Source organism: Streptomyces flavochromogenes, assembly GCF_000717595.1.
GTDB classification, from domain to species: Bacteria; Actinomycetota; Actinomycetes; order Streptomycetales; family Streptomycetaceae; genus Streptomyces; species Streptomyces flavochromogenes.
This window is the reverse complement of sequence record NZ_JNZO01000003.1, coordinates 1-57,002: the sequence shown is the minus strand read 5'-3', so window position 1 is coordinate 57,002 and position 57,002 is coordinate 1. Positions and strand designations below refer to the sequence as shown.

Here is a 57,002-nt window from a genome sequence, read left to right as displayed (position 1 = left end):
TCCCGTGCCGTGCCGCCCCGGCACGCTCTGATCATGAAACTGTTGATGCTCGGAGGTACGGAATTCGTCGGCCGCGCGGTCGTCGAGGCGGCGCTCGCCAGGGGCTGGGAGGTGACCGTCTTCCACCGCGGCCGGCATGCGGCACCGGCGGGGGTCACCTCGCTCATCGGCGACCGCACGACCGGCCCCGACGGTCTCGCCGCGCTCGCCACGGGCTCCTGGGACGCCGTCGTGGACACCTGGTCGGCCGCGCCGTCCGCGGTGCGGGACGTGGCACGGCTGCTCGCCGACCGGGTCGGGCGGTACGCGTATGTGTCGAGCCGTTCGGTGTACGCGTGGCCCGCGGCGGCCGGGCTGGACGAGGACGGCCCGCTGGTGGAGGGTTCGGCCGACGACGGGGACGTGCCGTACGCCGAGGCCAAGCGGGGTGGCGAGCTCGCCGCCACCGCCGCGTTCGGCGCGGACCGGACGCTGCTCGTCCGCGCGGGCCTCATCCTCGGCCCGTACGAGAACGTGGGCCGACTGCCCTGGTGGCTGGGCCGGATCGCGCGCGGCGGCCCGATCCTCGCCCCCGGGCCCGCCTCGCTCTCGGTCCAGTACGTCGACGTCCGGGACCTCGCCGAGTGGACGCTCGACGCGGTGGCCGCGGGGCTCTCGGGGCCGTACAACCTCGTCTCACCGCCCGGGCACGTGACCATGGGCGATCTGCTCGACGCGTGCGTGCGGGCCACCGGCTCCGACGCCGAACTCCGCTGGACCGAGCCGGAGGCGCTGGTCGAGGCCGGGGCGGCGCCGTGGTCGGAGCTGCCCGTGTGGCTGCCGCCGGGCGAGATGTACGACGCGATGCACTGCGCCGATGTCTCCCGCGCCCTCGCTGCGGGGCTGCGCTGCCGGTCGGCGGCGGAGACGGTCGCGGACACGTGGGCGTGGCTGGAATCGGTCGGGGGCACGGCGCCCCAGCGCCCGGACCGGCCGCAGGTCGGTCTCTCCCCCGAGCGCGAGGCGGAGGTGCTGGCGGCGCTCGCGAAGGGGTGAGGCGGGAGGGGGACGGGGTGGAGGGTCCGGGCCGGGGACCGGGGTGGAGGGTCCGGGCCGGGGACCGGGGTGGAGGGCCGGGGCGGCGGGTCCGGGCGGGAGCCGGGGCGGTGGGTCGGCACGGGGGCGGAACACCCGTCCGAAAAGTCTGGAACTGCCCGTATCGGGTTGATCCACTACGGTCGACACGAACGCGTACGTACCGGAGGAGTCGACGTCATGCCCGCCATCCCCGCCGCCTCCGTCGCCAACCTCCGTGACCTGGGCGGTCTGCCGCTCGCCGGCGGGCAGGCCGTCCGTCCGGGCCTCGTCCTGCGTTCCGCCCACCTCGACCGGCTCGACCCGGCCGAGCCGACCGTGGCCGCGCTGGGCATCCGTACGGTCGTCGACCTCCGTACGGCGACCGAGCGCGCCGACCGGCCCGACCGGCTTCCCGCCGGCGCCCGGCGCCTCGTCGCGGACGTGCTCGCCGACCGTCTGGCCACCAGCGGGCTGCCGCCCGCCGCCCGCCTCAAGGCGCTGCTCACCGACCCGGCGCTCGCCGAGGAGCTCCTCGGCGGGGGCCAGGTCCGGGCGGCCTTCGCCCGGACGTACCGGACCTTCGTCTCCGGCGAGTCCGCCCGCGCCGCATACGGCACCCTCCTCACCGAGCTGGGCGCTCCGGACGCCGGTCCGCTGCTCTTCCACTGTTCGGCGGGCAAGGACCGGACGGGGTGGGCGGCGACGGTCGTCCTGTCGCTGCTCGGCGCGGACGAGGAGACCGTGCGGGAGGAGTACCTGTCGGTCAACACGGCCGTTCGGCAGGCCTTCGCTCCGATGATCGAGGGGTTCACGGCCCAGGGCGGCGACCCCGATCTCGCGCTCGATCTGATCGGGGTCCTGCCGCGGTACCTGGACGCGGCGCTCGACGAAGTGGCGGTCCGGCACGGGTCGATGGAGCGGTACGTACGGGAGGGCCTCGGGGTCCCGGACGAGGTGACGGAGCGGATCCGTGAGCGGCTGACGGTCCGCGCGGGGTGAGCCGGCGGGGAGGCCGCCCTCCGCGCCGGACGGGGAGGGCGGCCCTCCCGCCGGACGGGGAGTCGGGCGCGGTGCCTCCTTCCGGACCGCCGGGGTGACCATCGGAAGAATCGCTCGTTCTGCTGAATGTGAGCACCAAGGATCTCGTTCCCTCGCCCGTGGGCCCCGTCGACGTCGAGCAGGCCGAGGCCGCGCTCGTCGAGCGCTATCCGCGTCTCGTCCGCATCGCCTACCTGGTGCTGCCGCCGTCGCTCGGCCGCAACCGCCGGGTGCTGACCGCGCACGCGCTCGTCCAGCGTTCGCTGCCGCGCCGCCGGGTCGCGGGTCCGGCGGTGCCGGAGCCGCGGCTCGCGGAGGACGCGGTCGATCCCGGTTACGCGTACGTACGGGGTGAGGTGCTGCGGCAGGCACTCGTCGCGGGGCTGCCGTTGCGGCGCCTCGCGCTGCCGCGCCGGGCGCAGTTCCCGCCGCTGCTGCCGCACGTGTGGGGGCTGCGGCTGTTCCCCCGGGTCGGGGGCGCGGACGAACTCGCCCTGGACCAGCGGCTGTCCCGGCTCTCCGGCCCGGGCCGTGCGGCGTACGTCCTGCGGGGCCTGGAACGCCAGGGCGACGCGGAGGTCCTGCGGGTGCTGGCGTCGGCGGGGGTGGAGGACCCGGTGTCCGCGCTGGCGGAGGCGGACGCGCTGGAGGACGGGCCGGAGGCCCCGAGTCACGGGCCGGACGGGCCCCGCCCCCCGGCGGGGGGCGGGGCCGACTCCGCGGGTCGGGCCGGATCGGCGGGCAGGGTCGGCGAGCAGGCGGGACCCGGCCGGGGCGGGACCGGCGGCCGCGAGGGCTTCGGGCCGGGCGCGGGACCTGCCGGCCCGGCCGGCACCCGTTCCGTCGGCGACGCCGGGCCCGCGGACCGGACCGGCGCCGCGGGTACGGGCCCGTACGGCCGCAGCGACCGAGTGGGCGAACAGCCCGGCCGGGGCGGGGCCGGAGGCGCGCGCGGCGACGGGCCGGGGCCCGACGGGCCCACGGACACGGGCGGAACGGCAGGACCGGGCCCCCGGGGCGGCGGTACGGACAGCGGGCCCGGGCCCGGCCGCGAGAGCGGCCACGGAGTCTCCGGCGCGCGCGGGGAAGCGGCCGGAGACGCGGCCGGACGGACCGCCGGACGCAGGGAAGCCGGCGCGGCGGACGGCTCGGCCGGACAGGCGGGAGCAGGCCTGGGCGACGGCCCCGCGGGGCGCGGCGGCGGCCCCGCGGTCGGCGCGGGCCTCCCGGGCCTCCCCCCGGTCCGGCACGGCTTCGATCCCGGCCGTCGTCGCAGTGGTGTCGCCCTGCTGGAGTCCGACGAGTTCGATCCCTGTGCGCTCCAGGCGCGGCCCACCGATCTGCTGCGGCGGCGGCAGCACGTGCGGGCCGGGATCGTCGCCGTCGCCGCGTTGCTCGTGTGCGGGGCGCTGCTCGGGCTGCCCGGCGACGGGTGGGGCAGAAACGGTGCTGCTGCACCCTCGTACGCCCGTAACCCCGCCGCCGAGGCCGCACTCGACCCCGGGGCCCTCAAGCGGGTCGGTCCGGCCGTCTGGCCCGGTTCCACCCGGCAGGACTTCTCCGTGTGGCCCGCGCGCGGTGCGCTCACCGGGGACCGCGCGCTGCTGCGGCGCGCGCTCGCCGTGTGGGCGCGGCCCGGCGCGTCCGTGCAGTCCTCCGCCACGCCCGGGACACCGGTCGGGCCGCCCATGGGGCCGCCCCAGCTGCTCTTCGCCGGGGTGGTCGACGGGGCCCGGGTGGTGCTCCTCCACGACGGGCTGCGGGCCGTGCGGTACGCGGAGCCCGTCGGGGGTGCGGCCGGTGCCGTGCTCGACTTCGCGCGGACCGACGGGGCCGACACCGCCGGCTCGGCCGCGCTCGTCCTGTCCCGTGCGGCCGGCAACGTCCGTTATCTGACGGCTCCTTGGGTGCAGGAGACCGCTGTACGGGATCTCCTCGCGCCCCGTGAGGACGCGCGGCCGCTGGGGCGGGACGCCGGCGGGGTGACCGAGCCGATGACCAGTCCCGCGCTCGCGGAGGGCTGCACCCGCTGGAACGCCCTTCAGGTGCGGGACGGTTCCGGGCTCCGGATGCTCGCCGATCTCGGGGAGCTCGCGCCCGCCCGGCTGCTCTGGGGGCCGCCCGCCGCACCCGCCGACGCCACGAACTCCGAGGCGCGCGAGACCTGGGCGCGGACCGCGTGCCAGCTGACGGCGGTACGGGCGCACGGCGTCCGGTCCGTGAACGCCTGGCGGTTCGCCCGGCAGCCGCTGCCCGAGGGTGCCGGGCGCGGCACCTGGCTGTGCACCCGCGCGGAGACCTGGCGCGGCACGGGCAGTCGGGTCCTCGCCCAGTTCCTGGTCCCGTCGGCCACCGCGCCGGCCGCCCTCGCGGCCCGTTCCGAGGGGTCGCCCGCCTGCGGGGTGCGCGATCCCCGGGTCCTGGCCGGGGTGCTCTGGCAGGCGCCCAGTGGCGGCTGGTACGTGCTGGCCGCCGGGAGTGCGGACTTCACCGCCCTGGAGACCTCCGGCGGGGTGAAGGGCCGGTCGGACGGTCCTCTGCTGGCCGTGAAGGCCGCGGCCGGAGCCCGCGCCGACCTCGCCGGCACCCTGCCCGACGGGACCCGGGTGAGCGCTCTGAGGTGAGGCGTGAGCCGGGTGGGGGAGGTGCGGGCGTCCGCTCCCCCACCGGTCAGAAAGACCGTGCACACCTCTGTCGCCACCGCCTACCCCTCAGTACATTGACGCCATGTCTAATACGCAGCCTGCACCGGTGGCGTCGGAGCACGTCGAGCTCAAGGCCCGAAAGGTCTCCTTCGACTGGGAGGAGACTCCGCTCCACTGGGTACCCGGCGATCCCTTCACCACGCACACCATCAACGTGCTGCACCTGCTGCTCCCGGCCGGCGAGCGCTGGTTCGTGCACGTCTACCGGCAGGCGCTGCCGTACATCACCGACGACCGGCTGCGCGCGGACGTCATCGGCTTCATCGGCCAGGAGGCCATCCACTCCCAGGCCCATGACGACGTCCTGCCCCACCTCCGGGAGCAGGGCCTCGACCCGACCCCGTACACCGCGCAGGTCGACTGGTTCTTCGAGAAGCTCCTCGGGGACCGGACCCTGCCGCCGGGGCGGCCGCGCCGCTGGTGGCTGATGGAGCGGGTCGCGATGATCGCCGCGATCGAGCACTACACCGCCTTCCTCGGCAACTGGGTCCTCAACGCCGACGAGCTCGACCGCGTCGGCGCCGACCCCACCATGCTCGACCTGCTGCGCTGGCACGGTGCGGAGGAGGTCGAGCACCGCTCGGTCGCCTTCGAGCTGTTCATGCACCTCGACGGCGGCTACCGGCGTCGCGCCCGCACCTGGGCGCTGGCGTTCTCCGCGCTGGTCTTCCTCTGGCAGCGGGGCGTCCGCTTCTTCATGGAGAACGACCCCACCCTCCTCGACGGCAAGGCCTCCCTGGGCCAGTTCGTGCGCAAGGGCCGGCAGGGCGTGCTGCCCTCCACCCCGGACATGCTGCGCTCGATACCCCGCTACCTGAGCCGCGCCTACCACCCCTCCCAGGAGGGTGACACCGCGCAGGCGGCGGCGTACCTGGCCTCCTCCCCCGGCGCCAACGGAGGCCGCTGATGCCCCGGTTCACCACCGTCGCCCTCGTCGCCGGGGCCGCGCTGCTCGTCCGCCGCGCGGTCCGCAGCCGGATGACGACCGCCCCGCTGTGGCCGATGCCCGCCCTCGACGAGCCGGTGTCCGGATACGGCCGGGGCAGCACGGTCCCCCGCAAGGCCCTCGTCACCTCGCGCGGCGCACCGGCCGACGGGGTCGTCGAACTGCGCCTGGAGGGACGCGCGTTGCCCGCCTGGCAGCCCGGCGCGCACATCGACCTCGTCCTGCCCTCCGGACTCGTCCGGCAGTACTCGCTCTGCGGCGACCCGGCCGACCCCACCGCGTACACCGTCGCGACCCGGCTGATCGAGACCGGGCAGGGCGGCCGGGGCGGCTCGCGCGAGGTCCACGAACAGCTCCACGAGGGCGTGGAGATCGAGATCCGGGGCCCGCGCAACCGCTTCCCGCTCGTCGACTCCCCCGCGTACGTCTTCGTCGCCGGCGGCATCGGCATCACGCCGGTCCTGCCGATGCTGCGCGCCGCCGAGGCGGCCGGGGCGGACTGGCGGCTCGTGTACTGCGGGCGCAGCCGCGCCACCATGCCGTACCTGGCGGAGATCGAGGCCCTCGGCCGCCCCGGGGGCCGGGTGACCGTCGTCGCCGAGGACGAGTCCGGCCGCCCCGACCTGGGCTTCCTCGCCGACGTACCGGCCTGGACCCCCGTCTACTGCTGCGGTCCCGACGGGCTCATGGACGCCGTGACGGAGGCGATGCCGGAGGGCGTGGCCCCGCGTATGGAGCGCTTCTCGGCCGCCGCGACGACCGGCGGCACGGCGTTCGAGGTCGAGCTGCGCCGCTCCGGACGCACGGTGCGGGTGGCGGCGGACCAGTCGGTCCTCGCGGCGGTCCACGAGGAGGTACCGGGCCTCATGTACTCCTGCCGGCAGGGCTTCTGCGGGACCTGCCGGCAGCGGGTCCTGGAGGGCGAGATCGACCACCGGGACGAGCTGCTCACCGACGCCGAGCGGGACGGCTCGATGCTGATCTGCGTCTCGCGCTGCGCGGGGAAGCGGCTCGTCCTCGACCTCTGAGAGCGGATGCCAGGGAGTGCCCTGTCGCTCGGGCCCTGCCTGATCGGCAAGGCACCCCTAGGGCAGGACCAGCCAGTCGAGGGCCAGCGCGGCGAGGAGGCCTCCCACCAGGAGCCAGGTGCCGAGCCGCGTACGGCCGTTGCGGGAGAGCTCGATCACGATCCCGCAGAGGATCATCGCGAGTCCGTACACCCCGACGACCAGGACGGACGTCCGGCTCGCGAGACGGATCACCAGGACGACGGCCATCGCGACGAGCAGCACGGAGGCGACGGCGACGCGGATGCGCCGCGCCTGCTTGGGCGTGAGGCCGTCCACGGCGGCTTCGTCGTCCCCGGCCGCCTCGTCCACCTCGTCCGCCTCGTCGGCGTCGTCGTGCTCGTCGTCCGCCTCGCCCGCAGCGACCTCGTCGTCCGCGTCGGCCTCGTCGAGCTCGTCCGTCGCGGCCCGGGCGACCTCGGCGGGTGCGTCCGCCTTCGGGCCCTCGGCCGAGGCCTCCTCGCGTACGGTGTCGGGCTCTTCGGCCTCGGGGGCCTCCGGGGCCTCGGTGGCCTGGGCGGCCGGGGTGTCCTGGTCGGAAGCGCTCATGGGGCAGGAGCGTATCGGACGCCGTTAGGCTGTTCGTATGACGACCGGGGTACGCCGCAGGATGGGCGTCGAGGAGCGCAAGCAGCAGTTGATCGGGGTGGCCCTCGAACTCTTCAGCCACCGCTCTCCCGACGAGGTGTCCATCGACGAGATCGCCGCGGCCGCGGGGATCTCGCGGCCGCTTGTCTACCACTACTTCCCCGGCAAGCAGAGCCTCTACGAGGCGGCCCTCAGGCGCGCGGCCGACGAGCTCGCGGCCCGGTTCGTGGAGCCCCCGCAGGGGCCGCTGGGGGCACGGCTGTTGCGGGTGATGGGCCGGTTCTTCGACTTCGTCGACGACCACGGGCCGGGGTTCGCGGCGCTGATGCGGGGCGGGCCCGCGGTGGGTTCCTCCACGACGAACGCGATGATCGACGAGGTGCGGCACGCCGCGTACGTGCAGATCCTCGCCCATCTCCAGGTCGAGAAGCCCTCGGCCAGGCTCGAATTGGTCGTGCGTTCCTGGGTGTCGCTCGCCGAGTCGACGGCGCTGATCTGGCTGGACGGCCGCCGGGTCCCGCGCGCCGAGCTGGAGTTGCAGCTCGTGCACGACTTCGGGGCGCTCGCCGCGGTGAGCGCCGCGTACGACGCGGACATGGCGGAGATGCTGGTCGGCATCCTGGCCGACGAGCCGGCCGACGGCCCCTTCGGGGAGCTGGTGGCCCGGCTCGTCGCGCTCGTTCCGGCCGTGTCGGCCGACGTGCCCTCCGTCCCCGATCAGCGCTTGCGGTAGGACGATTCGAGGTCCCGGATCTCGACGGACAGCCGGACGTCCTCCTTCGCCTCGACGAATCGCGGCAGCAGGTCGAGGACGGCCCGGGAGAGGCGTGCCTTGACCTCGTCCGTGCGGCCGGACAGCAGGGCGATCTCGACGTGCACGATCACGTCGTCGGCCGATCCGTCGCCGACGACCGCCTCCTGGACCTCGCGGAACCGGGTCTTGCAGGCGTCGAGCCTGGTGTCGACCGCCTCCACGACGAGCGGGTGCAGGGCGAGCGCGAAGCCGCGCCGGTCGAGGGGCACGGAGTGGTCGACGGTGATCTGCGGCATGAGGCACTCCCGGCCAGAGGGATACGGCTGTCGGATGTCTGGCCCCACCTTTACGGTGATCGCCATGACGGCACAAGTGACCTTCCGGCAGGCGGATGCCCGCGACGTGGACCTCCTGGTGGGAATGTACGACGGCGCGGCCCGGTGGATGCTGCGGAGCGGGATCGACCAGTGGAGGCCCGGCGGGAAGGGCGCCGGTCACTTCCGTGAGCGCGTCGCCGCCGGCGAGGTGTGGCTGGCGGCCCGCGGCGGCCTGGCCGTCGGCGCGTACGAACTGTGGTGGGAGGACGAACAGGCCTGGGGCCCGCAGCCGCCGGTCGCCGGGTACGTCCACCGGCTGATGACGGACCGGGCGTCCGCGCCCGCCGGGACCGGGCGGGCGCTGCTCGCGCACGCCGAGGGCCGTGTCGCGGCCGGCGGCCGGTCGGTCGCGCGGCTGGACTGTCTGTCGAACAACCCGCGACTCCGTACGTACTACGAGGCCGCGGGTTACCGTGCCGTCGGCGAGGAGCCGGGAAAGCTCGCCGCCGACGGCACGCGCTACGGGGTGACCCTGATGGAGCGGTCGCTCACCCCGGGGGCGGGCGTCACTTCGCCGTGAAGACCGCCACCGTCCGCGCCGGGACCGTGAAGGTGCCCGAACCCGGCTCGTAGGACGACGCCTTCACGACCGTGTCGGAGCCGTTCGCCTGCACCGGGTGCAGGGCGTACGGCGTCCCGGCCAGGCCGGAGACCTGCTGCGTCTGCTGCCGCGTGCTCGCGTTGAAGACCACCACCAGGTCGCCCAGGCGCATCGTGATCACGCCCGGGGTCTCCTCGCGGCCCGAGAGCGGGAAGGACAGCGCGTTCTGCACCTGGCCCGCGGTCGCGAGGGAGAAGGCCGGCTCGGTGGTACGGATCTTCTGGAGGTCGCGGTACGCGGCGGAGGCGCCGTCGATCTGCTCGCAGCCGACGCCGAGGGCCGGGTTCACCAGGAGCGGCTTTCCGTAGCCCCACTTGGCCTTGTTGTCGGGGGCCGGCGGGAGGCCGCGGCCGAAGCCGTTGCCGTCGCCGCAGTCCCAGTGGATCGCGTTGAACCAGTCGCCGCTGTCGTAGGAGTTGCGGTCGAGGGACTTGGAGCGCAGCAGGTCCGAGCCCGCCTGGGAGAGCGCGGGGCCCTGCGAGAGGGTCGCGGTGGCCATGGCGAGGACCTGCATGCGGGCCCGGTCCGCGGCCGGCGTGCCCGCCGGGAGCTTGAAGGCGAGCGCGTCGTACAGGGTCTCGTTGTCGTGGGCGTCGGCGTAGGCGAGGGCCTCGCCGGGGGCGGCGGCGTATCCGGCGGGTGCGCCGTTGTAGTCGACCTGGCTGCCCTTGACCGTACGGCCGGAGGTGTCGGTGAAGTGGTAGTCGGCGAGGTTGCCGGTCAGGCCGACCTTGATGAGGTCCTGGTAGTGGAGGAGCCGGGCCTTCTGCTGCTCCGGGGTGCCGTTGGCGGTGGACGTGTTGGGGTCGGTGAAGAGGCCCGAGGCGAAGCCCTGGACGCCGGGGTCCTCGTCGAAGGGGCCGCCGCCGCGGACGGCGTCGCGGGCCCGGTCGGAGAAGGTCGCGATGCCGGTGCCGGCCATGTTCTTCTGGGTGGCCTGGACGAAGCGGGCGTCGTCGGCGATCTCGCCGAAGTTCCAGCCCTCGCCGTAGAGGATGATCGCCTTGCCGTCGACGCCGTCCTTGGCGAGGGTCAGCTCGTCGAGGGCCTTGCGGACGGCGAGGATGTTGGCCTTGGGGTGGTGGCCCATGAGGTCGAAGCGGAAGCCGTCGACCTTGTAGTCCTTGGCCCAGGTGACGAGGGAGTCGACGACGAGCTTGCCCATCATCGCGTTCTCGGGTGCGGTGTTGGCGCAGCAGGTCGAGTTGGCGACGGTGCCGTCGGCCTGGAGGCGCTGGTAGTAGCCGGGGACGATCCGGTCGAGCACGGACTTGTCGGACTGTCCGGCGGCGACGGTGTGGTTGTAGACGACGTCCATGACGGTGCGCAGGCCGTTGCCGTTGAGGGCCTGGACCATCTGCCGGAACTCGACCGTGCGGCGGGTGCCTTCGGGGTCGGTGCTGTAGGAGCCCTCGGGGACGGTGTAGTGCAGCGGGTCGTAGCCCCAGTTGTAGGCGTCCTTGGCCGCGGCGGCGGCCACGCAGGCCTGCTGCTCCTCGGAGTCGGGCGCGTAGACCTTCAGGTCGCAGGCGGGGGTGGTCCGGTCGGACTTCTTCTCGGGGATGGTGCCGATGTCGAAGGCCGGGAGGAGGTGGACGTAGGAGGTGCCGGAGGCGGCGAGCTCGCGCAGGTGCCGGGAGCCCTTGCTCGTCTTGTCCGTGAAGGCGAGGTAGGTGCCCCGGTGGTCGGCCTTCGCCGTCGGGTCCGCGACGGAGAAGTCACGGATGTGGAGTTCCTGGATCTGGGCGTCGCGCAGGGGCACGGCGGCCGGCTTCCGGAGGTCGCGCCAGCCGGACGGGGCGAGCTTCGGGTCGGTGAGGTCGACGGCGAGGCTGCGGGCGGAGTCGGTGGTGAGGGCGGTGGAGTAGGGGTCGGTGACCTTGTTGGTGACGACCTTCTGGATGCTGGGGGCCCAGACCTTCACCACGTAGCGGTACGGCTTGCCCGTCCAGGACGTGGGGCCGGTGACGGACCAGACGCCGGAGGTGTCGTCGCGCCGCATGGGCACGGTCCGGCCGTCGAGTTCGAGGGCCACGGACTGCGCGGTGGGGGCCCACACGGAGAGGCCGACCTTGCCGCCGCGGAAGACGGGGCCGAGGGCTGCGCCGGTGGCCTTCTTCGCGTAGAGGTCGTCGAGGACTCCGGCGGTCTGGACGCCGGTGGCGGCGAGCAGGGCGCCGTTGGCGGCGCGCTGGGTGGCGATCAGCTGTCCGCGCAGGGAGTCGCGGACGCGCTCGGTGTCGCGCGGGTCGACGGTGAAGGCCGGGTACTCCGCGAGGTGCGGGTACTTCGCCTTCTGGGCGTCGGTGAGGGCGGTCTGGTTGAGCCGCAGCCACCGGCCCTCGGTGTTCAGGGCGCCGTCGGTGACGGTGATCCCGCCGTCCTCGGCGTACACGAGCTGCTGGCTGGTGGCCTCGGTGGCCTTGACCTTCCAGACGACGGTGTTCCGGTCGATCCACTGGGCCTCGGCCTTGCCGAGGTCGAGGTTCGGGGCGCCGCCGACGGTCGGGAGCAGGTACTTGGGCTGTCCGGAGAGCAGCCACACCTCGTGGCCGAGGCTCGCCAGGTCGAGGGACTGGTCGGTGGGCAGGTCCTTCTCGTCGCCCTTGTGGAGGATGTACGAGAGGGAACTCGCGCCCTCGGTGAGCGGGACCTCGTAGACGGCGCCGTAGGCGTCGACCCGGGTCGGCATGACGGGCTTGGACCAGTCGGTGGGCTGGGCGGCGCCGGTCCAGGTGTGGAGGCCCCAGCCCTCGTAGTTCCCGTCGGCGCGCTGGTAGTGGAGGACGGCCTTGGTCTTGTCCGGGGTCACCGGGGCCGGGTTGGTGTCGGACTGGCCGTCGGCGCCCTGCGTGATCCAGACCTCGCCGGTGCGTCCGAGGTCGACGCTGCGCTGCGGGCCGTCGGGGGTGCCGTTCTTCTCGACGGTGTACGCGACGGTGGACGCGCCTTCGGGGACCTTGACCCAGGCGAAGGCGCCGTGGGCGTCGCGGCCGGTGAAGGCGGCCTCCTGGCCGGCGCCCTTCAGGGTCCAGCCGTCGTAGTTCCCGTCCTCGCGCTGGTAGTGGACGACGGCGTAGGTGCGCTCGACGGCGACCGGCTTCGCGGGCGCGGGAGCCTGCCCGGCGGTGCTCGCGGCGGTGGCGCTCGCGGTGCGGCCGGTGCTGTCGACGACGACCGCCTTGTAGCGCAGGGCGGTGCCTGCGGGGGCGGTGATGTGCTGGGTGACCTTGTAGGGGGCGTGGTCGGCGGTGCCGAGGGTCTGCCAGCGGCCGTTGCCGGTCTGCGCGGCGAAGACGACGCGGTTGAGGCCGCCGCCGCTGACGTCGGCGGTGAGCTCGACGGTGCCGGTCGCTCCGGCGGCGGGGGCCCTGAGGCTGACGGAGGGCTTCACGGCGGGGGCCGGAAGGGGCTTGTCGGCCTTGAGGACCAGGGAGGAGAGGGCGGGCACGGTGACGGTGACCTTGCCGTTCGCGGCGGTCGCGGCGCCCTGGCTTCCGTACAGGGCACGGAAGTTCGCCGAGTCGACGGGGACGGTGACCGTCTTGTCGGTGGTGGCGCTGTTGGTGGCGACGAGGTATTCGGTGCGCGTCGTGGTGTCCGTACGGGAGAAGGCGTAGACGGAGCCTTCGGCGTACCGTTCCTGCTGGACGCCGTCGCGGAGGGCCGGGTTGTCGCGGGTCAGCTTCGACAGGGCGGCGACGGACTTGTACACCGGGTGCGTGGGGTCGTACGCGTCGGTGGCGTGGGTGCGGTCGGTGCCGAGCTGGTCGTCGTCGAGGTAGTCGGCGGTCTTGGAGGCGAAGAGGGTCTGGCGGGCGTCCTTGTCGCCGCCGGGGCCGGTGAAGCCCTGCTCGTCGCCGTAGTAGATCACCGGGTTGCCGCGGGACAGGAACATCAGCTCGTTGGCGAGGGTGGCCCGGCGGACGAGTTCGGTGTCGGAGGCGTTCGGGTTGTCCTGCTTGAGGAAGGTGCCGATGCGGCCCATGTCGTGGTTGCCGAGGAAGGTCACCTGCTCGTAGGCGTTGGCCTTGTCGGTGGTGTACCGGTAGTCCTCGGAGAAGACCTTGGCGAGCCGGTCGGCTCCGGCACCCTGCGAGGCGAAGGCGCGGGCGGCGTCCTGGAACGGGAAGTCGAGGGTGGCGTCGAGCCGGCCCCGGGTGACGTACGGGGAGGTGACGGTGGTGTCGGCGGAGTAGACCTCGCCGAACATGAAGAAGTCCTCGCGGCCCTGCTTCTTGGCGTAGGCGTCGAGGGCGGTGGCCCACTGGGTCCAGAAGTCGAGGTCGACGTGCTTGACGGTGTCGATGCGGAAGCCGTCGATCTTGAAGTCGCGGACCCACTTCTCGTAGATCCTCCGCATGCCGTCGACGACCTCGGGGCGCTCGGTCCACAGGTCGTCGAGGCCGACGAAGTCGCCGTACTCGGCGGACTCGCCGGCCCAGGTGGAGTCGCCCCGGTTGTGGTACATCGTGGGGTCGTTGAGCCAGGCCGGGACCTTGGCGTCCGCCTTCTCGGTGGACGGCACGGGGGTGTACGGGAAGGAGTCCCGGTCGACCTTGCCGAGGGCCTCGCGGTCGTCGAAGGGGCGGCCGTCCTCGTCGAGGTACGGGAAGGCGCCCTTGGGGCGGTAGCCGTACTTCTGCTCGGCGTAGTCGACGGTGTCGGCGGTGTGGTTGGTGATGACGTCGAAGAAGACCTTCATGCCCTTGCGGTGGGCGGCCGCGATCAGCTTCTCCAGGTCCTCGTTCGTCCCGAAGTGCGGGTCGACCTGGGTGAAGTCGGTGATCCAGTAACCGTGGTAGCCGGCGGAGGCGTCCTTGCCCTCCCCCTGCACGGGCCGGTTCTTGAAGATCGGCGCCATCCAGATGGCGGTGGTGCCGAGCCCCTTGATGTAGTCGAGCCGCTCCGTGAGGCCCTTGAGGTCGCCGCCCTGGTAGAAGCCCTTGTCGGTGGGGTCGAAGCCGGTCTGAGTCCGGCTGCCGGTGAGGCCGCCCCGGTCGTTGGAGGTGTCGCCGTTGGCGAAGCGGTCGGGCAGGACGAAGTAGAACTGCTCGCGGGTGAGGTCCTGGCGGGCGGGCTCGGCCGCGAGCGCCCGGTCGGACGGCGGGGCCGGAGGCCTGGGCGCGGCGGCCGCGGGGACGGCCGGCACGAGGGCGGCGCACAGGGCGGCGGCCAGTGCGACCGCCGTTCTCTTGCGTGTCACGGGGGTGCTCCCTGGAGGAGGGACGGGGGTACGGGTGGGAGGACCGCCCCGGTGCGGGGGCGGCCCTGGAGGAGAGGGAGGGTCAGCTGCGGAAGGTGTCGTTCAGGACGAGCTGGCCGGAGGCGGGGACGGTCGCGGTGCGGTTGGCACCGGACTCCCAGGTGACGTTTCCGGCGGCGTCCTTGCGGATGTACTTGTACTCGAAGGCCGTTCCGGCGGGCAGGCCGACGGTGAGCTTCCAGACGGGGTACGTGGCCGGGTCGAGCTTGAGGGCGGCGGCCGGGGACCAGGAGCCGAGTTCGGCGCGGTTGCCGGTGACGTAGATGTTCTGGCCGACCACGGTGGTGGCGGTGACGTTGAAGGCCGCGCCCGAGGTGGCGGGCGGGGTCGTCGGCGGGGTGGTCGGGGTGGTGCCGGAGCCGCAGTTCATCGCGTTCACGTGCAGGGCCAGCGCGGTGTTGGCGCCGAGGGTGGCCGTGAACTGGCCGGATCCGTTCACCGTCACGGGAGTGTTCGACTGGACGTCGCAGTAGGTGCCGGCGGGCAGCGAGGTCTGGAAGGTGCGGGTGAGCGCCGAGGTCTCGTGGTTGACGGCCACGTACGCCTTGGTGCCGCGGCCGAACGCGATCGCGTTGTTGCCGTTGTCCCACCAGCCGGTGACGGCCTGGCCGCGTGCGGTGTTGCGGAAGGCGACCATGGAGGAGATCTCGCGCCAGGCGTGCTGACACTTCCAGCCGTCGCTGTAACAGGCGTTGACCTGGCCGCCGTTGGGCGGTCCGGCGTCCTTGTCGGTCCACTCGTAGCCGGAGTGGACGTCCGGGGAGCCGTAGGGCCAGGCGAGCGCGAAGACGGAGGCGAGGGTGTAGTTCGCGCCGTCCTTGTAGGACAGGGTGTCGCCGCCGCGCTCGGTGTCGTGGTTGTCGACGAAGACGCCGGACTGGCCGGAGGGCATGTAGCCCCAGGCCTCGCCGAAGTTCTTGAGGTAGGCGAGCTTCTCGTTCTGCAGGATGCGCTTGAGATCGCGGGCGTAGCGGAACTCCTGGACGTCTCCGCTGCCGAGGTATTCGCTCGGGGAGACGGCCTCGCCGGCGCCGTGGATGGCCTCCAGCTTCCAGTACACGCCGGGGTTGGTGAGCCGCGACTTGATGTTCGCGAGGTCGGCGGCCGGCATGTGCTTGGCGGCGTCGATGCGGAAGCCGTCGACGCCGAGGGAGAGCAGGTCGTTGAGGTAACCGGCTATCTTGCCGCGGACGTGGTCCTCGCCGGTGTCGAGGTCGGGGAGCTGGACCAGTTCGCAGTTCTGGACGTTGCCCCGGTCCTGGTAGTCGGAGATCGTCGCACGGCAGTCGTCCATGTCGGAGCCGGAGTACAGGCCCGGGTAGTCGTACTTGGAGAACGGGGTCCCGCCCGTTCCCGTACCGGAGCCGTTCGCCATGTGGTTGATGACGGAGTCGGCGACGACCTTGACGCCGGCGGCGTGGCAGGTGTCGATCATGTTCTTGAAGGCGGTGCGGTCGCCGAGACGTCCGGCGATCTTGTAGCTGACGGGCTGGTACGAGGTCCACCACTGGCCGCCCTGGAGGTGTTCCTGGGGCGGGGAGACCTGGACGTATCCGTATCCGGCGGGGCCGAGGCGGGCGGTGCATTCCCGGGCTATCGAGGCGAAGTTCCACTCGAACATCACCGCGGTGACGTCCTTCTCACCGGGCGGGGCGGCCTGCGCCGGGGCGTTTCCCGTGACGGCCACAGCGGCGGCTCCCGCCACGAGGGCGAGTGCAGCGGCCACGGTTTTTCTGGCCATGATTCCTCCTGCCGACTTCACTGTCGCAAGAAGTTGCCGAAAACTTCAGCAACTGTTTTCAGCCGTGACCGTACGAGTGCCCCGACGCCCGGTCAACCCTCCGGACACCGCAACGCAAGTTGTTACGTAAGGACTTGCGACAGCGTGGCGCGGGCGGGCGGCTGCGCCGTGGAGCCGCGGACCACCAGCTCCGGCTGGAAGACGAACTCCGTGCGCTGCACGGGATTCCCCTCGATCTCCTCCAGGAGCGCGCCGACGGCCGCCGTCGCCATGGCCTGGACGGGCTGGCGCACGGTGGACAGCGGAGGGCTGGTGAAGGCGATGAGCGGCGAGTCGTCGAAGCCGACGACGGAGACGTCCCCCGGCACGTCGAGGCCCCGGGCGCGCACGGCGCGGATCACGCCCAGCGCCATCAGGTCGGAGCCGCAGACGATGCCGGTGCAGCCCTCGCGCAGCAGGATGTCGGCGGCCGCGTGCCCGCCCTCGACACCGAAGAGCGTGGGCCTGATGAACCGTTCCGCGTCGGCGCGTTCCACACCGAGGAGCTCGTACAGCTCGGCGGTGAAGCCCTCGGCCTTGCGGCGCGAGGGCACGTAGCGGGTGGGGCCGATGGCGAGGCCGATCCGCTCGTGCCCCAGCTCGACCAGGTGCCGCACGGCCATCCGGGCCGCGGCCCGGTCGTCCGGTGAGACGAAGTTGGCGTCGATGTGCTCGTTGTAGCCGTTGATGAGGACGTACGGCACGCCCCGGGCGGTCAGCCGGGCGTAGCGGGCCGGGTCGGCGGAGGCGTCCGCGTGCAGCCCGGAGAGGAAGACGATGCCGGCCACCCCGCGCTCCACGAGCTGCTCGACGAGTTCGTCCTCGGTGGCGCCGCCGGGCATCTGGGTGCAGAGCACCGGGGTGTAGCCGTGCCCGGCGAGGACCTGCTCGACGACCTGCGCGAACGCCGGGAAGATCGGGTTGGTCAGCTCGGGCACGACGAGCCCGACGAGCCCCGCGCTGCGGCGTTTCAGCCGTACGGGACGCTCGTAGCCGAGCACGTCGAGCGCCGCGAGCACCTTGTGCCGGGTCGCGCCGGCCACCCCCGCCTTGCCGTTGAGGACCCGGCTGACGGTGGCCTCGCTGACCCCGGACTGGGCCGCGATGTCCGCGAGCCGCGGGGCGCCGTTCCCGGCACCCCGCGGCAGGGGGATCGTCACACCGCCCACCAGGCGGTCGAGTCGGCGGGCAGGACCGCTGTCTCCTCGCCGTCGGCGGCGACGATCGAGATCTCCTCGTTCGAGAGAAGGAACCGGCCGGGCAGCGGGACGGAGATGGCCCGGCCGGTGGTGTTGGCGATGCAGGCGAAGCCGTCGCGGCGGAAGGAGAGCACACCCTCCGGTGCCTCCAGCCACTCGACGGCCTCGCCCGCACCGAGTCCGGGCTGCGCCCGCCGCACGGCGAGGGCGCTGCGGTACAGCTCCAGAGTGGAGCCGGGGTCGCCGGTCTGCGCCTCGACGCTCAGGCCGCCCCAGGTGGTGGGCTGCGGCAGCCAGGAGCCGCCGGCACCGAAGCCGTACGAGCCGCCCTCGACGGTCCACGGGATCGGGACCCGGCAGCCGTCGCGGAAGCCGTCCTGGCCGGACGCCCGCCAGAACGACGGGTCCTGGCGGACCTCGTCGGGCAGGTCGGTGACGTCGGGCAGGCCGAGCTCCTCGCCCTGGTAGACGTACGCCGAGCCGGGCAGCGCCAGCATCAGCAGGGTGGCGGCGCGGGCGCGGCGCAGGCCGAGTTCGCGGTCGCCGGGGTCGCGGAGCTGGGTGCCGAGGCCCGCCGGGTTGGCGAAGCGGGTGGCGTGCCGGGTGACGTCGTGGTTGGACAGCACCCAGGTGGTGGGCGCGCCGACCGGGCGCATCGCCTCCAGCGAGTCGTCGATGACGCGGCGCAGCTCGGCCGCGTCCCAGTGGGTGCCCAGGTACTGGAAGTTGAAGGCCTGGTGCATCTCGTCGGGGCGCACGTAGTTCGCGGTGCGGGCGACGGTCGGGGTCCAGGCCTCGGCGACGAGGACGCGCTCGCCGTCGTACTCGGAGAGGACCTGCCGCCAGGAGCGGTAGATCTCGTGGACGCCGTCCTGGTCGAAGAAGGGCATGACGTCGTTGCCGAGCAGCTTCAGCTGGTCGTGGGCGCCGAGGTCGGGCAGGCCCTCGGCCTTGACGAGGCCGTGGGCGACGTCGACGCGGAAGCCGTCGACGCCCATGTCGAGCCAGAAGCGCAGGATCGAGCGGAACTCGTCGCGGACGGCGGGGTGTTCCCAGTTGAAGTCGGGCTGCTCCGGGGCGAAGAGGTGGAGGTACCAGTCGCCGGGGGTGCCGTCCGGGTTCTCCGTGCGGGTCCAGGCGGGGCCGCCGAAGATGGACTCCCAGTCGTTGGGCGGCAGTTCGCCGTTCTCGCCCTTGCCGGGGCGGAAGTGGTAGCGCTCGCGCAGGACCGACCCGGGGCCCTCGCGCAGCGCGCGCTGGAACCACTCGTGCTGGTCGGAGGAGTGGTTGGGGACCAGGTCGACGATGATGCGCAGGCCCAGGGCGTGGGCGTCGCGGATCACGGCGTCGGCGTCGAGGAGCGAGCCGAACATGGGGTCGATGGCCCGGTAGTCGGCGACGTCGTAGCCGGCGTCGGCCTGCGGCGAGGCGTAGAACGGGGAGAGCCAGACGGCGTCGACGCCGAGTTCCTTGAGGTACGGCAGCCGGCTGCGGATTCCCTCCAGGTCGCCCATGCCGTCGCCGTTGCCGTCGGCGAAGCTGCGCGGGTAGACCTGGTAGATCACCGCGTCTCTCCACCAGCCCGTGTGCGTGCCGGTGGTCGGGGCGTCGGCCGGGGTGGCGAGATGCTGGGTCATGTCTTCCCTGGGAGGTAAGGAGGTGCGTACAGAGGTGCGTACAGAGGGCGGGCTCAGGGCCGTCAGCCCTTGACGGCACCGGCGGACATGCCGGTGACGAGGTGACGCTGGGCGAAGAGGAACACCAGGGCCGCGGGGATGGCGATGAGCACGGAGGCCGCGGCCATCGGGCCCCACTGGGCGCCGTACTGGTTGACGAACTTCTGGAGTCCGCCGGCGAGCGTGAGGTTCTCGTCGCCGACCATGAAGGCGGAGGCGTAGGCGACCTCGCCCCAGGCGGTGATGAAGGAGTAGAACGCGGTGACCGCGATGCCCGGCTTGGCGAGCGGCAGGATCAGCCGCCAGAAGGTGCCGAACGGGGTGAGGCCGTCGACGTAGCCGGACTCGTCGATCTCGCGCGGGATGGTGTCGAAGAAGCCCTTCATCATCCACGCGCAGAACGGGACGGCGATGGTCAGGTACGTGATGACCAGGCCGACCGGCTGGTTGAGCAGGCCCATCGACGCCATGATGTTGTAGATCGGCACGATCAGGACGGCGACCGGGAACATCTGGGTGATGAGCAGCGTCCACATCAGACCGCGCTTGCCGGGGAAGCGGAAGCGGCTGACGGCGTAGCCCGTGGTGGCGGAGATGAAGACGCCGATGACCGTGGTCAGACCGGCGACCAGCAGCGAGTTGCCGAACCAGGTGAGGAACGGGGTGTCCTTCAGCAGGTTCGTGTAGTTCTCGAGCGTCGTCTCCTTGAAGAAGTCCGTGGTGATCGCGTACTTGGCCGGCTTGAGCGAGGTCAGCAGGACCCACAGCACGGGGAAGACGGCGATCACGGACGCCACGATCAGGGTGACGTGCAGGGCGACCGAGGCGAGCGGCGAACGACGTCCGCGGATCGGCGTGTTCACGACGGCCTGGGGGGTGGGGGTCGTGGTCGTCACCAGACTTCTCCCTGCTTGCGGAGGACTCGCCGGTAGACCGCGGCGAAGAGCATCAGGAGGACCAGGATGAGCACGCCCCAGGTGGAGGACTGGGCGAAGTCGCGCGGACTGACCTCGAAGGAGAACTTGTACGCCTGGGTGACGAGGATCTGGGTGGCCTCGCCGGGCCCGCCCCGGGTGAGCAGGAAGATCACCGGGAACATGTTGAAGGTCCAGATGGTGGAGAGCAGGACCACCGTCGTCGACACCGAGCTCAGGCCGGGCATGGTGATGTGCCGGAAGCGCTGCCAGGCGTTGGCGCCGTCCATCTCGGCGGCCTCGTACAGCTCGCCGGGGATGGACTGGAGCCCGCCGAGGAGGGCGACCATCATGAACGGCACGCCGAGCCACACGTTGACGAGGATGACCGAGAACTTGGCCCAGGTGGGGTCGTTCAGCCACGGCACGGCGTCGATGCCGCCGCCCGCGAGGATCTTGTTGAGGAGACCGTTGTCCTGGTTGTAGAGGAAGCGCCAGGCGAAGACGGAGACGAAGCCGGGCACGGCCCAGGGCAGGATCAGCAGCAGCCGGTAGAAGGAGCGGCCGGCGATCTTGCGGTTGAGGACGTTGGCGAGGGTGAGGCCGAGCGCGAAGGTGACCGAGACACAGGCCACCGTCCACAGCAGGGTCCAGCCCAGGGTGGAGAGGAACTGGCCGCCGGTGAGCGCGTCGGCGTAGTTGTCCAGGCCGACGAACTCATAGGTGGCCGGGATCTCGTTGACGCCGATCGACCGTGCGACGTTCCGCTCGTTGGCGTCGGTCAGCGACAGGTAGATGCCGCGGACCAGCGGATAGCCGATGATCACCGCGATCACGATCGTCACCGGGGCGATCATCGCCCAGGCGTACCAGTGGGTGGCGAGGGAGCGCTTCCTGACGCTCCTGCGCTTGCCAGTTCCGCGGCTCCGGCCGCGGGCGACACTGTCGCCCGCGGCCTTCGCCACCGACTGGCTGGGGGTGTCCACAGCCATCAGCCGGCCTGCCTTCCTGTTACTTCCAGTCCTTCAGGAGCTTGCGGTAGGCGTCGCCCGTCGCCTTGGCTCCCGCGTCCGGGGTGGTCTGGCCGGTGAGGACCTTGGTGTACTCGGTGACGAGCGGCGCGAAGAGGCTGCCGGTCTCCGGGATCCAGGGGCGCTCGACGGCCTTGTCGACGACCGGCTTGAAGAAGCCGATCATCTCGTTGGTCGCGACGTCCGGCTTGATGTAGACGGACTCACGGGTCGGGAGCAGGCTGAGCTCCTTGGCGACCGTCGCCTGGGTCTCGACCGAGGTCATGTACTCGGCGAAGGCGTAGGACGCGTCGAGGTTCTTGGAGCCCGCGTAGACGGCGAGGTTGTGGCCGCCCTGCGGGGCGCCCTGGCCGGCCGAACCGGCGGGGACCGGGGCGATGCCCAGGTTCGCCTTGTCGGCGAACTCCTTGCCGGCGTAGGTGTCGGCGACGGCCCACGGGCCGTTGATCATCATCGCGACCTTGCCTTCCTTGAAGGCGGTCTGCATGTTGTTCCAGCCGTCGGTGGCGTCGGTCTTGGCGGCACCGGAGTCCACCAGGTCCTTGACGACCTTGAAGCCCTTCACACCGGCCGGGTTGTCGACGGTGATCTGCTTCTTGTCGGCGTCGACGAGGTCGCCGCCCTCGCCGTAGAGGAAGGAGAGGAACCAGTAGGCGTCGTCGCCGCGCAGGTAGAGGCCGGGGTTGCCGGTCTTCTGCTTGATCTTGGCGGAGACGGTCTTGAGCTCGTCGATGGTCTTGGGGACCTCGACGCCGGCCTCCTTGAAGATCTTCTTGTTGTAGAAGATGCCCATGGAGTCGATGACCTGCGGGACGGCGTAGGTCTTGCCGTTGTACTTGGTGGAGGCCGCGGCCTGCTCCAGGAAGTCGTCCTGGTTCTTGAGGGCGGCGGTGCCGTCCAGCGGGGCCAGGTAGCCGAGGTCCGCGAACTCGGGGGTCCAGGCGACCTCGGAGCGGATGACGTCGGGGGCGCCGGAGCCGGACTGCGCGGCGTTCTTGAACTTGTTCTGCGCCTCACCGAACGGCACGTTCACGTACTTGACGGTGACCTTCGGGTGCTTCTTCTTGAAGTCCTCGGCGACCTTCTTGAAGACCTTGTCCTCGGAGCCGACCGTGGAGGTGTCCCACCAGGTCACGGTGCCGGAAAGCTCGCCCGAGCTCTTCGAGCCGCCGTCCGAACCGCTGTCACTCCCGCACGCCGCCAGGGTCACGCCCAGGGCCGCGACCAGCGCGGTGGCCGCTATGCCACGCCGCATGTGAACTCCTTCAACTGATCCCGGGGGGACGAGGGGCTGGAACCTTCCTCATGCGACCGCTCCCTCGCGGCGCTCCGGGTTGCCAGGAACGTAACAGGGATGAAAACGAGCCGAAAGACCTTGCGAGAACTTTCTGCAAGGACCGGGGATCGTTACATCCGCGTGTCCCGAAGGTTGCCGTTGAATCGCTTGACAGCAGCTGACACACGCCCCTCGCGCGCCGCACGGCCCCGCGCGCACGCCCCGAACGCACCACGCACGCCCCGCAAAACCTGCAAGAGCTTGCGGAGTGGCTTGCATCACGCGCACCTCAGCCATGCGGTGGGCAATACGCCCCGTGACCGGTACAGTCCATCCTCATGACCGCGCGGCTCTCCGACATCGCAGCCCAGGCGGGGGTCAGTGAGGCCACAGTCAGCCGCGTGCTCAACGGCAAGCCCGGTGTGGCCGGGGCCACCCGTGAATCCGTCCTTGCCGCGCTCGACGTGCTCGGCTACGAGCGGCCCGTACGACTGCGCCAGCGCAGCGCGGGCCTCGTCGGCCTCATCACCCCCGAACTGGACAACCCGATCTTCCCCGCGCTCGCGCAGGTCATCGGGCAGGCCCTGACCCGGCAGGGATACACCCCGGTGCTCGCCACCCAGACCCCCGGCGGGTCCACCGAGGACGAGCTCACCGACATGCTGGTCGAGCGGGGCGTCGCCGGCATCATCTTCGTGTCCGGACTGCACGCCGACACCACCGCCGACATGACGCGCTACGACCAGCTGCGCGGCAAGGGTGTCCCGTACGTCCTCCTCAACGGTTTCTCCCCGAAGGTGCAGGCGCCCTTCGTCTCCCCCGACGACCGCGCCGCGATGCGGCTCGCGGTGACGCACCTGGCCGCGCTCGGGCACACCAGGATCGGGCTCGCCGTCGGACCGAAACGGTTCGTGCCGGTGCTCCGCAAGATAGAGGGCTTCCAGCAGGGCATGGAGGAGCGGCTCGGCCTCGGCTTCGAGGAGTCCGAGGCGCTGATCCAGCACTCCCTCTACACCCTCGAGGGCGGCCAGGCCGCGGCCGGGGCGCTGATCTCCCGCGGCTGCACGGCGGTGGTCTGCGCGAGCGACATGATGGCGCTCGGCGCGATCCGGGCCGCACGGCAGCAGGGTCTCGACGTCCCCAGGGACGTCTCCGTCGTCGGTTTCGACGACTCTCCCCTCATAGCGTTCACCGATCCGCCGCTGACCACCATCCGGCAGCCCGTGCAGGCGATGGGGCAGGCCGCGGTCCGGGCGCTGCTCGAGGAGGTCGGAGGCACTCCCGCCCCGCACTCCGAGTTCGTCTTCATGCCCGAACTGGTCGTCCGCGGGTCGACGGCCTCCGCGCCGCCCGCCGGACGCGTCTGACAACCGGGCGCCGAACCCGCGCCCGCTCCACCGCCCGACCCGCCCTGCCCGACCTGCCCCTGTAGCTGCTCGCGACCCTGACGGCACCCTCCGTGCGACCTCATTCCCGAGGTGGACCGGGTGCGCCCCGAACCCGTCGGAGGGATGATCGGTCGGGGGGAAGGGATCTGGCAGACTCTCTCCCTATGGGTGAAACGACCGTGAAGAGTTTGGACAACCGGACGACCCCGTCGTCACCCACCGTGGCCGACGGCAGGTTCGCGCGCCTCCGTGCGCGCGCGCCGCGGCGCCCCACGATCTGGTTCGAGATCGCGCTGATCGCGGTCAGTTACTGGACGTACTCGCTGATCCGCAATGCGGTGCCGGAGCAGAAGGCCCAGGCCTTCAAGAACGCCGACTGGATCTGGGAGACCGAGCAGTCCCTCGGTCTCGCCTTCGAGCACGCCGTGAACCACGCCGTGAACTCGGTGACATGGCTGATCGTGTCGATGAACTACTACTACGCGACGCTGCACTTCATCGTGACCATCGGTGTGCTCGTGTGGCTGTACCGATGGCACCCGGGCCGTTACGGGGCGTTCCGCACCGTGCTGTTCGCGACCACCGGTGTGGCACTGGTCGGTTACTACCTGTACCCGCTCGCACCCCCGCGGCTCATGACCAGCCAGAACTTCGTCGACACGGTGCTCGTCCACCACACCTGGGGCTCGATGGCCTCGGGCAACCTCAAGCACGTGTCGAACCAGTACGCGGCGATGCCGTCGATGCACATCGGCTGGTCCCTCTGGTGCGGCCTGACGATCTTCCTCCTGGCCAAGGCGCCCTGGGCGAGGATCCTGGGCCTGCTCTACCCGGTGGCGACCCTCGTCGTCATCGTCGCCACCGCCAACCACTTCTGGCTGGACGCGGTCGGCGGCATGATCTGCCTCGGCTTCGGCTTCGCCGTCTCCTACTTCTGGTACGGCTCCCGCCCGCACCGCCTCCCCAAGCTGGTCGAGCCGATGCCGGGCGCGGTGACGCGGAGCGGCCCGCCTCCGAAGGGGGAGACGGACCGCGAGGACGAGAAGGCCGGCGCCGTCTCGTCGACCGAGGTGGCCGCCGGGACGGATACGGCCGAGAAGGCCGGCACGGAGCGCTCGGTCAGCTCCGGAAGGTGATCCGGCCGCCGGCGACGGTGAGACGGATCGGGGCGTTCGCCGTCTCGTCCGCCGGAGCCTCCACCGGGTCCACCGCGAAGGCGGTGAGGTCGGCCCGGTGACCCGGGGCGATCCGGCCCGCGATCCGTTCCTCCCCCGCCGCGACCGCCGCGTGCGTGGTCATCCCCTCCAGGGCCATCGGACCGGTGAGCCCGTGCCGGGCCGAGGCCGCGCCGCGCGGGGCTCGCGCGGTGGCGAGGACCTGCCGGGCGTCGTAGTGGGCGATGGGCCAGTCCGAGCCGAGCGCGAGGTGCGCCCCGGCGTCCCGCAGGTCACGGCAGCGCCAGGCACGGGCCGCCCGCCCCTCACCGAGTCGCCTGGACCATTCGTCGGTGTGGTCGGCGCGGGTGTACGCGGTGTGCGGGGGTTGCATCGAGGCGACGACTCCGAGCGCGGCGAACCTCCCCAGCTGGTCGTCGGGGACCGTCTCGATGTGCTCGATGCGATGGCGGGGACCGCCCGTACCCAGGGTTTCCACGGTGTCGAGGACGTGCCGTACGGCGGCGTCGCCGATGGCGTGGGTGGCGGTGCCGACGCCCGCGCGGTGGAGACGGCGCACGGCGGCGGAGTACGCGGCCGGATCGGGCCAGAAGGCGTCGGTGCCCCGGCCGTGACAGTCGGCGTGTTCCAGCCAGGCGGTGCCGCCCTCGACGGTGCCGTCCATGAAGAACTTCACGCCGCCGATCGCCCACAGGCGCCCGCCCCGCCCCTGGAGCCGTACGAACTCCTCCAGCTCCTCCTCGCTGACGCCCGGCATGCACCAGGGCGCGAGACGGAGGCGCAGCGGCAGCTCGCCGTCCTCCTCCAGGGCGGTCAGGAGGCCGGGTACGTCGGGGCCGCCGAGGTCCATGACGTGGGCGGAGGTGAGTCCGGTGGCGGCCATGCCGGTGAGCAGGTCGACGAGCCGGTCGCGGCGCTCGGCGTACGGCTGGGCGGGCAGGACCGGGGTCATCAGGTCCATGGCGGCGTGCTCGACCAGATGCCCGGTGGGCCGTCCGCCGGCGTCGCAGACGATCTCGGAGAGCTGGGCGAAGGCGCGGGGCCCGTCGATGCCGGCGGCCTTGAGGGCGGCCGTACCGGCCAGGGCCGAGTGTCCGTCGTAGAGCCGGAGGTACGCGGGTGCGCCGCCGAGGACGTCCTCGATCAGGTCGCGGTGGACGGGGCGGCCGCCGAAGACGTTGTGGTCGAGGCCGAAGCCGATGATCCAGCCGTCGCGGCGGTCCGCGTCACGGAGGGCGGCCCGCAGTCCGTCGAGGTCGGCGACACCGGACAGGTCGGTGCCGGTGAACATCTCCAGGCCCCAGACGGGGTGGCTGTGGGCGTCGGTGAGACCGGGGGTGAGGGTGGCGCCGGCCAGGTCGACGACCTCGGTGCCGGGGCCGCGCCAGGCGCGGGCGTCGGCGGCGTCGCCGAGGGCGGTGATCAGTCCGTCGCGGACGGCGACAGTGGTGTGGCCGCTCGGCTCGGGGGTACGGACGCGGGCGTCGACGAGGAGGAGGTCGGGGGCTGCGGACACGGGGCTTCGGCTCCTTCGGCGTGCGGGTCGGTGGGCGGTTCTTCGGCGAAGCGGGCGTAGATCTCGGGGCGAGTGCGGCGCAGCCGGTACGCGAGGAGGAGCCCGAGGACGAGGACGGCGGGGACGACCGCGACGAGGACCGTGTTGACCGTCGGGGAGGCGCCGGTGAAGAGCGCGACCTTCGAGGCGACCAGCCAGATCGCCACGACGAGCAGGGCGGCCGCGGTGACGGGGGCGACGAGGGTGCGCAGGGCGCCCTCCTGGTGCGGGACGCGCCGGAAGTAGCGGACGACGGCGAGGGCGGCGAGCAGCATCAGCGCCATGAGCCCGAGCATCCCGGGGGTGTTCACCCAGAGCAGCAGCTGCGTGTACGGGTCGGCGCCGGCGGCCGCGAAGCCGAGGACGACACCCGCGCCGAGCACGGTCTGGGCGAGGCCCGCGACGTACGGGGAACGGTGGCGGGGGTGGATCCGGCCGAGTGCGGCGGGCAGGACGCCCTCCTCGGCGAGGGCGAGGGCGTAGCGGTTGATCGCGTTGTGGAAGGCGAGCAGCGAGGCGATGATGCTGGTCACGATGAACACGTGCATCAGGTCGGCGGCCCAGGGGCCGACGTAGGTGGTGATGGCGGCGAAGAAGAGTCCCCCGGTGTCGCCGGCGGCGGCTGCGACGACCTTGTCGTCGCCGAAGGCCTGGATCACGGTCCAGACGACGAAGGCGTAGAACAGGCCGAGGAAGCCGACCGCGATGTAGGTGGCGCGGGGGATGGTGCGGGCCGGGTCGCGGGCCTCACGGCGGTAGATCACGGTCGACTCGAAGCCGGTGAAGGCCGAGAAGGCGAAGGCCAGTACGGCCGCCGTGCCGGGGACGAGGACGTTGCCGGGGGCGAAGGAGGCGAGGGAGAGCCCGTTCGCGCCGCCCTTGAGGAGCACGCCGCCGGCGAGGAGGACGAGTATGCCGGTCTCGGCGACGAGCAGGACGCCGAGGACCTTGGCGCCGAAGTCGATGGAGCGGTAGCCGCCGTACCAGATGACCAGCAGGCCGGCGAGGGCGATCGGCAGCCAGGGCAGGTCGATGCCCCACAGGGCGCCGGCGGTGTCGGAACTCGCGGAGCCGAGGAGCCCGTAGACCCCGATCTCCATGCCGTTGTAGCCGACCATGGCGACGAGGGCGGCGGCGATGCCGAGCGGTGTGCCGAGCCCCTGGGCGATGTACGCGTAGAAGGCGCCGCCGCTGCGGACGTGGCGGCTCATGGTGGTGAAGCCGATGGCGAAGATCGCCAGGGTGATGCCCGCGAGGAGGTAGCCGGCCGGGGCTCCGATGCCGCCGAGGACGAGGGCGATGGGGGCGACGCCGGCCATCACGGTGAGCGGTGCGGCGGCGGAGACGACGAAGAAGGAGATGTCGGCGGTGCCGAGGGTGCCGGTGCGCAGGCCGGGCGGCTTGTCGGAGGTGCTGGAGGACATGCGGGAGAAGCCCTTCTCGTAAACCTAAAGGCTTTCGGTTGGCGCAATGTAGCCTCGTGTCCAACGATTCGGGAAGACCTGAACAGCGGGAGAACGTCCATGGGCCGGCCGCACAAGCCCCTGCTCGACCGGGTGCGCATCACCACCACGGCACTCGAACTCGTCGACGAGCAGGGCGACTTCAGCGTCCCCCAGATCGCCAGACGACTCGGCGTGCAGACGGCCTCGGTGTACCACCATGTGGACGGCCGGGACGGCATCGTGGAGCTGCTGCGGGAGCGGATCTGCGCCGCCATCGACGGCGGCACCCTCGACGGAAAGCCCTGGGACGCGGCCGTCGCCGCCTGGGCGCGCTCCTACCGGGCCGCCTTCGCCGCCCACCCGAAGGCGATCCCCCTGCTCACCACCTCTCCGGTGCGCGCCCCGCGGGTCCTGGAGCAGTACGAGAAGGCGGTCGCCCTCCTCATCGACGCGGGCTTCGCCCTCCCGGACGTGATGCCGGCGATCATCGCCCTGGAGAACCTGGTCCTCGGCTCCGCCCTCGACATGGCGGCCCCGGAGGCGATGTGGGAGCTGGCCGACGACACGGCGACCCCGCGCCTCGCGCGGGCGCTCGCCGCCTTCCCCGAGGGGGGCCGCACCGACACCGCCTTCGAACTGGCCCTGGCCGGCTATCTGACCCACGTCCGGGGCATGCCGGACGGGGTGTAGACGCGGCGAGGGCCGGTCCACGCGACCGGCCCGGGGGCCTACGCCCCGTAGAACAGCTCCTCGACGACGGCGCGGGCCCGACGGGTGATCCGCCGGTAGTCGTCGACCATCTCGCCGACATGACCGGACTCGTACCCCAGGTACCGTCCGACCGCAGCGAGTTCGCGCGGGTCCGAGGGGAAGGTGTCGCCGGGCCGGCCGCGGACCAGCATCACCGCGTTGCGGACGCGGGTGGCGAGGACCCACGCCTCGTCCAGGGTCTGCGCCTCCTCCGTCGGGATGAGGCCGGCCGCGTGGGCCGCCCTGAGCGCCTCGCGGGTACGGGTCGTCCGCAGCCCCGGCTCCACCCAGCCGTGCCGCATCTGAAGCAGCTGGACCGTCCACTCGACGTCGCTCAGACCGCCGCGCCCCAGCTTGGCGTGGAGGGTCGGGTCGGCGCCGCGCGGCAGCCGCTCGGACTCCATCCGGGCCTTGAGGCGGCGGATCTCGCGGACGGCGTCCTCGCCGAGACCCTCGGCCGGATAGCGCAGCGGGTCGACGAGTTCGACGAACCGGTCCCCCAGCTCGCGGTCGCCCGCGATGGGTTCGGCACGCAGCAGCGCCTGGCTCTCCCAGACGAGCGACCAGCGACGGTAGTAGGCCGCGTACGACTTCAGGGTGCGGACCAGGGGGCCGCTCTTGCCCTCCGGCCTGAGATCCGCGTCGATCAGCAACGGCGGGTCCGCGGTGGGGAGTTGCAGCAGCCGTCGCATCTCGGCGACCACCTTGTTCGCCGCCCTGGCCGCGTCCTGCTCGTCGACGCCCTCGCGCGGCTCGTGCACGAACAGGACGTCGGCGTCGGAGCCGTACCCCAGCTCGTGACCGCCGAAGCGACCCATGCCGATGACGGCGAACCGGGTGGGCAGTTCGTCGCCCCACTCCGCACGGACGGCGGCCCGCAGGGCGCCCGCGATCGTCGCCGCGTTGAGGTCGGTGACCGCCTCCCCCACCCGGTCGACCAGGGCACCCGGGTCGGGCTCGCGGGGGCTGTCCTCGGTGCCGTACGAGCCGATGAGATCGGCCGCGGCGGTCCGGAACAGCTCCCTGCGGCGCACCCCCCTGGCCGCCGCGACGGCCTGCTCGGCGTCGGACGCGCGGCCCACCGCCGCCAGGACCTCCTGCTCCAGGTGGTCCAGGCCGCGCGGCTTCAGCCCCTCCGGGTCGCCGAGCAGCGCGACCGCCTCGGGAGCGCGCAGCAGCAGGTCGGGAGCGAGGCGTCCGGCGGAGAGGACCCGGGCGAGGTTCTCGGCGGCGGCGCCCTCGTCACGGAGCAGCCGCAGGTACCAGGGGGTCTTGCCGAGGGCGTCGGAGACCTTGCGGAAGCCGAGCAGGCCGGCGTCCGGGTCGGCCGAGTCCGCGAACCAGCCGAGCAGCACCGGGAGCAGCGTCCGCTGGATCGCGGCCTTGCGGGTGACCCCGGAGGCGAGGGCCTCCAGATGACGCAGGGCGGCGGCGGGGTCCTCGTAACCCAGCGCTTCGAGCCGCTGCCCAGCGGCCTTCGGGCTGAGCCGGATCTCGCCGGGCGCGAGCTGGGCGACGGCGTCGAGGAGCGGCCGGTAGAAGAGCTTCTCGTGCAGGCGGCGGACGACGGCCGCGTGCCGCTTCCACTCCTTGTTCAGATCGGCGACCGGATCGGTGCGCAGTCCGAGCGAGCGGCCGAGGCGGCGCAGGTCGGCCTCGTCCTCCGGGACGAGATGGGTGCGGCGCAGCCGGTACAGCTGGATGCGGTGCTCCATGGCCCGCAGGAAGCGGTAGGCCTCGTCGAGCTGGGCGGCGTCGGCCCGGCCGACGTAGCCGCCGGCGGCGAGGGCGGCGAGCGCGTCGAGGGTGGTGCCGCTGTGCAGTCCGGCGTCGCTGCGGCCGTGCACGAGCTGGAGCAGCTGGACGGCGAACTCGACGTCGCGGAGGCCGCCGGGGCCGAGCTTGAGCTCGCGGTCGACCTGGGCGACGGGGATGTTGTCGACGACCCGGCGGCGCATCTTCTGCACGTCGGGGACGAAGTTCTCGCGCTCGGCGGCCTGCCAGACGAGCGGGGAGACGGCGCCGATGTAGTGGGCGCCGAGCTCCGGGTCGCCGGCCACCGCACGCGCCTTGAGCAGCGCCTGGAACTCCCAGGTCTTCGCCCAGCGCTGGTAGTACGCGAGGTGGGAGGAGAGCGTACGGACGAGGGGGCCGTTGCGGCCCTCGGGGCGCAGATTCGCGTCGACCGGCCAGATCGTGCCCTCGACGGTGGTCTCCGAGCAGATCCGCATCAGGTGCGAGGCGAGCCGGGTCGCCGCCTGCATGGCCTTGCCCTCGTCGGCGCCGTCGGCCGGCTCCCCCACGAAGATCACGTCCACGTCGGAGACGTAGTTCAGCTCGTGACCGCCGCACTTGCCCATCGCGATCACGGCGAGCCGGCACATGGCGGCGTCGGCGGGCGCGGCGGTACGGGCGATGGCGAGCGCGGCGCGCAGGGTCGCCGTCGCCAGGTCGGCGAGCTCGGCGGCGGTCTCGGCCACGTCGATGGTGCCGCACACGTCACGGGCCGCTATGGCCAGCAGACACCTGCGGTAGGCGACCCGCAGCGAGACCGCGTCGACCGCCTCGGCGAGCCCGTGCTCGAACTCGGCGACCCCCGGGTGCAGGTCGGCGGCCTCGTACGTGACGAGGGACTCCCAGTCGCGCGGGTGCCGGGCCAGGTGGTCGGCGAGCGCCTCGGAGGCGCCGAGCACCCCGAGGAGCCGGTCCCGGAACGGCTTGGCCGCGAGCAGGGTGGTCGTGAAGGTCTGCCGCTCGGTCTCGGGCTGCGCCTCGACGAGGCGGACGAGACCGCGCAGGGCGAGGTCGGGATCGGCGGTCGCGCCGAGGGCGTCGAGGAGGACCGAGTCGCCGCGGAGCGCGGACAGCTCGGGCACGTCCAGGAGCCGTTCCGCCCCCGACGGGTCGGTGAATCCGTGCCGCAGCAGACGTGAGAACGTGCTGCTCCTGCGTCCCGGCACCGTCATTCCGCCGCTCCCTCCGAGCAGGTCCGCCCCGGGCTCGACCCCAGGACTCACCCCCGGGTCGGAACCCGGGCGGATCGAGCCTATCCGGAGCGGGGGACGGGAGCCTTCAGGCCTTCGGTTCGCAGCGGATCACACGTGACGTCCCCCACATCGATGGCTTTTCGAGGTCGATGAACCGTATTCCTTGAAAGTCCGTCTTGCTGGTGGCGGACCACTCCCGCCTGCTCGTACCCGCCGAAGCGACCCTGAAGCGGACCCGACCGCATGCGCGGAACCACCCCGCCTGCCCGAGCCCGATCAGGCGACCCCTGAAGCGACCCCCGTCCACCAGCGCGGGACCGACCCGCCTGCCCGACCTGCCGAAAGCGCGCCGCCGACCATGCCCATACGCCTCCGCCGCCGTCTCCCCATGTCCCGCCGCAGGGCCGTCTCCACCGCGGTCACGACCGCCCTGGTGGGTGGCGCCTTCGCCGGACTCCTGTCGGTGACCGGTACACCGGAGACGGCCGCGGCGCAGACGGCGGCACCGGAAGGAAAGGCGCCCACGACCCCGGCCGCGCCGCCTCGGGCGTCGGCCCCCTCGCCGGTCCCCATGGCCACCGGCCCGGAGTCCCAGGACCCGGCCTCGGACCCCGGGACGCCCGGCCGGACCCCGCGGCCCCCGGCGTCCGGGGCGCACTCCGCCACCTCGGTCATGCAGATCGTGGCGCACCCGGACGACGACCTGTTCTTCATGAACCCGGACATATCCCAGACCATCCGCTCCGGCACCCCGCTGGCCGCGGTGTATCTGACGGCCGGTGAGTCCGACGGCGTCAACGCCCGCCCCCGCGACGCCGCCTCCGCCAAGGCCGACAAGGCCGGCTACGCCGAGGCCCGGCAGAACGGCATCCGTGCCGCGTACTCCGAGATGGCGACCGGCAGCCGGACCAGCCCCTGGGACCGGGTGGCGATCCCCACGGCCGGCGGCGGCCTGGCCGAGCTGGACACCCTGCGCGCCGACCCGAAGGTCAGGCTGGTGTGGCTGCAGATACGCGAGGCGGGGTCGACCAACCAGTACCGCCCGCACAGCCTGAACGGCCTCTGGCACGGACGGATCGGCACGCTGGAGTCGCAGCGCTCCTCCGGTACCCCGGTCGCCGCCGACTTCAGGTACACGAAGGACGAGGTCGTGGCGACGATCGCCGGGCTGCTCGACCGGTTCCGGCCGACCTTCGTCCGGATGCAGGACCCGAGCCCCGGCATCGACCCGAAGACCGGGAAGATCGGCGACCACCAGGACCACCTGTACGGGGCGCGGTTCGCCCAGGCCGCGCTCGCCCGGTACGCGGAGCTGCCCGGGCATCAGCGCATCGGCGTGCAGAACTACCTCGGCTACCCCACCAGCGTCCTGCCGCACACCCTCGACCCCGAGACGGCGGGCGACAAGCTGAAGACCCTGAAGACCTACGCCTGGCTGGACGGCGTCAACGACTGCGGGACGCCCGCCGGCTGCGGCGACCTGAAGGTCGCCGCGAGGCCCGCCGGACGCGGCTGGACCGCTACCGTGCGGTACGCCCGGGGCACCTCCACCTCCTGGGTGCAGCGGGACCGGGACGGCGTGCTGCACGCCTTCTCCGTCCTCGACGGACAGCTCGCGGCCTGGCGGAAGCCGGCCGACGGCGGCGCGTGGAGCGGCCCGACGCTGCTGCCCGGCGGCGGCATGGACACCGGGGTCACGTCGGTGTCGCTGCCCGACGGCCGGATCGCGGTCTACGGCACCCGGACGCTCCTCGACGGCGGCCCGGCCGGCTACCGCCGCGAGGTCGTGAGCACCGAGCAGACGGCGCCCGGCGGCGCCTTCGGCCCGTGGCGCTCGCTCGGGACCCCCGAGCGGAACGACGCGGCCGGCACCTCGGACATCAGCGCGCCCGCCGTGACCGTGGGCGCCGACGGCCGCGCGACCCTGGTCCTGCGCGACAGCCTGCGCCGTCTGAACGCCCGTGAGCAGGGCGCGGACGGCGGCTGGGGGCCGTGGCGGGTGCTCGGCGGCGCGGACGTGGTCGGCGACCCGGTCGCGGCGACGGACGCCAAGGGCCGGGCCTACGTCTTCGCGAGCACCCCGAAGACCGTCCTGTTCTGGGCGCAGCACGTGTCCGGCGGTCCGCTCACGGGTCCGGCGCTGACCGCGCTCCCGCCGACGACCCTGGCGCTGAGCGCGAGCCCCGCGCCGAACGGCGACGGCGTACGGCTCTGGTTCCGCAAGCCGGCCTCCGGCGATCTGCGCAGCGCCGACTTCTCGGGCGTCGGCCCGGTCTCCCGGGTCACGGAGCTGCCCGGCGGCGTGGCGGGCTTCGGCCCGGTGAGCGGCGGCGACGGGCTCCTCGCGGTCCGGTCCCGGACCGGCTTCCTCGCGACGGCGCCGCGCGGCAGGACGGGGGCGGCGGGACCGGCGTGGAAGCTGGAGAAGTTCCTGTTCGCGGGGGCGCCGGACGCGGGGACGGACGGGGTGGCGGCGATCGGCCTGGACGGCGGTCTGCACTGGACGCCGGCGCCGGCGGGGCCGGGCGTGCCGAACGGACGGGGAGTCGCGGCGGCCGAATGAGCCGCGGTGGACGACGACCGTGGCGGACGACGGCCGTGGCCGACGGCGACCGTGGCGGACGTGATCCGTGGCGGGCGACGAGCCGTGGCCGGCCGTGATCCGTGGCCGGCGACGAGCCGTGCCTGGCCGTGATCCCTGCCCGGCCGTGATCCCTGCCCGGCCGTGATCCGTGGCCGGCCGTGATCCCTGCCCGGCCGTGATCCGTGGCCAGCCTGATCCGTGGCCGGCCTGATCCGTGGCCGGCCTGATCCGTGGCGGGCCGATGAGTTTCGCCCGCCGGTCCGGTCGTTACCTGTGCACCACGCGCACGCGACGGAGCAGGCGACGAAGGGAACGGCGATGAACCCGCAGACCCCGCAGACGGTCCTCGATCCCCGGTACAGCGACGACAAGGCGGGCCCGGTCCCCTGGTCCGCGGCCGAGGCGCGGCTCGCGGCGGCCGAGGTCTTCTGGCTGACGACCGTTCGCCCCGACGGCCGGCCGCACGTGACCCCGCTGATCGCCGTCTGGTCGGAGGGAGCGCTCCACTTCTGCACCGGCCCGGACGAGCGCAAGGCCCGCAACCTGGAGGCCAACACCTCGGTGGTCCTGACGACGGGCACGCCCGCGCTCGACGAGGGCTTCGACCTCGTGGTCGAGGGCGAGGCGGCACGGGTGACGGACGAGGACCGGCTGGCGGCGCTCGCCGGGGCGTGGGTGGAGAAGTACGGCGAGGACTGGCGTTTCGAGGTGCGCGACGGGGCGTTCCGGGGGGACGGTGGTACGGCCCTGGTGTTCGCGGTCGCGCCTCGCACGGCCTTCGGCTTCGCCAAGGGCGACCCCTTCGGACAGACCCGCTGGCGTTTCTGAGGAGAGCCCCCGTGAACTGGACACTGGAAGTCGTCCCGGTCCCCGTCACCGACATGGACCGGGCGAAGGAGTTCTACGCCGAGAAGTGCGGCTTCGCCGTCGACCTGGACGACGAGATGGCGCCGGGCATCCGCATGGTCCAGCTGACGCCGCCGGGCTCGCGCTGTTCGCTCGCGCTGCTGAACGGGTTCCCGCCGATGCCGGGCACGAAGGAGATGGCCCCGGGCACCCTCCAGGGCCTCCAGTTCTGTGTGACGGACATCGAGGCGGCCCGGGCGGAGTTCGTGGGGCGCGGGGTGGAGGTCTCGGCGATCCGGCACGTGGGCGAGAAGGGCTGGGAGGCCGGCAAGGGCGGCACGTGGAACGCCTTCATGACCTTCGAGGACCCGGACGGCAACGGCTGGACGGTCCAGGAGGCGCCGTCGGAGCTCTCGGAACGCTGAAGGCGGCCACGTCCTCCGCCGTCCAGTGGCCCGCCGCGCCGGGCCGGGAGGCGAGATAGCCGGCCACCTCGGCGGGCCGCCACGCCCCGGCCTCGTGGAGCCCTGCCGCGAGGTGCCGCAGATAGGCGGCGGAGGGCGGGCGGAGCCCGTCCGCCGCCGGCATCGGCCAGGGCGCGGTGAGGGTGAGCACGGGGACGCCGTCGATGCGCCCCGGGCAGACGAGGGTCTCGTACCGTCCGGGGCCGAGTGCGCAGCGGCCGGTGGCGAGGACCTCGGCCAGATCGAGGTCGGCGACGGGCTCCCGGTACATCTCCTGTGCGGCGATGTCGGAGAACTGCCCGGCGGTCAGCAGATGCGCGACGCCCCATGCGGTGCCGTCCGCATCCGGGTCGTAGAAGGCCCGGCCCCCGGTCCACACGGCCGACTCGGTCGCGAAGTACACCTGCCCGTCCAGCTCGACGGCCACGGACCGGTCGGGGCCCCGCGGGTCCCGGCAGCCGGGATACTCGCGCGCACTTCCGTCCGGGCGGCCTCCGGCGAGATAGCAACCGAGGCGCTCGGCATGCATGTTGGAGCCGTAGGCGGCGTACCAGACGCGGGGGTGGGGTTCCGGCATGGAACCCGACGCTAGCGCGGACGGACCGTGCTACCTAGAACCCCAGATAGAAGTGCCGGAGCTGCTCGTCCTCCGCCACGCACGGCATCCCGGCGGCCTCCATCACCCGATGGGACGCCGGATTGCCCAGGTCGGCGTCGCCCTTCACGCCGGAGACACCGGCCCGCCGGGCGATCTCGATGAGCGCCCGGAGCGCCTCGGTCGCGTACCTGTTGCCGCGCGCGGCCGGCACGAGCCCGTATCCCACGGTGACGACCCCGATCTCGTCGGGCGGTCCGTGGAACCCGATCCCCCCGACGGTGACGCCGCTCTCCGCGAGCCGTATCGCGTACACCCGGAACACTCCCGGATCGCCGCGCTCGGCGACTCCCCGCAGAAACCCGTTGGCCGAGCGGACGTCCCCGTCGCCGGGGTACCCCTCGCCCCACGCGTCCCCGGGCGCGGCCTCCCGGGCGACGACGCGCTCGGCCTCGGCCACGGTCAACGGATGGAGCAGGAGCCGCTCGGTGGCGACGGATTCGATCTTCACCGGGGCAGTCTGAACGGACCCACCGCCCCGGGCAACGGATTTAACCGCGGGTGGGCGGACGGGCGCCGGGCGGGTGCCCGGCGCCCCCCAGGGGACTACCAGGCGACGGACCTGATGTCGAACGTCTGGTTGGCACCGGTGTGGCACGACCACAGCCGCGCCGGGGCGCCCGCCTGCGTGCTCCAGTCGGCTATCTCCAGGCACTTGTTCCAGACGTACGCGTTGTCCATGGAGAGGCCGTACTGGCCGCGGAAGACCTGGTTGAGGCCCCAGTGGCAGTCCCACTGGTTGGCGGTCGCGCCGTTGTTGCGCCCCCAGCCGCCGATCTCCAGGCACTTACCGCTGTTGGCGTTCACGTAGTAGTAGGCGCCGTAGTCGCTGTCCTGGGAGTAGCGGTGCCATCTCTGGTTGTCGCCACCGGTACAGGGCCACTGCCGAACGGCCGCGCCGTTCGCCTTGCTCCAGTCCGCCACCTCAAGACACTGGCCGGAGTGCTCCGCGCGGATCTCGACGGTGCCCAGGTAGGTGATGGACACGGCCTGGGCCGGAGCGGCCGAGACGCCGAAGACGAGACCGAGGGAGGCTGCAAGAACAAGCAGGCCCTGCCGGGCCCGGGTGAACGCGGTGAACTTCATGGTCCTCTGCAATCAATAAGGAATTATCCGGCGAGTGGCCGTAAAGCGACGTTCATGATCGCACAGCTTTTCGACCAACTGGACTTCCCCGCAGTCGACTTGGGTCAACACACGAGGCGCGACCCGCCGACTCGGCGGAACCGATTCCTCCACATGAAACGACTCAGGGCCGCGCCCGTCCCGCCCTCCGGCCCGGGTTCCCGAGGAGTGCTCAAGTCGCCGACGAGGGCGCCGCCTCTCGCTACCGTTTCCCACGGGGCAACAGAGGGGACCATGGAGAGCAGGCCGATCGACCCCGAACGCCTGGCTGCACGGTTCGCGAGGTTGGCGATCGGGGCAGCCCTGGACGAAGGCGACCCGGATGGGTGGCCGGACGGACGGCGCATCATCGGTCGCGCCGTGACGCGAAGCGTCGGCCCGAACGCGTGCACAGAAATCACGCGGTTCCTCGAAGCTGCTCGGAACCGTGAACTGGGCCGACAGGTCGGAGATCCTCAACGAGCGCTCGCTGACATGTTCCTGGACTTCCTGCATCAGGCGTGGGTCGCCGAGCAGAGCGACCTCGACGCCGCCACCTGACCCGCCTCCCTCACTGGCCCGTGCTGCCCCCGTCGGGGCGGCACGGGCCTTTCTCGAACACCGAAAGGAACTACAGCCACACATGACCGGCCACGTCCAGGACCGCTGGTACAAGACCGAGACCGACGCCGACGGCAAGGAGCGCCGGGTCAGGACCGACCGCTACGGCATCGGCATGCTTTACCGGGCCCGCTACATCGGCCCCGACGGCACCGAGAAGTCCAAGAGCTTCCCCGACAAGAAGAAGCGGCTCGCGGAGAAGTGGCCCTCCACCACCGAGGCCGACATGTCCCGAGGGCAGTACATCGACCCCACCGCCGGGCGGATCACGTTCCGGCAGTACGGCGAGAAGTGGCTCGCCTCCCAGACCACGGAGCCGACGACACGTACGACGGTGGGCGTCCATCTGCGCTGCATGCGTTCCCGTACCTCGGCACTCGGCCGATCGATTCGTTCCGGCCCGAACACATCCGGGGGTGGCTCGCGGAGCTGGAGAAGGCCCTGCCCGTCTCCTCGTACCGCCGGGTCATCTTCGCCAGCGTCTCCGCGGTGCTCGCCGCGGCCGTGGACGACGAGCTGCTCGCCAAGAACCCGTGCAAGTCCCGCTCGGTCCGGGCGCCGGCGCCAGCCGAGCCTCGGGTGAGGCCGTGGACGTCGGACCGAGTGTTCGCCGTTCGCTCCGTGGTCCCGAAGCGCTACCAGGCGATGGTCGATATCGGCGGCGGCTGCGGTCTCCGCCAGGGCGAGATCTTCGGCCTGGCCGAGGAACACGTCAGGTTCGACACCGGGTGGCTCCACGTCGCGAATCAGGTGAAGGTCGTCAACGGGCATCTCGTCTTCGGCCCGCCGAAACGCGGAAAGGAACGGGACGTCCCCCTCCTCCGCCAAATCGCCCGCGTTCTCCGCGAGCACTCCGAGGAATTCCCGCCGGTCGATGTTTCCCTGCCTTGGTTGAAGCCCGACGGCCCGCTCGTCACCAAGCGGCTGTTCTTCTCTCTGACGGGCGGCGGGGCCGTCCGACGGACCGACTTCAACACCCGCGTGTGGAAGCTCGCCCTCGTCCAGGCCGGCGTCATTCCGGAGCCTAAGGAGGGTGAGCGCCACCAGGCGGCTCGTGAGCACGGGATGCACGCGCTGCGGCACTTCTACGCGTCCGTGCTCCTCGACGCCGGCGAGAACATCAAGGCCCTCAGCTCGTACCTCGGTCACGCCGGCGATTTCACGACTTGCCGGTCCCCCCAGGTACGAAGGACGCGACGAGATCTTGCGAGCTGGTTGAGCGACGGGGCTTACACCCCCTGCGCATCAAGGGCGTCCCTGGCCTTCTCTGTGAACTTACGCAAGAGGCCACCAAGCTCAGTCAGCGCTGCGTGGACGCGCCCCGCTTCGAAGAGTGCCGGTTGGTCGAATCGGCCGGCGGCCGCGACGTAGAAGTCGATGTCCTCGATGGCACGCCCGATGCCTTCCATGACCTCTCGCGACAGAGCTGCCACGTCGGCGGGCCCCTCCACTGCCACAACCGAGGATGCGGCTCGCACAGCAGGAAATTTCTCGCTGACGCGTTCCAGGGCCAATGAAGCGTCGTCGCGGCTGTAGTCGCCCTCCATGAGTGCCATGAGACTGTCAGCAGCATCTCTGTAGGCCGCGACAGCAGCAATGAACGTGCTGTACGCCTCGCGCCGCCCCTGCCGACGCCAATGCTGGTGTTGAGTGCGCCCCTGGGTTCGCCCCGCCAGCCATGTGGATCCCAGAACCCCTCCCGCTCCGAGCGCACCACCGATGCCAGCGCCCCACAGAGCAGCGATCCCAGCGTCCATGGACAACATCGTGGGGACCGCGCTGCTGAAAGCTGTGGAGGTGGCGCGTACCCGTGCCAAGAACGACACATACGGGGGTAGCTTCCACGTGGGACGACCCACAGACGGCCCAAGGTTCGTCGAGACGACTCCGGGCCGGCGGCTGACAGCCGCCGGCCCGGGTTTCCTTTGGGGTTGGCAGTCGCTCTGACCTGCCCTTACAGCACCGGCAGGTTCTTCCGCAGCTCGAAGGCGGTGACCTCGCTCCGGTACTCCTCCCACTCCTGCTTCTTGTTGCGGAGGAAGAAGTCGAAGACGTGCTCGCCCAGGGTCTCCGCCACCAGTTCGCTCTTCTCCATCAGGGCGATCGCCTCTCCCAGGTTCTGCGGGAGCGGTTCGATGCCCATCGCCCGGCGTTCCGCGTCCGAGAGGGCCCAGACGTCGTCGTCGGCGCCGGCCGGGAGTTCGTAGCCCTCCTCGATGCCCTTGAGGCCTGCGGCGAGGAGGACCGCGTACGTCAGGTAGGGGTTCGCGCCCGAGTCGATGGATCGGACCTCGACGCGGGAGGAGCCCGTCTTGCCCGGCTTGTACATGGGGACGCGGATCAGGGCCGAGCGGTTGTTGTGGCCCCAGCAGATGTACGAGGGGGCCTCGCCGCCCGAGCCCGCCGTGCGGGACGAGCCGCCCCAGATGCGCTTGTAGGAGTTGACCCACTGGTTCGTCACGGCGGAGATCTCCCCCGCGTGCTTCAGCAGGCCCGCGATGAACGAGCGGCCGACCTTGGACAGTTGGTACTCGGCGCCCGACTCGTAGAACGCGTTCCGGTCGCCCTCGAAGAGCGACAGGTGGGTGTGCATGCCCGAGCCCGGGTAGTCCGAGAACGGCTTCGGCATGAACGTGGCCTGCACGCCCTGCTCCAGCGCCACCTGCTTCATCACCAGACGGAAGGTCATGATGTTGTCCGCCGTGGAGAGGGCGTCCGCGTAGCGGAGGTCGATCTCCTGCTGGCCCGGGGCTCCCTCGTGGTGGCTGAACTCCACCGAGATGCCCATCGATTCGAGCATCGTGATCGCCTGGCGGCGGAAGTCCATGCCCACGTTCTGCGGGGTGTGGTCGAAGTACCCCGAGTTGTCCGCCGGGGTGGGGCGCGTGCCGTCGAGCGGCTTGTCCTTGAGGAGGAAGAACTCGATCTCGGGGTGGGTGTAGAAGGTGAAGCCCAGGTCCGAGGTCTTGGCCAGCGCCCGCTTCAGGACGTACCGCGGGTCCGCGAAGGACGGCGAGCCGTCGGGCATCAGGATGTCGCAGAACATCCGCGCCGTCCCCGGCGCCTCGGCCCGCCACGGCAGGATCTGGAACGTCCCCGGGTCCGGCTTGGCGATCATGTCCGACTCGTACACGCGGGCGAAGCCCTCGATCGCGGAGCCGTCGAAACCGATGCCCTCGTCGAAGGCCTGCTCGAGCTCGGCGGGCGCCACGGCCACCGACTTGAGGAAGCCCAGCACGTCGGTGAACCACAGACGTACGAAGCGGATGTCGCGCTCCTCGAGCGTACGGAGCACAAATTCCTGCTGCTTGTCCATTTCCACACCCATCCTCGCTGGTCAGGCCGCCTGCTCCCACCGCCTCAGAGCACATCGGGGGGCACCTGAGCATCCCACCACATGGTTTCGCGCACGTTGCACACCCATAGTGCCTGCTCGGGTGTGACTCAGGTAACGCGGGAAGGGCGGCGTCCGGGTCTCCGTTCGTCCCTCGGCCGCCCACCCGTCGGTACCGAGTGGTACCCCGTTCGGCCCACAGAGCCCCCGCGCCCACTACGATCTGCGCCCATGGGGGCCACACGGCTCGTACGCCCGTCCCAGCACGCGCGTCCCATGGCACTGGTGAGTGCCGTGGCGACGCTCCTCGCCGCGCTCTTCTTCTGTCTGGGCGCCGGCCCCGGTCCCGAGAACCATCACGCGGGCACCGGACCGAAGGCCGCGAACGGGCCCGCGGCCACCGGCGGCACGACCGTCACCCAGGCGGCCACCGGCACCGTCGTCGAGTACATCTGCCCGTACGACCGCGGTGGCTGCTCCCTCTTCCCCTCGCTCTCCCCCGCGGTGCTCAGCGCGCCCCCGCTCGATCCGCCGCTGCACGCGGCCGACGGGCTCCCGCGCTTCGAGCCTCCGTCCGGTGACGGCGCCGCGCGCCGTTCCGGCGTCCGGCCGCGCGCGCCGGATCTGCACGTCCTTCAAGTTCTCCGGACGTAACGGCGCCGGGCGTCCCCGCCCCGCTACGTCCACCCCCGAACTCCACCCCCATCCCTGAAGAAGGACGACACCACCATGGCCGCCAAGAGCTCCGCCAACGCCGACCGCCGCGCCCGAATAGAGGAGATGCGCCGCGCCGAGCAGGCCCGTGAGCGCCGCAACCGCCTCGTCACGATCGGCATCTCGGGCGTCGTCGTCCTCGGCCTCGTCGGCTTCGGCACCTTCGTGCTGATGAAGAAGTCCGACGAGCAGGACAAGAAGGACGCGGCCGCGAAGGCCCCCATCACCGCCGAGAAGTCCTGGGACGCCGCGAAGCTCGGCCGGAACCACGTCGAGACGGCCGTGAAGTACGAGATGAAGCCGCCGGTCGGCGGTGACCACCACCCGGTCTGGATGAACTGCGACGGCGTCGTCTACAAGAAGGCCATCGCCGAGGTGAACGCCGTGCACTCCCTCGAGCACGGCGCCGTCTGGGTGACGTACAACAAGAAGGCCGCTGCCGACGACGTGAAGAAGCTGGAGGACAAGGTCGGCAAGACCAAGTACACGCTGATGAGCCCCGTGGACGACCAGGCCGACGCCATCATGCTGTCCGCCTGGGGCAAGCAGGTCACCGTGGACAACGCGAGCGACCCCCGCATCGACGCCTTCTTCACCAAGTACGTCCAGGGCCCGCAGACCCCCGAGCCGGGCGCCGCTTGCACCGGCGGGCTCGACCAGTGAGCCGGCTCGGCGAGGACGACGTCGACAGCGACGCCGTACCGACGCCCCCGGCCCGGCGGCCGAACCGGACGCAGTGGGCGGCGATCACTGCCGTGGCGCTGGCCCTGCTGTTCGCCGGGGGCGCCGTCACCGTCGCCTCGGCTGAGCGCGAGGAGGCGCCGCGTACGCCGTCCTCGCTCTCCGCGGACGCCGGCTTCGCCCGGGACATGGCCGTCCACCACCAGCAGGCCGTCGAGATGTCGTTCATCGTCCGGGACCGCACCCAGGACGAGGAGGTGCGCCGTCTGGCGTACGACATCGCCAACACCCAGGCCAACCAGCGGGGCATGATGCTCGGCTGGCTCGACCTGTGGGGGCTTCCCAAGATCGAGTCCGGCGTCGAGCCGATGACCTGGATGGGCATGGGCGGCTCCGGCGACACCGGGCCGCTCGACGGGGCGCTCATGCCGGGCATGGCGACCAACGCCCAGCTGGACGAGTTGCGCGAGGCGAGCGGCCGCGAGGCCGAGATCCTGTACCTGAAGCTCATGACCGAGCACCACAGGGGCGGGGTCCACATGGCCGAGGGCTGTGTCCAGAAGTGCTCGGTGGAGATCGAGCGCGGTCTCGCGCAGGGCATGGTCGACGCCCAGAAGTCCGAGATGCTGCTGATGGCGGACATGCTCAGGAAGCGTGGCGCCTGACGACCCGGGTCGGTGACCCGTCGGCCCCCGTGACCCGCCGCGGTCGCGGGGGCCGTGTCGTACGCCGACAAGTCGCGGCGGTCGGTCCGCGCGCCGACAATGGGTGGGGCTCGGGGACGTACGTGTGAGCACGTCGGACGAAAGGTACGCACCCCATGACCACGGCGAAGGACATCATGCACCCCGGGGCCCAGTGGATCCCGGCTCACGAGACGCTCGACCGCGCCGCGCAGATGATGCGCAACCTGAACGTCGGCGCGCTGCCCATCGCCGACGAGAACGAACGGCTCTGCGGCATCATCACGGACCGCGACATCGTGGTCGGCTGTGTGGCCATGGGCCACGACCCCTCGAAGATCACCTGTGGCGAGATGTCCAAGGGCACCCCCCGCTGGGTCGAGTCGGGCGCGGACGTGGGCGCGGTCCTGGAGGAGATGCAGGGCCACCAGATCCGTCGGCTGCCCGTCATCGAGGAGAAGCGGCTCGTCGGCATGATCAGCGAGGCCGATCTGGCCCAGCATCTGTCGGACGAGCAGCTCAAGGCGTTCTGCGAGAGCGTCTACGCACCTTCCTGACCGGATCGCAGGATCACGGTCGCGACCGCTTCCGGGCGGTCCTTCATGACCAGATGGCCCGACGGCTCGGCCGCGTCGTAGCGGGCGCCGAGCCGTCGGGCCAGCGCGCGTTGGCGTCGTTCCCAGCGGGCCGAACCGTCGGGGGCGGCGAGGACGGTGACGGGGAGGTCCGGCGGGAGCGGGTGCGTGGTGCGCAGGGCGAGGAGTCCGGCCGCGACGGCGCCGTAGTGGGCGTTCTCCCAGAGGGTGCCGCGCAGGACGCGTGAGGTGCGGTAGACGCGGTGGACGAGGGCGGCGGGGGCCGGGTCGTGGCGTACGGCCGCACGGCGCACCGCGGGGCCGAGGGCGGCCGGGACTCCGGCGGCGGACAGGGCGGCGCCCAGGACATCCGCGAACAACCCCGGGGAGGCGCTCACCCGGGGGTGCTCCTCCACCGACGAGTCCACGAGCACGAGCGCGGCGGTCCGGTCCGGGTGGAGCCGGGCGAAGGCCTCGGCGTGGAACCCGGCGATCGAGTGCCCGACGACGGTGGCGGGGCCGGGGAGCCCCAGCGCGTCGAGGAGAGCGGCGATCCGGTTCGCCTCGCCGGCGGCGGTGGGCGGGCCGGCGGCGGGCTGGGAGAGGCCGTGTCCGGGGCGGTCGAAGCGGACGACCGTACGGTACGGGGCGAGGAGCGGGAGGACCGGGTCCCAGTCGAACCAGCTCATTCCGAGTCCCGCGCTCAGCACGCAGACGGGTCCCGAGCCCTCGACGACGACGTGGTGGGCGACGCCGTCGACCCGTACGAAGGCCGGCCGTCCGGTCATCGCTCCTCCTTCGCGGTGGGGCGGGACGTCGCGAGGGAGTACGCCAGGACCGCGAGCCACACCGCCACCAGGAGCACCTGGAGCCGCTGACCGGCACCGAGCGCCCAGGTGCCCGTCCCCGCCTCGAAGGCGGCGACGGCGGCGAGGGTCCAGACGGTGGCGGCGAGCTCCAGGGCGACGACGACCGGGCCCGTTCGGGCGAGGGGCCGCCGGCGGCCGTACCGGCGGGCGGCCACGGTCAGCGCGACGAGGGCGACGAGGGCGCCGGTCATGGCGAGACCGGAGCTGAAGGCATGGGCCGTATGGGTGGCGGGCACGAGCCCGGCGGTCTCGCGCGCGGCGCACTCGGAGTCGGCGGTCGCGGCGCAGCTGAGCGGGAGGCGGGAGTCGGCGACGGTGGCGGCGCCGAAGAGGGCGAGCGCGCCCCAGCCGACGAGCGCCCAGGGGTCGCGGATCCGAGGGGTCCGGCCGGTCTCCGGCGTCCCCGCGTGACCGGGCCTCCTCGCCTCCGGGCGCCTCGTCCCCGCCCACCCCAGCACCGCTCCCGCCAGGACCAGCACACCCGAGACCAGGTCGGTCGCCCGGAAGAAGGTGCCGAACGGCTGGTCCGACGCCGCCAGTTCCGAGACGTACGTCCGGACCGGGTCGAGCCCCGTGCGGAGGGGGACCTCGAGGACCCATGCGGTGTACGCGAGCGCGCCGAGGGCCAGCAGGACGGCCGAGGCTCGCGTCACGTTTCCGGGCATAGTGGGTCTGACGCTACGGCGTGCCGGAGGGTTGCCGGTGGCCGGGGTGGACCGGGCCCGGTTCTGCCCGGTCGTCAGTGAGGGTCTCGGGAGCCATGGGAGCCATGATCGATCGGGTGCGGCGGGATCGCATGCCGGCCGGGAGGAACGGGTCACGCCCCGTTTCCCAGGACATCGCGTCGGTTTGACGATTACACTGGCCGGGTGCCTCAACTACGCCTCGCCCTGAATCAGATCGACTCGACCGTCGGAGACATCGCCGGGAACGCCGAGGCGATCGTGCACTGGACCCGGCACGCCGCCGGACAGGGCGCGCATCTCGTCGCGTTTCCCGAGATGGCGCTGACCGGATACCCCGTCGAGGACCTCGCACTGCGTTCCTCGTTCGTCGAGGCGTCTCGGGCGGCCCTGCGCGGTCTCGCCCGCCGGCTCGCGGACGAGGGCTTCGGGGAGGTGCCGGTCGTCGTCGGCTATCTGGACCGCTCCGAGCGAGCGGAGCCGAAGCTCGGCCGTCCGGCCGGTTCGCCGGAGAACGCCGCCGCCGTGCTGCACCGGGGCGAGGTGGTACTGCGCTTCGCCAAGCACCACCTGCCGAACTACGGCGTCTTCGACGAGTACCGCTACTTCGTCCAGGGCGACACCCTGCCGGTCGTCCGGGTCCACGGGGTCGACGTGGCCCTGGCGATCTGTGAGGACCTGTGGCAGGAGGGGGGCAGGGTCCCGGCGGCGCGTCACGCGGGGGCGGGGCTGCTGCTGTCGGTCAACGCCTCGCCGTACGAGCGGGACAAGGACGACACGCGCCTCGAACTGGTCCGCAGGCGGGCCCGGGAGGCCGGGTGCGTGACCGCGTACCTGGCGAGCACGGGCGGCCAGGACGAGCTGGTCTTCGACGGCGACTCGATCGTGGTGGGCGCGCACGGCGAAGTGATCGCGCGGGCGCCGCAGTTCGTCGAGGGCAGCGTGATCCTGGACCTGGAGCTGCCGGCGGCCGAGTCCGAGGCGCCGGAGGGCCTGGTGAACGACGGGCTGACGATCGACCGCGTGGTGCTCTCGGAGGAGCCGCTGCCGGCGTACGAGCCGGAGCTGACGGGCGGTTACGCGCACCGGCTGGACGACGACGAGGAGGTGTACTCGGCGCTGGTCATCGGGGTCCGGGCGTATGTCGCGAAGAACGGTTTCCGCTCGGTGCTCGTCGGCCTCTCCGGGGGCATCGACTCGGCGCTCGTCGCCGCCATCGCCTGCGACGCGCTCGGCTCGGACAACGTGTACGGGGTGTCGATGCCCTCGAAGTACTCCTCCGACCACTCGCGCGGCGACGCCGCCGAGCTGGCCCGCCGCACCGGGCTCCACTACCGCACCGTGTCGATCGAGCCGATGTTCGACGCGTACATGGGCTCGCTCGGCCTCACCGGCCTCGCCGAGGAGAACCTCCAGTCGCGGCTGCGGGGCACGACGCTGATGGCGCTCTCCAACCAGGAGGGCCACATCGTCCTCGCGCCGGGGAACAAGTCCGAGCTGGCGGTGGGCTATTCGACGCTGTACGGCGACTCCGTCGGTGCGTTCGGGCCCATCAAGGACGTCTACAAGTCGACCGTGTTCCGGCTGGCGCGCTGGCGCAACCGGGCGGCCGAGGAGCGCGGCCAGACCCCGCCGATCCCGGAGAGCTCGATCAGCAAGCCGCCGAGCGCGGAGCTGCGCCCGGGGCAGGTCGACACGGACTCGCTGCCGGACTACGACACCCTGGACGCGATCCTCGCCCTGTACGTGGACCAGGACCGGGGCCGGGACGAGATCGTGGCCGCCGGGTTCGACGAGGAACTGGTGACGCGGACGCTGCGGATGGTGGACACGGCGGAGTACAAGCGGCGCCAGTACCCGCCGGGCACCAAGATCTCGGCGAAGGGCTTCGGCAAGGACCGGCGCCTGCCGATCACGAACCACTGGCGGGAGACGACGAACTGACCCGGTTCCCGGCAGCGGGGGGACCTTCGGCGAGGGGGCTTTGCGCGACGACGCGTGAGGCCCCCTCCCCCGTGCCCCGGTCGCGGTCGAGGAGGCCCGCCACCGCCGCGATCGCCAGGCCCACCACCGTGAGGCCCGCGCCGACCAGGGCCGGTGACGTCCAGCCCCAGCCTGCGGCGACGGCGGCGCCGCCGGCCCAGGCGCCTCCGGCGTTGGCGAGGTTGAAGGCGGAGTGGTTGGAGGCGGAGGCGAGCGTCGGGGCGTCCTTGGCCTTGTTCATGACCAGCATCTGGAGCGGGGTGGTGGTCATGAAGCCGACTGCGCCGAGCACCACGACCGTCACCAGGGCCAGCCAGGGCACATGGATCGTGAAGCGGAAGGCGACCAGGGCGAGGACGAGGGCGGCGAGCGAGCCGTACAGCGTCGGGCGGAGCGCCCGGTCGGTCAGCGGGCCGGCGGCGAGCGCCCCGCCGGTCATGCCGAGGCCGAAGAGGGCGAGGACGACGGTGACGGTGGAGTCGCCGAAGCCCATCACCTCGGTGGTCATCGAGGCGAGGTAGGAGTAGACGGCGAAGACGCCCGCGAAGCCGAAGACGGCGGTGAGCAGCCCGAGCAGCACCTGCGGGCGGCCGAGCGCCCGTACCTCGCGGCCCAGGCTCTGCCGCTCGTCCACGGGGACGTGCGGTACGAGGCGGGCGAGCGCGGCCATGGCGAGCAGCCCGATGGCGGAGACGACGAGGAAGGTGGCGCGCCAGCCGAGGTGCTGCCCGAGGAGGGTCGCGGCGGGTACACCGAGGATGTTGGCGACGGTCAGGCCGAGGAACATCGTGGCCACCGCCCGCGCCTGGCGGCCCTCGCGCACGAGCCGGGCGGCGACGACCGCGCCGAGCCCGAAGAACGCGCCGTGCGGGAGCCCGGCGAGCACCCGGCCGGCGATCAGCCAGCCGAAGCCGGGGGCGAGCGCGGAGGCCAGGTTGCCGACCGTGAAGAGGGCCATGAGCAGGAGCAGCATCCGCTTGCGCGGGACGCGGGAGCCGAGGGCGGTGAGCAGCGGGGCGCCGACGACGACGCCGATCGCGTACGCCGAGACGAGGTACCCGGCGGTGGGGACGGAGGTGCCGAGGTCGTCGGCGACCTGCGGGAGCAGGCCCATCATCACGAATTCGGTGGTGCCGATGCCGAAGGCGGAGACGGCGAGCGCGAGCAGCGCCAGGGGCATGGGAAGGGCCTTTCCGGAAGATAGTTCTTCAACGGAACAAAGGCTCTCAGATGTTTTCTTCCCGGCGGCTTCCGGGGAGTGAAGAGGAGATTTCGACCGTGTGCTATGCGGCGCCGCCTCGTCAGAACTTCACGCGCGCCGCGACCGGGAGATGGTCGCTCCTGGTCTCCGGGAGGGCCCAGGACGACATCGGCTCGACGCCCTTGACCAGGATCTGGTCGATACGGGCCATCGGGAACGAGGCGGGCCAGCTGAAGCCGAAGCCGTCGCCCGCCGCGCCCTGGGTGGAGCGGAGCTGCGAGGTGATGCCGTTGAGCGCGCGGTCGTTCATGGTGCCGTTGAGGTCGCCGAGGAGGACGATCCGCTCGTGGCGGTCGTCGGAGATGGCCTCGCCGAGGGCGTTCGCGCTGGCGTCGCGCTGGTTGGCGGTGAAGCCGGCGTTCAGCTTGACCCGGACGGACGGCAGGTGGGCGACGTACACGGCGACCTCGCCCTTGGGCGTCACGACATCGGCGCGCATCGCGCGGGTCCAGCCCATCCGGATGTCGACGGGCTGCGGGTCGCGCAGGGGCAGCTTGCTCCAGAGTCCGACCGTGCCCTGGACGGAGTGGTACGGGTAGGCCTTCGCCAGGCCCTTCTCGTACGCCGGGACCATGTCGCCCTTCAGTTCCTCCAGGGCGAGGACGTCGGCGCCGGACGCGGCGAGCTGCTCGGCGGTGCCCGCGGGGTCCGGGTTGTCGGCGTTCACGTTGTGGGTCGCGACGGTCAGGTCGCCGCCGGCCGCGGACTTGTCGGCGACGAGCCCGCCGAAGAGGTTCAGCCACACCACGGCCGGCAGCACGAGGGCGATCAGCGCGGTCGCGGAGCGGCGCAGCAGGGCGAGGACGAGGAGGAGGGGGACGAAGAGGCCGAGCCAGGGCAGGAAGGTCTCGGTGAGGCTGCCGAGGTTGCCGATCCGGTTGGGGATGTCGGCGTGCAGGACCATCAGCAGGGTGAGGGCCACCGCGAAGAGCGCGAGCAGGATGCCGCGGCGCCAGATCCCGGGGTCGCGGCGCAGTCCGCCGAGGGCGGTCCGGAAGCGGGAGGAGGTCGGGGGCTCGTTCCCCGTGCCGCCCTGCTCGGTCTCCGTCATGTCCACCCGCGCCATCGCCCGTCCTCACTGCCTTGCTGCCGTGCTGTCTTGCCGTCTTGCTCCGTGACCCGACGTCGACACTAGGGGATGACGGGGTCGTCGTACGTCCGGTGGGACGACAGCTACGGCGTGGCGGGTTCCTGCAGGTGGCGCCCTCGGGCGGGCTGTGACAGAACGCGCACATTTGGCCGGATCGGGCCCTGACGTGCGGGCAGCGGTCAGTCCCGGGGCCGGAGGCCCTCCATCACGGTGTCGACGACGCGCTCGGCGAGTCCGGGTTCCAGGGAGGCGCCGGGGCGGATGACGGTGCGCAGGAGCAGCGGTCCCGTGAGGAGGTCGGTGACGAACTCGATGTCGAGGTCGTCGCGGATCTCCCCCTGTTCCATCCCGCGCCGCACGGTGTCCAGGCTGAGGCGGCGGCGCGGTTCGATGACGGTGTGGTGGTAGACCTCCCACAGCCGGGGATACAGCTGCATCTGCGCGAACACGTTGTGGAGCAGGCTGGAGGTCCGCTTGGCTACGCCGCGTTCGCGCAGCGACTCCAGGAGGACGACGAGGTCGCCCCGGACCGAGGTGCCGGAGAGCACCGGGTCCGGGGGTTCCACCGAGCGGAGCAGGTCGACGAAGAGCTCCTCCTTGCCGGTCCAGCGTCGGTAGATGGTGGCCTTGCCGACCCCGGCGGTGCGGGCGATCCGCTCGATGGACAGCTCGGCGAGGGGGACGCCCTCGTCAAGGAGCCCGACGACCGCGTCGAAGACGGCCTGCTCGACACCCTCGCTCCGGGGCCGGCCCCGCCGGGCGCCGGGCGTGGCCCCGGTGGCGGCGCCGGCCACGGCCCCGCCGTCGTGGGTTTCCGGGGTTCCGGGGGTCCCGCCGTCCTGCCGCGACACGTGCGCTCCACCTCTCGTTCGGGCCCTCGGACGCCGGCGGCGCCTTCGGCGCCGGGTGTCCTACCGTCGGGCCGATTCTCCCGCCTCGGACGCCTGACCCGGCACCGAGCCCCGCCGGGTGTCATCGCCCTGGCCGGTCGCGGGCGCCGCGGCACCCGGACCCGCCTCGCCCGGACCCGCCTCGCCCGGTCCCGCGGCACCCGGACCCGCCTCGGCCGGACCCGCCGCACCCGGTCCCGGGGCCCCCGGTCCCGGGGCGCCCGCGGTGCCCGTCGGCGTACGGCCCGGAAGGAAGACCGCGACCACCACCGCGCCGATCAGGCCGATCACCGCCGAGGCGAGCGCCGTGACGTGCATGGCGTCCAGGAAGGCGTCGTACGCCGGGGCCACCAGGTCCCGGCCGGCCGGGCCGAGCTTCTCCGCGACCGCGAGCGTCGCCTCGACGGACTCGCCCGCCGTGGCGCGCAGGGCCTCGGGGACCCCGCCAAGGTGCCCCTCGATCTCGCCGCGGTACGTGGAGGAGAGCAGCGAGCCGAGGACGGCGACGCCGAGCGCACCGCCGACCTGGCGGAAGGTGTTGTTGATCGCCGAGCCCGATCCCGCCTTCTCACGCGGCAGCGCCTGCATGATCGCGACCGTGACGGGCGGCATGATGTGCGCCATTCCCGCGCCCTGGACGAAGAAGACGACCTCCATGACCCAGACCGGGGTCGAGGCGTCGAAGAAGGCGAAGGCCGCGAGGCCGAGGGCGACGAGCAGCATGCCGGCGGTGCAGACGGCCTTGGCGCCGAAGCGTTCGACGACGAGCCGCGCGCGGGGCGCGAACACCATCTGCGCGACGGCCAGCGGCAGGATGAGCAGCCCGGACTGCAGGGCGCTGTAGCCGCGGACGCTCTGCAGGTAGAAGGCGGAGAAGAAGGTCACGCCCATGAGTGCGAAGAAGACGAGCGCGATCGCGGCGACGGCCGCCGAGAACGCGGGCCTCTTGAAGTACGTCATGTCGATCGCCGGGTGGTCGCTGCGCCGCTCGTGGAGGACGAAGAGGACCAGGACGGCGAGACCGCCGAGGACCGGGGCGAGGACGGTGACGTCGGTGAAGTCGGCCAGTTCGCCGCCGCGGATGATTCCGTAGACGAGGAGGACGAGTCCGACGACGGAGAGCAGCACGCCGGGGATGTCGATCCGGCCGGGCCTGGGGTCGCGGGAGTCGGGGACCAGCCACATCATCAGGGCGAGGGCGAGCAGCACGACCGGCACGTTGATGAGGAAGATCGATCCCCACCAGAAGTGTTCGAGCAGGATGCCGCCGGTGATGGGGCCGATCGCGATGGCGAGGCCGACGCTGCCGGCCCAGATGCCGATGGCCTTGGGCTGTTCGTCGCGCTCGAAGACGTTCATGAGGACGGCGAGCGTCGCGGGCATGACGAAGGCGGCGCCGAGGCCCATGACGGCCCGGAAGGCGATGAGCTCGCCCGGGGAGCCGGAGAGCGCGGCGAGGGCGGAGCCGATGCCGAAGACGGTGATGCCGAAGAGCAGCACCTTCTTGCGGCCGAGGCGGTCGCCGAGCAGGCCGGAGGTGAAGAGGAGGCCGGCGAAGACGAGCGTGTAGGAGTTGATCGCCCACTCCAGCTCGCTCTGGGTGGCGCCGATGCCGGTGGGCGCGGGCGCGGCGATCGTCTTGACGGCGACGTTCAGGATCGAGTTGTCGAGGACGACGATCAGCAGGCTGAGCATCAGGACGCCGAGGACGGCCCAGCGGCGCCGGTGGACGGCCTCGGGGATCCGGGGCCCTGGGGGCACGGCGGATGCTGCGGATGCGGAGGACGGCTGTGACATGCCCACCACCCTAGAGGCATTTCGATACGAGACCGTCTCGTATCGAAATTCCTGACCGAGCCTTTACGTTGCGGGCGCTGAACGACCGCCCGGCGCGCCGGTGTGAACAGCGCCACTCCGGCCCACTTCCCCGCCCGCCCCGCCAAGTGCCACCATGGATGTGGTCCGGGGACGCCGTCAGGGCGCCTCGAGATGACACAAGGAGCCGTGCACCATGACGCTTCAGGCTGCCCAGAAACCGCCCGCCGACAGCAGCAAGGCGCTGTACGGCGGCAAGGGCACGCGCCGCATCACCGTCCACGACATCGCCGCCGCCAAGACCCGCGGCGAGAAGTGGCCCATGCTCACCGCCTACGACGCGATGACCGCGTCCGTCTTCGACGAGGCCGGCATCCCGGTGATCCTCGTCGGGGACTCCATGGGCAACTGTCACCTCGGCTACGACACCACCGTGCCCGTCACGATGGACGAGATGACGCTGCTCTCCGCCGCCGTCGTCCGGGGCACGAAGCGCGCCCTCGTCGTCGGCGACCTCCCCTTCGGTTCGTACCAGGAAGGGCCGGTCCAGGCCCTGCGCAACGCCACCCGGCTGGTCAAGGACGCGGGCGTCGGTGCGATCAAGCTGGAGGGCGGCGAGCGCTCGCTGCCCCAGACCGAGCTGCTCGTCCAGGCCGGCATCCCCGTGATGTCCCACCTGGGCCTCACCCCGCAGTCCGTGAACACCATGGGCTACCGGGTGCAGGGCCGCTCCGACGAGGCCGCGCACAAGCTCCTCCGCGACGCGAAGGCGGCGCAGGACGCGGGCGCGTTCGCGGTCGTCCTGGAGCTCGTACCGGCCGAGCTGGCCGCCGAGGTCACCCGCTCGCTGCACATCCCGACCATCGGGATCGGCGCGGGCGCCGGCACCGACGCCCAGGTGCTCGTCTGGACCGACATGGCAGGTCTGACGGGCGGCAAGGTCCCGCGCTTCACCAAGCAGTACGCCAACCTCCGCGAGACGCTCGGCGACGCCGCGCGCGCCTTCGCCGAGGACGTCAGCGGCGGGGCGTTCCCCGCCGAGGAGCACACCTTCCACTAGTCGCGACAGGCCCTCAGAGCCACTGCGGCACCACCCGACAGCCCGCCGACATCCCCCATCGGCGGGCTGTCGGTCGTCTGTCGGAGGATTGTCGGTGGCGCCTGGTCTAGTGGGGGCCATGACGCGATCACACACCAACGCCGTCGAGGTCCGGGGCCTCGTGAAGCACTTCGGCGACACCAAGGCCCTCGACGGGGTCGACCTGGACGTACGGGAGGGCACCGTCCTCGGCGTGCTCGGCCCGAACGGCGCCGGGAAGACCACCCTCGTCCGCTGCCTCTCCACCCTCCTCGTCCCGGATGCCGGGACCGCCACCGTCGCCGGGTACGACGTGGTGAGGCACCCCCGCCAGCTGCGCCGCACCATCGGGCTCACCGGTCAGTACGCCTCGGTCGACGAGAAGCTGTCCGGCTGGGAGAACCTGTACATGATCGGGCGGCTGCTCGACCTCTCCCGCGCCGACGCCCGCCGCCGGGCCGACGAGATGCTGGAGCGCTTCTCCCTCACCGACGCCGCCAAGCGGCCCGCCATGAACTACTCGGGCGGCATGCGGCGGCGGCTCGACCTCGCCGCCTCGATGATCGGCCAGCCGGCCGTCCTCTACCTGGACGAGCCGACCACCGGTCTCGACCCCCGCACCCGCAACGAGGTGTGGGACGAGGTCCAGCGGATGGTCTCCGAGGGCGTCACCGTCCTCCTCACCACCCAGTACATGGAGGAGGCGGAGCAGCTCGCGAACGAGCTGACCGTCATCGACAAGGGCAAGGTCATCGCCCAGGGCGGCGTCGACGAGCTCAAGGCCAAGGTCGGCGGCCGGACCCTGAAGGTCCGCCCGGTGGACCCGGGCCGGCTGCCCGCGATGGCCGCCGCGCTCCGCGAGACCGGCCTCGACGGGGTCGCCGGGTCGACCGTCGTGGCCGACGAGGGCGCGCTGTACGTGCCGATCCTCACCGACCAGCAGCTGACCGCCGTCGTGTCCCTGCTCGGCGCCCGCGGCTTCGGCATCGCGCACATCGGCACCCACCTGCCCAGCCTGGACGAGGTGTTCCTGGCCATCACCGGCCAGAAGACCACCGTTTCCGACGAGATCAACGAGGAGGTCGCCGCATGAGCACGACCACGGTCACCAAGTCCCCCGTCGGAGCCCCGAGTCCGGCGGCCGCGCGCCTCGCGCCCGTCGCCGAGGGCCGGATCGGGCTCCGCGCCAACCTGCGGCACATCGGCGCCCTCGCCCGTCGCAACGCGCTCCAGATCAAGCAGGACCCGGAGTCGATGTTCGACGCCGTCCTGATGCCGATCATCTTCATCCTGCTCTTCGTGTACGTCTTCGGCGGCGCGATCTCCGGCAAGGGCAACAACGACGTCTACGTGAACTACGTGACGCCCGGCCTGATGGCGATGATGGGCATGAACATCGCGATGGCCGTGGGTGTCGGCATCAACGACGACTTCAAGAAGGGGGTCATGGACCGGTTCCGGACGATGCCGATCGCCCGGTCCTCCGTCCTGATCGCGAAGATCGTCGTCGAGGTCGGCCGGATGCTGATCGCCACCGCGATCCTGCTCGGCATGGGGTTCCTGCTCGGGCTGGAGATCCACACCTCGGTGCTGCACCTCTTCGCCGCCATCGGTCTCTCGATGGTCTTCGGGGCGTCCCTGATGTGGATCTTCATCCTGCTCGGTCTCACCCTGAAGACCGCCCAGGCCGTCCAGGGCATGGCGATGCTGGTCCTGATGCCGCTGCAGTTCGGCTCCTCGATCTTCGCCCCGACGGCCTCGATGCCGGGCTGGCTGGAGACCTTCACCGACTACAACCCGCTGTCCAACCTCGCCGACGCCGCCCGCAACCTGATCAACGGCGGCCCGGTCGCCCACTCGGTGTGGATGACCCTCGGCTGGGCCCTCGTGATCACGGTCGTCACGGCGCCCCTGGCGGTGACCAAGTTCCGCAAGAAGACCTGAGTCCACCACGGGGGTTCAGGACTCGGCGCGCTCACTGATCGCGTCGGCGGCGCGACCGAGCAGGGCGGCGGCCTCCTCCAGGGAGAGGCCGCCGCCTTCCGCGTGCGCCGCATCGAACGCGTCGTCGCCGAGCACGGACCGGGTCAGCTCCGTCGCCCGCCGCAGGTTGTCCACTTCGAGCGACAGCGACAGGTGACCCGCCGGCAACAGGGCCTCCGCCGCCCCGAGCAGCACCCCGCCCGTCCGCGCCACGGGCCCGCCGAGACCCGCGAGGGCCCAGGCCGCGACGGCCAGGTGCACCGAGGGCATCTGCGGTGCCACCATCAGCGAGAGATCGCTCAGGGAGCGCTCGTACGCCTCCTTGACCAGGGCGAACCCGGATGCGTACCGCTCCTCGACGACATCGAGCCAACCCAGGCTGCCGATGGCGAAGCCCTCGAAGAGCGAGAGCGTCTCGGAGCTGAACTCCTTCCGCAGCTCGTTCAGCTGCTCCCGGGCCTCGTCGAAGCGCCCGCTGCGGCCGAGTGCGAGGCCGAGGAACAGCCGGGCGCCGAGCAGCGGTTCGTGCCCCAGGCTGGTGCCCCCCTCGACGATCTCGCGGAGGATCGCCTCGCCCTCCTCCATCCGCCCGGTCTCGACCAGGACACTGGCGTACCGGGCCCGCAGCAGGGCCATCTGCGACTGGGCGCCGATGCGTTCCGCGTAGCCGATGGCCGCGACGTAGTCCGCGGCGGCGCCGTCGAACTCGAGCCGGCGCTCACGGGACTCCGCGCGGGAGGACAGCGCCTCGGCCGCTCCCCAGGCGTCGCCGAGCCGTTCGAAGATCTCCAGGCTCTCGTCGGCGTCCGCGCTCGCGCTGCGGGCCATGTCGGACCGGTTGGCGGACATGTTGGCGCGCATCTGGAGCGCGTTGCCGAGTTCCCAGGTGTAGCCGTGGCGACGGCAGGCGTCGACGGTCGCGTCGAGGAGCTCGCGCAGCCGGCCCGCCTCGCCGATGATGAGGACCGCGAAGACGGCGAAGGAGCCGGGCAGCCGGCAGGTCTGCGGCAGGCCCGGCGTGTAGACGCCGGTCATCTCGCGGAGCCGGTGCACGCCCTCCGGGCGGGTCCACCGCCCGGTGTCGTGGTCCATGTTGAGGAGTTCGACGAGTCGCACCCCGCGCCGGGCCTCCCAGCGCTGTTCCTCGGAGAGCGGCGGCGGCGTGGCCGTGCACGGCTCGTGCAGGGGGACGACGGGGGCGGCGGGCGGGGTGAACGGGTCGGGTCCGAGGGCTGCGGCCGCCCGCGCCCAGTGCAGGGCGTCGGTCCGCAGGTCGCGCATCTGCCAGTACCAGAGCAGGGAGTGGACGAGGACGAGGGCCTCGTCCTCGTCGTGGGCGTCGACGGCCCGGCGCAGGGCGGTCCGGATGTTGCCGTACTCGCGCCCGAAGCGGGCGATGGCGGCCACCTGCCCGGAGCCGCGGAGTTCGGGGTCGGTGGTGCGGGCGAGTTCCCGGTAGTACGTCAGATGGCGCCGCTCGGTCGCGGCCCGCTCCCCGGACTCCTCCAGACGCTC

Annotated in this window: 45 protein-coding genes and 2 pseudogenes; 23 read left to right on the top strand and 24 right to left on the bottom strand. The window is 72.1% G+C overall.

All coding sequences use genetic code 11. From position 1 onward, the window contains the following. Nucleotides 1-33 precede the first annotated feature (33 nt). From IF00_RS0104025 to IF00_RS0104005, 5 genes are all read left to right on the top strand, one after another. Entirely contained in the window at nt 34-1,035 is a 1,002-nt protein-coding gene (locus tag IF00_RS0104025; protein WP_030314257.1) for an NAD-dependent epimerase/dehydratase family protein, read from the top strand. 219 nt (nt 1,036-1,254) lie between these two features. Continuing rightward, nucleotides 1,255-2,055, top strand: coding sequence for a tyrosine-protein phosphatase (locus tag IF00_RS0104020; protein WP_030314255.1), 801 nt, complete (start codon nt 1,255-1,257; stop codon nt 2,053-2,055). A gap of 128 nt (nt 2,056-2,183) precedes the next feature. Next, on the top strand, nt 2,184-4,718 hold the full coding sequence (locus tag IF00_RS42535) for a hypothetical protein (protein ID WP_030314253.1): 2,535 nt from the start codon (nt 2,184-2,186) through the stop codon (nt 4,716-4,718). Between the two features lie 103 nt (nt 4,719-4,821). Further along, the gene (locus IF00_RS0104010) at nt 4,822-5,706 is read left to right on the top strand and encodes a metal-dependent hydrolase (protein WP_030314252.1); all 885 of its coding nucleotides are present in this window, start codon (nt 4,822-4,824) and stop codon (nt 5,704-5,706) included. Beyond that, a complete protein-coding gene (locus IF00_RS0104005) occupies nt 5,706-6,773 on the top strand; it encodes a PDR/VanB family oxidoreductase (RefSeq protein ID WP_030314245.1) in 1,068 nt (355 codons plus the stop codon). Before IF00_RS0104010 ends, IF00_RS0104005 begins: the two co-directional genes overlap by 1 nt. Nucleotides 6,774-6,830: 57 nt before the next feature. On the opposite strand, the gene IF00_RS0104000 is transcribed toward IF00_RS0104005, so the two are convergent. Then, nucleotides 6,831-7,361 carry a hypothetical protein gene (locus tag IF00_RS0104000; RefSeq protein ID WP_030314242.1) on the bottom strand — a complete coding sequence of 177 codons (531 nt, stop codon included), beginning with the start codon at nt 7,359-7,361 and terminating at the stop codon, nt 6,831-6,833. 37 nt (nt 7,362-7,398) lie between these two features. Between IF00_RS0104000 and IF00_RS0103995 the strand changes: the two genes are divergently transcribed. Further along, nucleotides 7,399-8,133 (top strand): TetR/AcrR family transcriptional regulator, encoded by a 735-nt coding sequence (locus IF00_RS0103995; RefSeq protein WP_030314240.1) that lies wholly within the window; start codon nt 7,399-7,401, stop codon nt 8,131-8,133. On the opposite strand, the gene IF00_RS0103990 is transcribed toward IF00_RS0103995, so the two are convergent. Then, a complete protein-coding gene (locus IF00_RS0103990; RefSeq protein ID WP_030314239.1) occupies nt 8,118-8,450 on the bottom strand; it encodes a 5-carboxymethyl-2-hydroxymuconate Delta-isomerase in 333 nt (110 codons plus the stop codon). The genes IF00_RS0103995 and IF00_RS0103990 overlap by 16 nt on opposite strands. A 64-nt stretch (nt 8,451-8,514) precedes the next feature. On the opposite strand from IF00_RS0103990, the gene IF00_RS0103985 reads away from it, so the two are divergent. Beyond that, entirely contained in the window at nt 8,515-9,051 is a 537-nt protein-coding gene (locus IF00_RS0103985) for a GNAT family N-acetyltransferase (protein WP_030314237.1), read from the top strand. On the opposite strand, the gene pulA is transcribed toward IF00_RS0103985, so the two are convergent. From pulA to IF00_RS0103950, 7 genes are all read right to left on the bottom strand, one after another. Next, on the bottom strand, nt 9,038-14,338 hold the full coding sequence (pulA, locus tag IF00_RS0103980) for a pullulanase-type alpha-1,6-glucosidase (RefSeq protein WP_030314235.1): 5,301 nt from the start codon (nt 14,336-14,338) through the stop codon (nt 9,038-9,040). The two genes, IF00_RS0103985 and pulA, sit on opposite strands and share 14 nt — an antisense overlap. An 82-nt stretch (nt 14,339-14,420) precedes the next feature. Continuing rightward, nucleotides 14,421-16,139, bottom strand: coding sequence for a carbohydrate-binding module family 20 domain-containing protein (locus IF00_RS0103975; RefSeq protein ID WP_030314233.1), 1,719 nt, complete (start codon nt 16,137-16,139; stop codon nt 14,421-14,423). Nucleotides 16,140-16,261: 122 nt separating this feature from the next. Beyond that, on the bottom strand, nt 16,262-17,347 hold the full coding sequence (locus tag IF00_RS0103970) for a LacI family DNA-binding transcriptional regulator (RefSeq protein WP_078944533.1): 1,086 nt from the start codon (nt 17,345-17,347) through the stop codon (nt 16,262-16,264). Beyond that, nucleotides 17,335-19,014 carry a glycoside hydrolase family 13 protein gene (locus IF00_RS0103965; RefSeq protein WP_030314230.1) on the bottom strand — a complete coding sequence of 560 codons (1,680 nt, stop codon included), beginning with the start codon at nt 19,012-19,014 and terminating at the stop codon, nt 17,335-17,337. The genes IF00_RS0103970 and IF00_RS0103965 overlap by 13 nt, the downstream gene beginning before the upstream one ends. A 62-nt stretch (nt 19,015-19,076) precedes the next feature. Beyond that, nucleotides 19,077-19,952 (bottom strand): sugar ABC transporter permease, encoded by an 876-nt coding sequence (locus IF00_RS0103960; RefSeq protein WP_037637533.1) that lies wholly within the window; start codon nt 19,950-19,952, stop codon nt 19,077-19,079. After that, entirely contained in the window at nt 19,946-20,959 is a 1,014-nt protein-coding gene (locus tag IF00_RS0103955) for a carbohydrate ABC transporter permease (protein WP_030314226.1), read from the bottom strand. The genes IF00_RS0103960 and IF00_RS0103955 overlap by 7 nt, the downstream gene beginning before the upstream one ends. Before the next feature lie 19 nt (nt 20,960-20,978). Next, entirely contained in the window at nt 20,979-22,253 is a 1,275-nt protein-coding gene (locus tag IF00_RS0103950; RefSeq protein ID WP_030314224.1) for an extracellular solute-binding protein, read from the bottom strand. Between the two features lie 359 nt (nt 22,254-22,612). On the opposite strand from IF00_RS0103950, the gene IF00_RS0103945 reads away from it, so the two are divergent. Continuing rightward, a complete protein-coding gene (locus IF00_RS0103945; protein ID WP_030314223.1) occupies nt 22,613-23,641 on the top strand; it encodes a LacI family DNA-binding transcriptional regulator in 1,029 nt (342 codons plus the stop codon). 185 nt (nt 23,642-23,826) lie between these two features. Next, nucleotides 23,827-24,798, top strand: a complete 972-nt coding sequence (locus IF00_RS0103940) for a phosphatase PAP2 family protein (RefSeq protein WP_030314221.1) — start codon at nt 23,827-23,829, stop codon at nt 24,796-24,798. Here the strand turns inward: IF00_RS0103940 and IF00_RS0103935 are convergent. Both IF00_RS0103935 and IF00_RS0103930 read right to left on the bottom strand, forming a co-directional pair. After that, nucleotides 24,782-26,353: an amidohydrolase gene (locus IF00_RS0103935; protein WP_030314220.1), complete on the bottom strand. Its 1,572-nt coding sequence runs from the start codon at nt 26,351-26,353 to the stop codon at nt 24,782-24,784. The genes IF00_RS0103940 and IF00_RS0103935 overlap by 17 nt on opposite strands. Further along, nucleotides 26,260-27,816, bottom strand: coding sequence for an APC family permease (locus tag IF00_RS0103930; RefSeq protein WP_051819818.1), 1,557 nt, complete (start codon nt 27,814-27,816; stop codon nt 26,260-26,262). The genes IF00_RS0103935 and IF00_RS0103930 overlap by 94 nt, the downstream gene beginning before the upstream one ends. A 99-nt stretch (nt 27,817-27,915) precedes the next feature. Here IF00_RS0103930 and IF00_RS0103925 point away from each other — a divergent pair, with 99 nt between their 5' ends. Further along, on the top strand, nt 27,916-28,527 hold the full coding sequence (locus IF00_RS0103925; protein ID WP_030314216.1) for a TetR/AcrR family transcriptional regulator C-terminal domain-containing protein: 612 nt from the start codon (nt 27,916-27,918) through the stop codon (nt 28,525-28,527). Nucleotides 28,528-28,565: 38 nt separating this feature from the next. Here IF00_RS0103925 and IF00_RS0103920 read toward each other — a convergent pair whose 3' ends face one another. After that, nucleotides 28,566-31,553, bottom strand: coding sequence for a bifunctional [glutamine synthetase] adenylyltransferase/[glutamine synthetase]-adenylyl-L-tyrosine phosphorylase (locus tag IF00_RS0103920; RefSeq protein ID WP_030314214.1), 2,988 nt, complete (start codon nt 31,551-31,553; stop codon nt 28,566-28,568). A gap of 409 nt (nt 31,554-31,962) precedes the next feature. On the opposite strand from IF00_RS0103920, the gene IF00_RS0103915 reads away from it, so the two are divergent. From IF00_RS0103915 to IF00_RS0103905, 3 genes are all read left to right on the top strand, one after another. Beyond that, entirely contained in the window at nt 31,963-34,137 is a 2,175-nt protein-coding gene (locus IF00_RS0103915) for a PIG-L family deacetylase (RefSeq protein WP_245234424.1), read from the top strand. 339 nt (nt 34,138-34,476) lie between these two features. After that, on the top strand, nt 34,477-34,986 hold the full coding sequence (locus IF00_RS0103910; RefSeq protein WP_030314209.1) for a pyridoxamine 5'-phosphate oxidase family protein: 510 nt from the start codon (nt 34,477-34,479) through the stop codon (nt 34,984-34,986). A gap of 11 nt (nt 34,987-34,997) precedes the next feature. Then, a complete protein-coding gene (locus IF00_RS0103905) occupies nt 34,998-35,429 on the top strand; it encodes a VOC family protein (protein WP_030314208.1) in 432 nt (143 codons plus the stop codon). Here the strand turns inward: IF00_RS0103905 and IF00_RS0103900 are convergent. The 3 genes from IF00_RS0103900 to IF00_RS0103890 form a co-directional block, all read right to left on the bottom strand. After that, nucleotides 35,356-36,045: a hypothetical protein gene (locus IF00_RS0103900; protein WP_051819813.1), complete on the bottom strand. Its 690-nt coding sequence runs from the start codon at nt 36,043-36,045 to the stop codon at nt 35,356-35,358. The genes IF00_RS0103905 and IF00_RS0103900 overlap by 74 nt on opposite strands. Before the next feature lie 34 nt (nt 36,046-36,079). After that, nucleotides 36,080-36,574 (bottom strand): GNAT family N-acetyltransferase, encoded by a 495-nt coding sequence (locus IF00_RS0103895; RefSeq protein WP_030314204.1) that lies wholly within the window; start codon nt 36,572-36,574, stop codon nt 36,080-36,082. 95 nt (nt 36,575-36,669) lie between these two features. Continuing rightward, entirely contained in the window at nt 36,670-37,209 is a 540-nt protein-coding gene (locus tag IF00_RS0103890; RefSeq protein WP_051819812.1) for an RICIN domain-containing protein, read from the bottom strand. Nucleotides 37,210-37,482: 273 nt separating this feature from the next. Between IF00_RS0103890 and IF00_RS0103885 the strand changes: the two genes are divergently transcribed. Continuing rightward, the gene (locus IF00_RS0103885; RefSeq protein WP_030314200.1) at nt 37,483-37,788 is read left to right on the top strand and encodes a hypothetical protein; all 306 of its coding nucleotides are present in this window, start codon (nt 37,483-37,485) and stop codon (nt 37,786-37,788) included. Between the two features lie 82 nt (nt 37,789-37,870). Further along, nucleotides 37,871-39,021: pseudogene (locus tag IF00_RS40925) on the top strand (tyrosine-type recombinase/integrase); the annotation flags it as partial. 56 nt (nt 39,022-39,077) lie between these two features. Here the strand turns inward: IF00_RS40925 and IF00_RS46020 are convergent. Then, a complete protein-coding gene (locus tag IF00_RS46020; protein ID WP_167346842.1) occupies nt 39,078-39,605 on the bottom strand; it encodes a hypothetical protein in 528 nt (175 codons plus the stop codon). A 197-nt stretch (nt 39,606-39,802) separates the two neighbouring features. Then, a complete protein-coding gene (locus tag IF00_RS0103875; RefSeq protein WP_015033133.1) occupies nt 39,803-41,164 on the bottom strand; it encodes a glutamine synthetase family protein in 1,362 nt (453 codons plus the stop codon). Nucleotides 41,165-41,413: 249 nt separating this feature from the next. Between IF00_RS0103875 and IF00_RS0103870 the strand changes: the two genes are divergently transcribed. The 4 genes from IF00_RS0103870 (at nt 41,414) to IF00_RS0103855 (ending at nt 43,817) form a co-directional block, all read left to right on the top strand. Beyond that, nucleotides 41,414-41,836 carry a hypothetical protein gene (locus IF00_RS0103870; RefSeq protein ID WP_030314196.1) on the top strand — a complete coding sequence of 141 codons (423 nt, stop codon included), beginning with the start codon at nt 41,414-41,416 and terminating at the stop codon, nt 41,834-41,836. A gap of 75 nt (nt 41,837-41,911) precedes the next feature. Further along, complete coding sequence (locus tag IF00_RS0103865) at nt 41,912-42,559, top strand: thioredoxin-like domain-containing protein (protein ID WP_030314194.1); 648 nt, start codon at nt 41,912-41,914, stop codon at nt 42,557-42,559. Between the two features lie 83 nt (nt 42,560-42,642). Next, on the top strand, nt 42,643-43,242 hold the full coding sequence (locus IF00_RS0103860; RefSeq protein ID WP_030314192.1) for a DUF305 domain-containing protein: 600 nt from the start codon (nt 42,643-42,645) through the stop codon (nt 43,240-43,242). 155 nt (nt 43,243-43,397) lie between these two features. After that, entirely contained in the window at nt 43,398-43,817 is a 420-nt protein-coding gene (locus IF00_RS0103855) for a CBS domain-containing protein (RefSeq protein WP_030314190.1), read from the top strand. Here IF00_RS0103855 and IF00_RS0103850 read toward each other — a convergent pair. Both IF00_RS0103850 and IF00_RS0103845 read right to left on the bottom strand, forming a co-directional pair. Continuing rightward, nucleotides 43,802-44,623, bottom strand: coding sequence for an alpha/beta fold hydrolase (locus tag IF00_RS0103850; RefSeq protein ID WP_030314184.1), 822 nt, complete (start codon nt 44,621-44,623; stop codon nt 43,802-43,804). The two genes, IF00_RS0103855 and IF00_RS0103850, sit on opposite strands and share 16 nt — an antisense overlap. Next, nucleotides 44,620-45,369, bottom strand: coding sequence for a DUF998 domain-containing protein (locus IF00_RS0103845; protein WP_030314182.1), 750 nt, complete (start codon nt 45,367-45,369; stop codon nt 44,620-44,622). Before IF00_RS0103845 ends, IF00_RS0103850 begins: the two co-directional genes overlap by 4 nt. 204 nt (nt 45,370-45,573) lie before the next feature. Here IF00_RS0103845 and IF00_RS0103840 point away from each other — a divergent pair, with 204 nt between their 5' ends. Further along, complete coding sequence (locus IF00_RS0103840; RefSeq protein WP_030314180.1) at nt 45,574-47,331, top strand: NAD+ synthase; 1,758 nt, start codon at nt 45,574-45,576, stop codon at nt 47,329-47,331. Here IF00_RS0103840 and IF00_RS0103835 read toward each other — a convergent pair. The 4 genes from IF00_RS0103835 to IF00_RS0103820 form a co-directional block, all read right to left on the bottom strand. Beyond that, nucleotides 47,300-48,550, bottom strand: coding sequence for an MFS transporter (locus tag IF00_RS0103835; RefSeq protein ID WP_030314179.1), 1,251 nt, complete (start codon nt 48,548-48,550; stop codon nt 47,300-47,302). The two genes, IF00_RS0103840 and IF00_RS0103835, sit on opposite strands and share 32 nt — an antisense overlap. 121 nt (nt 48,551-48,671) lie before the next feature. After that, a complete protein-coding gene (locus IF00_RS0103830; RefSeq protein ID WP_030314178.1) occupies nt 48,672-49,697 on the bottom strand; it encodes an endonuclease/exonuclease/phosphatase family protein in 1,026 nt (341 codons plus the stop codon). 203 nt (nt 49,698-49,900) lie between these two features. After that, complete coding sequence (locus IF00_RS0103825; RefSeq protein WP_078944532.1) at nt 49,901-50,572, bottom strand: TetR/AcrR family transcriptional regulator; 672 nt, start codon at nt 50,570-50,572, stop codon at nt 49,901-49,903. Between the two features lie 60 nt (nt 50,573-50,632). Beyond that, on the bottom strand, nt 50,633-52,408 hold the full coding sequence (locus IF00_RS0103820) for an MFS transporter (RefSeq protein ID WP_030314176.1): 1,776 nt from the start codon (nt 52,406-52,408) through the stop codon (nt 50,633-50,635). A 214-nt stretch (nt 52,409-52,622) separates the two neighbouring features. Between IF00_RS0103820 and panB the strand changes: the two genes are divergently transcribed. The 3 genes from panB to IF00_RS0103805 all read left to right on the top strand — a co-directional run bounded on the left by panB (nt 52,623) and on the right by IF00_RS0103805 (nt 55,448). Next, nucleotides 52,623-53,486 (top strand): 3-methyl-2-oxobutanoate hydroxymethyltransferase, encoded by an 864-nt coding sequence (panB, locus tag IF00_RS0103815; RefSeq protein WP_030314175.1) that lies wholly within the window; start codon nt 52,623-52,625, stop codon nt 53,484-53,486. Between the two features lie 118 nt (nt 53,487-53,604). Beyond that, the gene (locus IF00_RS0103810) at nt 53,605-54,597 is read left to right on the top strand and encodes an ATP-binding cassette domain-containing protein (RefSeq protein WP_030314173.1); all 993 of its coding nucleotides are present in this window, start codon (nt 53,605-53,607) and stop codon (nt 54,595-54,597) included. Beyond that, complete coding sequence (locus tag IF00_RS0103805) at nt 54,594-55,448, top strand: ABC transporter permease (protein WP_030314171.1); 855 nt, start codon at nt 54,594-54,596, stop codon at nt 55,446-55,448. Before IF00_RS0103810 ends, IF00_RS0103805 begins: the two co-directional genes overlap by 4 nt. Before the next feature lie 15 nt (nt 55,449-55,463). Here the strand turns inward: IF00_RS0103805 and IF00_RS0103800 are convergent. Beyond that, nucleotides 55,464-57,002 (bottom strand): annotated as a pseudogene (locus IF00_RS0103800) (AfsR family transcriptional regulator); the annotation flags it as partial.

Bases quoted from the DNA above. Each gene is read 5' to 3' on its own strand.
- IF00_RS0103890 (WP_051819812.1), bottom strand. From the start codon at position 37,209: ATGAAGTTCACCGCGTTCACCCGGGCCCGGCAGGGCCTGCTTGTTCTT.
- IF00_RS0104025 (WP_030314257.1), top strand. From the start codon at position 34: ATGAAACTGTTGATGCTCGGAGGTACGGAATTCGTCGGCCGCGCGGTC.
- IF00_RS0103910 (WP_030314209.1), top strand. From the start codon at position 34,477: ATGAACCCGCAGACCCCGCAGACGGTCCTCGATCCCCGGTACAGCGAC.
- IF00_RS0103915 (WP_245234424.1), top strand. From the start codon at position 31,963: ATGTCCCGCCGCAGGGCCGTCTCCACCGCGGTCACGACCGCCCTGGTG.
- panB (WP_030314175.1), top strand. From the start codon at position 52,623: ATGACGCTTCAGGCTGCCCAGAAACCGCCCGCCGACAGCAGCAAGGCG.
- IF00_RS0104010 (WP_030314252.1), top strand. From the start codon at position 4,822: ATGTCTAATACGCAGCCTGCACCGGTGGCGTCGGAGCACGTCGAGCTC.
- IF00_RS0103950 (WP_030314224.1), bottom strand. From the start codon at position 22,253: ATGCGGCGTGGCATAGCGGCCACCGCGCTGGTCGCGGCCCTGGGCGTG.
- IF00_RS0103940 (WP_030314221.1), top strand. From the start codon at position 23,827: ATGGGTGAAACGACCGTGAAGAGTTTGGACAACCGGACGACCCCGTCG.
- IF00_RS0103855 (WP_030314190.1), top strand. From the start codon at position 43,398: ATGACCACGGCGAAGGACATCATGCACCCCGGGGCCCAGTGGATCCCG.
- IF00_RS0103805 (WP_030314171.1), top strand. From the start codon at position 54,594: ATGAGCACGACCACGGTCACCAAGTCCCCCGTCGGAGCCCCGAGTCCG.
- IF00_RS0103955 (WP_030314226.1), bottom strand. From the start codon at position 20,959: ATGGCTGTGGACACCCCCAGCCAGTCGGTGGCGAAGGCCGCGGGCGAC.
- IF00_RS0103830 (WP_030314178.1), bottom strand. From the start codon at position 49,697: ATGGCGCGGGTGGACATGACGGAGACCGAGCAGGGCGGCACGGGGAAC.
- IF00_RS0103900 (WP_051819813.1), bottom strand. From the start codon at position 36,045: ATGCCGGAACCCCACCCCCGCGTCTGGTACGCCGCCTACGGCTCCAAC.
- IF00_RS0103885 (WP_030314200.1), top strand. From the start codon at position 37,483: ATGGAGAGCAGGCCGATCGACCCCGAACGCCTGGCTGCACGGTTCGCG.
- IF00_RS0103865 (WP_030314194.1), top strand. From the start codon at position 41,912: ATGGCCGCCAAGAGCTCCGCCAACGCCGACCGCCGCGCCCGAATAGAG.
- IF00_RS0103925 (WP_030314216.1), top strand. From the start codon at position 27,916: ATGGGCCGGCCGCACAAGCCCCTGCTCGACCGGGTGCGCATCACCACC.
- IF00_RS0103985 (WP_030314237.1), top strand. From the start codon at position 8,515: ATGACGGCACAAGTGACCTTCCGGCAGGCGGATGCCCGCGACGTGGAC.
- IF00_RS0103930 (WP_051819818.1), bottom strand. From the start codon at position 27,816: ATGTCCTCCAGCACCTCCGACAAGCCGCCCGGCCTGCGCACCGGCACC.
- IF00_RS0103995 (WP_030314240.1), top strand. From the start codon at position 7,399: ATGACGACCGGGGTACGCCGCAGGATGGGCGTCGAGGAGCGCAAGCAG.
- IF00_RS0103945 (WP_030314223.1), top strand. From the start codon at position 22,613: ATGACCGCGCGGCTCTCCGACATCGCAGCCCAGGCGGGGGTCAGTGAG.
- IF00_RS0103990 (WP_030314239.1), bottom strand. From the start codon at position 8,450: ATGCCGCAGATCACCGTCGACCACTCCGTGCCCCTCGACCGGCGCGGC.
- IF00_RS0104000 (WP_030314242.1), bottom strand. From the start codon at position 7,361: ATGAGCGCTTCCGACCAGGACACCCCGGCCGCCCAGGCCACCGAGGCC.
- IF00_RS0103820 (WP_030314176.1), bottom strand. From the start codon at position 52,408: ATGTCACAGCCGTCCTCCGCATCCGCAGCATCCGCCGTGCCCCCAGGG.
- IF00_RS0103845 (WP_030314182.1), bottom strand. From the start codon at position 45,369: ATGCCCGGAAACGTGACGCGAGCCTCGGCCGTCCTGCTGGCCCTCGGC.
- IF00_RS46020 (WP_167346842.1), bottom strand. From the start codon at position 39,605: ATGGACGCTGGGATCGCTGCTCTGTGGGGCGCTGGCATCGGTGGTGCG.
- IF00_RS0103870 (WP_030314196.1), top strand. From the start codon at position 41,414: ATGGGGGCCACACGGCTCGTACGCCCGTCCCAGCACGCGCGTCCCATG.
- IF00_RS0103875 (WP_015033133.1), bottom strand. From the start codon at position 41,164: ATGGACAAGCAGCAGGAATTTGTGCTCCGTACGCTCGAGGAGCGCGAC.
- IF00_RS0103835 (WP_030314179.1), bottom strand. From the start codon at position 48,550: ATGCCCCTGGCGCTGCTCGCGCTCGCCGTCTCCGCCTTCGGCATCGGC.
- IF00_RS0103920 (WP_030314214.1), bottom strand. From the start codon at position 31,553: ATGACGGTGCCGGGACGCAGGAGCAGCACGTTCTCACGTCTGCTGCGG.
- IF00_RS0103850 (WP_030314184.1), bottom strand. From the start codon at position 44,623: ATGACCGGACGGCCGGCCTTCGTACGGGTCGACGGCGTCGCCCACCAC.
- IF00_RS0103965 (WP_030314230.1), bottom strand. From the start codon at position 19,014: ATGACCCAGCATCTCGCCACCCCGGCCGACGCCCCGACCACCGGCACG.
- IF00_RS0103810 (WP_030314173.1), top strand. From the start codon at position 53,605: ATGACGCGATCACACACCAACGCCGTCGAGGTCCGGGGCCTCGTGAAG.
- IF00_RS0104020 (WP_030314255.1), top strand. From the start codon at position 1,255: ATGCCCGCCATCCCCGCCGCCTCCGTCGCCAACCTCCGTGACCTGGGC.
- IF00_RS0104005 (WP_030314245.1), top strand. From the start codon at position 5,706: ATGCCCCGGTTCACCACCGTCGCCCTCGTCGCCGGGGCCGCGCTGCTC.
- IF00_RS0103975 (WP_030314233.1), bottom strand. From the start codon at position 16,139: ATGGCCAGAAAAACCGTGGCCGCTGCACTCGCCCTCGTGGCGGGAGCC.